This is a genomic window from Aeromonas sp. R10-2 (genome assembly GCF_040908445.1).
GTDB lineage: Bacteria > Pseudomonadota > Gammaproteobacteria > Enterobacterales > Aeromonadaceae > Aeromonas > Aeromonas veronii.
Window position 1 is genome coordinate 1 of record NZ_JBFODS010000020.1, and the last position, 43,830, is coordinate 43,830.

At 58.0% G+C, this 43,830-nt stretch carries 34 protein-coding genes; 12 read left to right on the forward strand and 22 right to left on the reverse strand.

Annotated elements, in window-relative coordinates; translation table 11 throughout:
- Positions 1-3 precede the first annotated feature (3 nt).
- Entirely contained in the window at positions 4-1,206 is a 1,203-nt protein-coding gene (locus AB5Y97_RS04360) for an ISL3-like element ISAeme19 family transposase (RefSeq protein ID WP_368157222.1), read from the reverse strand.
- A 26-nt stretch (positions 1,207-1,232) separates the two neighbouring features.
- Between AB5Y97_RS04360 and AB5Y97_RS04365 the strand changes: the two genes are divergently transcribed.
- Positions 1,233-1,628, forward strand: coding sequence for a beta-eliminating lyase-related protein (locus tag AB5Y97_RS04365; protein WP_368157281.1), 396 nt, complete (start codon positions 1,233-1,235; stop codon positions 1,626-1,628).
- Between the two features lie 132 nt (positions 1,629-1,760).
- Here the strand turns inward: AB5Y97_RS04365 and cdd are convergent, their stop codons facing one another.
- The 3 genes from cdd to AB5Y97_RS04380 all read right to left on the reverse strand — a co-directional run bounded on the left by cdd (position 1,761) and on the right by AB5Y97_RS04380 (position 3,882).
- Positions 1,761-2,645: a cytidine deaminase gene (cdd, locus tag AB5Y97_RS04370; protein WP_005333283.1), complete on the reverse strand. Its 885-nt coding sequence runs from the start codon at positions 2,643-2,645 to the stop codon at positions 1,761-1,763.
- A 197-nt stretch (positions 2,646-2,842) separates the two neighbouring features.
- Complete coding sequence (locus AB5Y97_RS04375; RefSeq protein ID WP_042658234.1) at positions 2,843-3,529, reverse strand: LrgB family protein; 687 nt, start codon at positions 3,527-3,529, stop codon at positions 2,843-2,845.
- Positions 3,526-3,882 carry a CidA/LrgA family protein gene (locus tag AB5Y97_RS04380; RefSeq protein ID WP_317115206.1) on the reverse strand — a complete coding sequence of 119 codons (357 nt, stop codon included), beginning with the start codon at positions 3,880-3,882 and terminating at the stop codon, positions 3,526-3,528. The genes AB5Y97_RS04375 and AB5Y97_RS04380 overlap by 4 nt, the downstream gene beginning before the upstream one ends.
- 164 nt (positions 3,883-4,046) lie before the next feature.
- On the opposite strand from AB5Y97_RS04380, the gene AB5Y97_RS04385 reads away from it, so the two are divergent.
- Positions 4,047-5,756, forward strand: coding sequence for a glycoside hydrolase family 36 protein (locus AB5Y97_RS04385; protein WP_368157282.1), 1,710 nt, complete (start codon positions 4,047-4,049; stop codon positions 5,754-5,756).
- 78 nt (positions 5,757-5,834) lie between these two features.
- Here AB5Y97_RS04385 and AB5Y97_RS04390 read toward each other — a convergent pair whose 3' ends face one another.
- Positions 5,835-6,335: a hypothetical protein gene (locus AB5Y97_RS04390; RefSeq protein ID WP_005360277.1), complete on the reverse strand. Its 501-nt coding sequence runs from the start codon at positions 6,333-6,335 to the stop codon at positions 5,835-5,837.
- A gap of 155 nt (positions 6,336-6,490) precedes the next feature.
- Positions 6,491-7,918: an exodeoxyribonuclease I gene (gene sbcB, locus AB5Y97_RS04395; RefSeq protein ID WP_368157283.1), complete on the reverse strand. Its 1,428-nt coding sequence runs from the start codon at positions 7,916-7,918 to the stop codon at positions 6,491-6,493.
- Between the two features lie 1,257 nt (positions 7,919-9,175).
- Here sbcB and AB5Y97_RS04400 point away from each other — a divergent pair.
- The 5 genes from AB5Y97_RS04400 to rplY all read left to right on the forward strand — a co-directional run bounded on the left by AB5Y97_RS04400 (position 9,176) and on the right by rplY (position 16,539).
- The gene (locus AB5Y97_RS04400; RefSeq protein WP_368157284.1) at positions 9,176-10,453 is read left to right on the forward strand and encodes an HD-GYP domain-containing protein; all 1,278 of its coding nucleotides are present in this window, start codon (positions 9,176-9,178) and stop codon (positions 10,451-10,453) included.
- 120 nt (positions 10,454-10,573) lie between these two features.
- Positions 10,574-10,996, forward strand: a complete 423-nt coding sequence (locus AB5Y97_RS04405; RefSeq protein ID WP_005333273.1) for a CBS domain-containing protein — start codon at positions 10,574-10,576, stop codon at positions 10,994-10,996.
- 241 nt (positions 10,997-11,237) lie between these two features.
- Positions 11,238-15,152: an ATP-dependent RNA helicase HrpA gene (gene hrpA, locus AB5Y97_RS04410; protein WP_368157285.1), complete on the forward strand. Its 3,915-nt coding sequence runs from the start codon at positions 11,238-11,240 to the stop codon at positions 15,150-15,152.
- A 95-nt stretch (positions 15,153-15,247) separates the two neighbouring features.
- The gene (locus tag AB5Y97_RS04415) at positions 15,248-16,135 is read left to right on the forward strand and encodes a hypothetical protein (RefSeq protein WP_368157286.1); all 888 of its coding nucleotides are present in this window, start codon (positions 15,248-15,250) and stop codon (positions 16,133-16,135) included.
- Between the two features lie 116 nt (positions 16,136-16,251).
- Positions 16,252-16,539, forward strand: a complete 288-nt coding sequence (gene rplY / locus AB5Y97_RS04420; protein WP_005333252.1) for a 50S ribosomal protein L25 — start codon at positions 16,252-16,254, stop codon at positions 16,537-16,539.
- A 106-nt stretch (positions 16,540-16,645) separates the two neighbouring features.
- Here the strand turns inward: rplY and AB5Y97_RS04425 are convergent, their stop codons facing one another.
- Positions 16,646-17,038 (reverse strand): MerR family DNA-binding transcriptional regulator, encoded by a 393-nt coding sequence (locus tag AB5Y97_RS04425; RefSeq protein WP_005360322.1) that lies wholly within the window; start codon positions 17,036-17,038, stop codon positions 16,646-16,648.
- Positions 17,039-17,160: 122 nt separating this feature from the next.
- Between AB5Y97_RS04425 and AB5Y97_RS04430 the strand changes: the two genes are divergently transcribed.
- Positions 17,161-18,336 (forward strand): acetyl-CoA C-acyltransferase, encoded by a 1,176-nt coding sequence (locus AB5Y97_RS04430; protein WP_368157287.1) that lies wholly within the window; start codon positions 17,161-17,163, stop codon positions 18,334-18,336.
- Here the strand turns inward: AB5Y97_RS04430 and AB5Y97_RS04435 are convergent.
- The 11 genes from AB5Y97_RS04435 to AB5Y97_RS04485 form a co-directional block, all read right to left on the reverse strand.
- Positions 18,333-19,556, reverse strand: a complete 1,224-nt coding sequence (locus AB5Y97_RS04435; protein ID WP_236294863.1) for an EAL and HDOD domain-containing protein — start codon at positions 19,554-19,556, stop codon at positions 18,333-18,335. The genes AB5Y97_RS04430 and AB5Y97_RS04435 overlap by 4 nt on opposite strands.
- Positions 19,557-19,671: 115 nt before the next feature.
- Positions 19,672-20,916, reverse strand: coding sequence for an OmpP1/FadL family transporter (locus AB5Y97_RS04440; RefSeq protein WP_368157288.1), 1,245 nt, complete (start codon positions 20,914-20,916; stop codon positions 19,672-19,674).
- A gap of 252 nt (positions 20,917-21,168) precedes the next feature.
- Positions 21,169-22,449, reverse strand: coding sequence for an outer membrane protein transport protein (locus tag AB5Y97_RS04445; RefSeq protein WP_368157289.1), 1,281 nt, complete (start codon positions 22,447-22,449; stop codon positions 21,169-21,171).
- A gap of 402 nt (positions 22,450-22,851) precedes the next feature.
- Entirely contained in the window at positions 22,852-23,631 is a 780-nt protein-coding gene (locus tag AB5Y97_RS04450; protein ID WP_368157290.1) for a DUF3379 domain-containing protein, read from the reverse strand.
- On the reverse strand, positions 23,624-24,223 hold the full coding sequence (locus AB5Y97_RS04455; RefSeq protein WP_005333245.1) for a sigma-70 family RNA polymerase sigma factor: 600 nt from the start codon (positions 24,221-24,223) through the stop codon (positions 23,624-23,626). The genes AB5Y97_RS04450 and AB5Y97_RS04455 overlap by 8 nt, the downstream gene beginning before the upstream one ends.
- 13 nt (positions 24,224-24,236) lie before the next feature.
- Complete coding sequence (locus tag AB5Y97_RS04460) at positions 24,237-25,748, reverse strand: BatD family protein (RefSeq protein ID WP_201946581.1); 1,512 nt, start codon at positions 25,746-25,748, stop codon at positions 24,237-24,239.
- Positions 25,749-25,768: 20 nt separating this feature from the next.
- Positions 25,769-27,217, reverse strand: a complete 1,449-nt coding sequence (locus tag AB5Y97_RS04465; protein WP_201946390.1) for a VWA domain-containing protein — start codon at positions 27,215-27,217, stop codon at positions 25,769-25,771.
- A complete protein-coding gene (locus AB5Y97_RS04470) occupies positions 27,208-28,200 on the reverse strand; it encodes a VWA domain-containing protein (protein WP_368157291.1) in 993 nt (330 codons plus the stop codon). The genes AB5Y97_RS04465 and AB5Y97_RS04470 overlap by 10 nt, the downstream gene beginning before the upstream one ends.
- The gene (locus AB5Y97_RS04475) at positions 28,197-28,736 is read right to left on the reverse strand and encodes a DUF4381 domain-containing protein (RefSeq protein ID WP_201946393.1); all 540 of its coding nucleotides are present in this window, start codon (positions 28,734-28,736) and stop codon (positions 28,197-28,199) included. Before AB5Y97_RS04475 ends, AB5Y97_RS04470 begins: the two co-directional genes overlap by 4 nt.
- Entirely contained in the window at positions 28,721-29,623 is a 903-nt protein-coding gene (locus AB5Y97_RS04480) for a DUF58 domain-containing protein (protein WP_201946395.1), read from the reverse strand. Before AB5Y97_RS04480 ends, AB5Y97_RS04475 begins: the two co-directional genes overlap by 16 nt.
- Positions 29,614-30,564, reverse strand: a complete 951-nt coding sequence (locus tag AB5Y97_RS04485; protein ID WP_064337904.1) for a MoxR family ATPase — start codon at positions 30,562-30,564, stop codon at positions 29,614-29,616. The genes AB5Y97_RS04480 and AB5Y97_RS04485 overlap by 10 nt, the downstream gene beginning before the upstream one ends.
- Positions 30,565-30,746: 182 nt before the next feature.
- Between AB5Y97_RS04485 and fadI the strand changes: the two genes are divergently transcribed.
- Positions 30,747-32,057 (forward strand): acetyl-CoA C-acyltransferase FadI, encoded by a 1,311-nt coding sequence (fadI, locus tag AB5Y97_RS04490; protein WP_201946397.1) that lies wholly within the window; start codon positions 30,747-30,749, stop codon positions 32,055-32,057.
- A complete protein-coding gene (gene fadJ / locus AB5Y97_RS04495; RefSeq protein WP_201946583.1) occupies positions 32,057-34,204 on the forward strand; it encodes a fatty acid oxidation complex subunit alpha FadJ in 2,148 nt (715 codons plus the stop codon). Before fadI ends, fadJ begins: the two co-directional genes overlap by 1 nt.
- Before the next feature lie 171 nt (positions 34,205-34,375).
- On the opposite strand, the gene AB5Y97_RS04500 is transcribed toward fadJ, so the two are convergent.
- The 4 genes from AB5Y97_RS04500 to AB5Y97_RS04515 all read right to left on the reverse strand — a co-directional run bounded on the left by AB5Y97_RS04500 (position 34,376) and on the right by AB5Y97_RS04515 (position 41,630).
- Entirely contained in the window at positions 34,376-35,896 is a 1,521-nt protein-coding gene (locus AB5Y97_RS04500) for a SpoVR family protein (RefSeq protein WP_368157292.1), read from the reverse strand.
- A gap of 9 nt (positions 35,897-35,905) precedes the next feature.
- Positions 35,906-37,177, reverse strand: a complete 1,272-nt coding sequence (locus tag AB5Y97_RS04505) for a YeaH/YhbH family protein (protein ID WP_021230168.1) — start codon at positions 37,175-37,177, stop codon at positions 35,906-35,908.
- 23 nt (positions 37,178-37,200) lie between these two features.
- A complete protein-coding gene (locus AB5Y97_RS04510) occupies positions 37,201-39,123 on the reverse strand; it encodes a PrkA family serine protein kinase (RefSeq protein WP_033113275.1) in 1,923 nt (640 codons plus the stop codon).
- A gap of 590 nt (positions 39,124-39,713) precedes the next feature.
- Positions 39,714-41,630 carry an ATP-dependent DNA helicase RecQ gene (locus AB5Y97_RS04515; protein WP_201946400.1) on the reverse strand — a complete coding sequence of 639 codons (1,917 nt, stop codon included), beginning with the start codon at positions 41,628-41,630 and terminating at the stop codon, positions 39,714-39,716.
- Between the two features lie 354 nt (positions 41,631-41,984).
- Here AB5Y97_RS04515 and sstT point away from each other — a divergent pair, with 354 nt between their 5' ends.
- On the forward strand, positions 41,985-43,235 hold the full coding sequence (gene sstT, locus AB5Y97_RS04520; RefSeq protein WP_201946402.1) for a serine/threonine transporter SstT: 1,251 nt from the start codon (positions 41,985-41,987) through the stop codon (positions 43,233-43,235).
- A gap of 373 nt (positions 43,236-43,608) precedes the next feature.
- A partial coding sequence (locus AB5Y97_RS04525; RefSeq protein WP_368157293.1) for a transposase occupies positions 43,609-43,830 on the forward strand: 222 nt, incomplete at its 3' end.

Here is a 43,830-nt window from a genome sequence, read left to right on the forward strand (position 1 = left end):
GGTTCATCGCGGCTTTCCGGGGAAGGCCGCCTTGATTTTCAGAAAAAAGTATTCTGAGTCCCTAAATCCATATGCCATGCGCTTTATCACTTTGATCTTGTTGTTCACCCCTTCCAGCACACTCGTGTGCATCGGGTAGTTTGCACTCGCCAGGATCCCCCGCATATATTTCGATAAATTTCGACCAAATCGTTGCAGCGGCGCTAGCCCGCTTTCCTTCACCTGCCGCATCCAGCTCCGCCATCGTCGCCATCCTTCCCACACGCTCGGCGCATACCAGATGCCCTTCAACCCCTCTTTCAGCACGTACACCATCGCCAGCGGTTGATTCGCCGCCAACAGCTCCTGCAACTTCACATCCTGTTTTTCACTCAACTTCGCCCGATTACGTAGCAGCAACCAACGCGCACTTTTGACCACTTTTCGCGCCGGTTTATCGCTTTTCAGTGCATTCGCCTGCTCCACTCGCACCCGGTCCACCACCTCTCGGCCATAGCGAGCCACCACGTGGAACAGGTCGTAGACCACCTCCGCCTGCGGGCAGTGTTGCTTCACCTCCAGGTCGAACGCCGTGTTCATGTCCATCGCCACCGCTTCAATCTGCTGGCATCGCTCGCCGAGCTGCTCGAAGAAGGGACGGATAGCGGCCCGGCTGTTGCCGTGCCCCACCCACAGGACGCGGATTCGCTCGGCATCCATGATCACGGTGGCATAGCGGTGTCCCTTGTGCAGGGCAAACTCATCCATCACCAGCCGCCGCACCTCCCCAAGTTCGATGGTGCCCACACTGGTCTGCAAACGGCGCTTGTCGATCTCCTTGATGGTGTGCCAACCGACCCCGGTGAGCTGGCTGACATGGCGGATGGGGAGGTACTGAACGAGCGCTTCAATCCAGCACTGCATGCGCCGGGTGAGGCGGGAGCCAGAGGGGAGCCAGTCGATATGTTCACTGACGCGACCACAGCGCAGACAGTCGACGCGGCGAACAGGCAGTTGTAACCAGACTTGTCGGTCAAATAGGTCTCGCTCACGCACCCGGCGGATACGTTGGTCGTGGATCAATGGCGTGGGTTGCAGGCATCGGCGACAACGGGGCAACAGGTCGGCGCGAGGCTCAAGGGTAAACAGGGTGTGATGGTTGGCAGAAAGCGCTTGGGCGATGACGGTATAACCTGGCCAGAAGGAGGCAATATCAATATGATGCACGGCGACAGCAGGGTGATGGTGGTGGTGTGTTTGGAGACAGCCAGTTTACCAGCACCCTGTCTGTCAACTTCCACTTCCCCAAGATCCCGCGAAGAACCAAAAAACTGCTGCCCCATATTCCGGCCGAGCAGTTCCCTGCCCATGCGCTCGCCTGCGAGCTCTATCTGGAAGGGGGCGTGCGCGGGGTGGAGATTGGCTCCCTGCTGCTCGGGCGCGATCCCACCACCGGCAAGCAGGAGGCGGCGGACTTCGAGCTGTTGCGCCTCACCATTCCACGCCGGGTCTACACCCGGGATCACATGGACTATGTGGCCGACTGCCTGATCGCGGTGAAAGCGCGGTCCAGCGACATTCGCGGACTCACCTTTGACTACGAACCGCCGCTGCTGCGCCATTTCACGGCGCGGCTGAAACCTGTCTGATCAGCAACCGGTCAGACGGGGTGATCAACCCAGCCAAGCCGTGAGGGTCACCGGCTGTTCCCGGTTAAACAGCCAAGTAAAAAAGCCCCCGCACCAAGGTGCGGGGGCTTTCGATTATCGACGCAAGCTGGGTCAGACCGCTTGATACTCCAGCTCGACCGAGCCCAGTGCCTTGAGGGTGGACTGGGCGGAGTCACGTTGGCTGATCTGGCCGTTTTTGTTCTCCAGCAGTACGGCGCGGCGGATGGTGGCGAGATCTTCGCCATTAAGCACTGCATGGGCGCAGGCCATCTGCATCGGTGGCAGGCTGGGGTTGAAGGCGGCGTTCTCGGCGTAGCGGCCAGAGAAGATGCGGCCATCGGCAAACTGCAGCGCCACCGCGGCATAGCCCTGACTGTAGGGGGCGTAGCTTTGACGGGCGGCGGCCAGCGCGGCCTGCCACAGCGGGTCTTCGCTTTGAAGCTCAAGCTCTGCGTGATCCTGCGGGCTCATCAGCGCATCTGTGATGTCGAGATCCGCCGGGCCAAACGAGTGGGGCAGGAAGGATTGCAGGGCGCTCAGGTCATCGGGCAGAGAGACTTTCAGGATCTTGGCGGTGCTCAGCTCGTTCATAAACTGACGGCAGTGGCCGCAAGGTGTGTAGTTGACGGTGATTTCAGATATCCCGGTCTCGCCACCCAGCCAGGCGTTGGAGATGGCGGACTGCTCGGCGTGGACCGAGTGGAACAGACCTTGTCCCGCAAACTCCATGTTGGCACCGAAGTACCAGGTGCCGCTCAGGCCGCAGGCGATGGCACCGACATAAAACTTGGAGATGGGCGCCACCGAGCAGGCGGCGGCCAGCGGCAACAGGGCGAGGCGCAGGGCGCGATCATCGAGACCTGTGGCGGCTTTCAGGGTGGCGACTTGCTCCGGCGTGAAGCGGGCGTTGAAGTCGGCACTATCCAGCATGGGCTGCACGGCTGCTTTGAGCGGGGCAGAGAGGGTATCGAATGGCTTGGCAAAACGGGGATGCATAGTGTGTCCTCAAAGGCCAATTGGGCGGCCATTGTAGGGAGCAAGCTCGGGTAAATGTGTGAGCAGGCTCACGCCCTGACGGGCAAACGGAGGGGGATGGTAATGGAAACGTTTGTCTTGTGCAAATTGTGCGGCAGGTCGCACCCCGAGAGGCCAGCAGGCCCCCCGGAATGGTCAACAGGTGGTCAATGGGGTGATCAGATCAGCCAGTGATAGATGGCAAACAGCAGCGGCGCGACGGCTGCGGTGAGGATACCGCACACCACCATGGCCAGCGATGCAAAGGCGCCCTGGGTGATCCCCTTCTCGGCGGAGGTGGCGGTGCCGATGGCGTGGGCACAGGCCCCCATGGCGAGCCCTTGCGCTTCCGGATCAGTCACTTTCAGCAGTTTGAGCAGTGGATAACCGATCAGGGCGCCGACAATTCCCACCACCACCACCACGGCGGCCGCGATGGCGGGAATGCCGCCGATGGACTGGCTGACGCTCATGGCGAGCGGGGTGGTGATGGATTTGGTTGCCAATGAGGCGAGCAGCGCCGGATCTGTGCCCATAAAATGACCGATCAGCAAGGTTGTGCACACCGAGATCAAGACGGAGGCGAGGGTACAGATTAGGATGGGCTTGAGCTTGGCCTGAATTTGGCGTGCCTGCTGATAGAGCGGCAGCGCCAGCGCAACTACTGCGGGCTCCAGCAGCATGGTAATGGGGCTGCTGCCGCGCTCGTACTGCTCAAGGGGCAGGTCGAGCCAGAGGAGCAGGCCGATGATCACCGCGGTCGGCACCAGCACCGGGTTGATGATGGGCCAGGGCAGCCGGCGATAGAGGGCGCGGGTGGCGAAATAGAGCGCCAGGGTCAGAGGGATCGCTAGCCAGAAGATCATTTGTTCATCCTCTGGTAGAGCCGACCGACGGTGGCGAGGATCAGCACGATCCCGAGCACGCTGCAGAGCATGATGACGCCGAAGGATTGGCGCAGGGGCTCAAGCCAGGCCACCAGTCCGACTGCAACCGGCACGAACAGCACGCCCATGTGGCGCAGCAGCAGGCCTGCCCCCAGCTCGACCCAATGCAGCTTGATCAGTTGCAGGGAGAGCAGCACGAACAGCAGCAGCATACCGATGATGCTGCCGGGAAAGGCGAAAGGCAGGATGGCTGCCACGGATTTGCCTGCCAGCAGGCAGGCGACGATGACCATAAAGTCACGAAAGTACAGCAAGGCGCGTTGCGCGATCACGTGAACCTCATCGACTGGGAAGAAAAATCGCAGTTTACCAGAGAGGCCGGGTCGCGGCATTAAAACAATAACAACTGAAATCAGTTCGTTTGAAGCTGATTTGTATGCGGATTATCTATTGAACATCGTCTGATAGAACCCTTTTCGAACTACAAGGAGTAGTGATGACATCCCTCTTGTCCCGAGTTCGCCAGCTGGCGAACGATAATGCGTTGCCACCCCATCTGCTGCAAACCCGTCAGTGGGAAGGGCCCCTGTGTCGGGTGCGACTCGACAACACCGGTTCTGATGCCACTCCGGTTGAGCGCTGGGTGCTGTTTGACGGCAAGCTTGGCCTGCCGGTGGAGAGCGCCATCTATGGCGAAGGATTCCAGATGCTGGCCCAGACCATGGGTAGCTGGCAATCACCGCAACATGTCGGCCGTTGCCCCGATGCCAGCGTTTATCGCATCACTGATGACAATGGCTATCACACCATTCACAACCTGTTGCTGGTGGAGCATGGCAAGGGGTGGCTGCTGCTCGCCTTTGCCAGCTGCCACCGTTTTGGCGGGGAGTTTCGTCTCTATCCCGATGGCCGCTTGCAGATCCTGATGAACTGCGAAGGGCGAAAACTTGCAGCCGGTGAGCACTGGCAGAGCGAGGCGCTGATCTGCCTCGAAGGGGCTGAGCGCGAGGATCTGCTGGCCGAGTTGGCACGGCTGATCGAGGTCGAGCACGGCTCGCTGATCGGCAAGGTGAGTGAGCGCCCGAGCGGCTGGTGCTCCTGGTATCACTACTACGCCGAGGTGAGTGCTGCCGATATTCGCGAGAACCTGCAGGTGCGTGCCGAGCGCTTCCCGGCCCTGCGCTATGTGCAGATAGACGACGGCTATCAGGCCAAGATGGGCGACTGGCTCACTCCGTCGGCCAAGTTCGAGCAAGGTGTTGCTTCATTGGCTGCGGAGATCAAACAGGCTGGCTGCGAACCCGCCCTCTGGGTCGCTCCCTTTATTGCAGAGCCCGGTTCACAGGTGTTTCAGGATCACCCCGATTGGTTTGTGAAGGGGGATGACGGCCTACCGCTCCCTTCCGAACGGGTTACCTACGGAGGCTGGCGCTGCACTCCCTGGTATGTGCTGGACGGCACCCACCCCGAGGTGCAGGCGCACCTTGAGCAGGTGTTCCGCACCCTGCGCGAACAGTGGGGCATCCACTACTTCAAGCTCGATGCCAACTTCTGGGGCGCCATCCACAGTGGCCGTTTCCACGATCCGGCCGCCACCCGGGTTGAAGCCTACCGGCGCGGCATGGCGGCCATCCTGCGTGGTGCAGGTGAAGGTGCTTTCCTGCTCGGTTGCAATGCGCCCATCTGGCCAAGCCTTGGGCTGGTGCACGGCATGCGGGTGAGCGATGACGTGGAGCGCAACGGCCACCGCTATCGCCAGATCGCTCGCGAAGCCTTCTGCCGCGCCTGGCAAAATGACAAGCTCTGGGCCCTCGACCCCGACTGCATCTGTCTGCGTGATCTACCGAGCCAGCAGGCAAGCAAGGCGGATTACAGCTTCCATCTGGCAGCGCTGGTGGCGAGCGGCGGCATGATGCTGGCCGGTGATCGACTGCAAGATCTCGATGAGGAGCAGGCGGCGCAACTGTGCAAGTTGTTGACGCTCTGCGCGGCTCGGACACCTTCTGCCCGTTTCGAGTCGATGGACTTTGCCTGCGGCGAAGTAAGCCTGCCCGAGGGCGGTACTCTGCTCTGCCTGTTCAACTGGGAGGGGCAACCACAGGAGTTTCTGCTGCCGGAAGGGGGAACCGATTTTTGGCAGGGGCAGGCAGTCGGCACAACCGTGACCCTGCAAGGGGGCGAGGGGCGGGTGATCCACTACACCTGATCACAGTGTCACCATAAACAATTCAGGCTCCATCACGGAGCCTGAATTGTTTCAATCAGCGGTTATCAGTCACGTTTTTCAGTAACGCCACTCAAAACCGACGGCGTATTTGGCAGAGCCATAGCCCGGGATATCACTGCCGGAGGCGATCGCCTTGAGGGTTAGCAACGGGGTGATGGGCACCCCCAGACCAAAACCGATGGCCAGCTGATCATTGGGGTTCCCCATCAGATCGACCCGCATCACCCGATAGAGGGACATATCCTCGCTCAGGTGCATATAGGCTTGCGAAGCGCGGTTATAGACCTGACCAAACACCTCCAGCTGGAAACCTGACTGGGCGCTGATGGCCAGCGGTACCCCGACAAACTTGTAGAGATGGGAGCCATTGAAGTAGCTGTTGGTGATCAGGGGAGTGAAATCAGTCTGCTGATAAAGGGTATTGAAGTTCTGTTCTACGATGCGATAGGTCTGCTCGGGCAGGCGAGCAAGATAATCCGGCACATCGAACCGGTATGCGGCGTTGGCTGCCAGCGGCAGCAGGGCCAGTAATCCGAGCAGTGCGTGGTGACGAGGCATCAGCAAATGGCTTCCGTTCGGCCAAAGAGATCTCTTGCTTGGGAGACATCCGCTCAGGATGTTGCAAGATATTGGTTTTTGGGGAAATCCCCTTCGTCATTATGACCTGAAGAAGGGGATGGGCGGGAAGGATTTATTGTGAAACTACTCACAACTCATAAATCTTCCAGATAGTGGTAGAGACTCTTTAGAATCGCAAAGTTCCGTTCGTTACTCTGGTTCTGCTCTGCCAGCGCCTCGAGACGGGGCACATAGTCCGGCAGACGGCGGCTGAAGTAGTCGCTGCAGTGCAGGCGCCAGCGTTTCTGCTCTGCTTCGCTCAAGGTGTGTGGCCAGTTGCGGGCGCGGTAGCGGAACAGCATCTCCGGCAGCCGGGCGTCGGTAAAGGCGAACTCCCGTTCACCCAGCAGATCCGCGGGGGTGGCACGCACCAAATCCATGGTGGATTTGTCGCCATGGCCAAAGAATCCGGCGTAGAGCTGGGTATCGGGGTCGCTCTCATTGCTGCCGGCGAACTCCTGATTGAACACTTCCACCAGTTTTTCCCGCACCTCGGGATGGGCGCGCAGCAGATCCAGGCTCTTGCGGCACTGCTCCCGATCGATGCCGAGCTCGTCGGCGCGCTCCGCCGTCAGGGTGGCGGCCGGCGCCAGCACCGGGCACTTGTTGATGTGCACCAGTTTGACCGGAATGCCCGCCAGATCCCCCAGCTCCTCTTTCTTGGTGTAGAGGCGCTCGCGGATCTCCTCGCTGGAGAGTTCAATGAGCGGGGTGGGGTCGCGGGTCAGATCCACCATGATCACCGCGTTCTGGTTGTTGGGGTGCCAGGCGAGCGGCGAGACCCAGCTTGCACAACCCTGCCAGGGGGAGAACATGCCGGAGACATGCACCAGTGGCTTCATGGTCACCACGTCAATCAGCGCCTTCACCTTGTTTTTGTTACGCAGATCAAAGAGATAACCAAACAGCTTGGGTTGGGCTTTTTTCACCAGCTTGGCCATCTCGATGGTGGCCAGCACGTCCGAGAGTGCATCGTGGGCATTGGCGTGAGTAACGCCGTTGGCGACCGTCAGCTTTTCAAGTCTGAAACTCGGTTTTCCTTCATCGTCAAAGGCCCACTCGATCCCCTCCGGCCGCAGGGCATAGCAGGCCCGCAGCATGTCGAGAATATCCCATCGGGAGTTGCCGTTCTGCCAGCTGTAGGCATAGGGGTCATAGAAGTTGCGATAGAGGGTGTAGCGGGTCACTTCATCATCGAAGCGGATGCTGTTGTAGCCAAGCACACAGGTATTCGGCGTGGCGAATTGCTCGTGGATCTGGCGAATGAAATCCGCCTCGCACAGCCCATCCTTCATTGCCTTTTGTGGTGTGATACCGGTAATCAGGCACGCCTCCGGATCTGGCAGATAGTCCGCCGGCGGTTTGCAATAAATGACCAGCGGCTCGCCAATGAGGTTGAAATCTGCATCGGTGCGAATACCGGCAAACTGCGACGGCCTGTCCTTGGCGGGGCTGATGCCGAAAGTTTCGTAGTCGTGAAAGTAGAATGTTGGCTCGTTGCCCGCGTGTGCTGTTTTGCTCATGTTGCTCGAGATGAGGTATCCGATGACGGCGGCTAGCGCCTGGGTGGGCGGTGCCAGGCACCACAATTGTGTGCATGGTAAACCATAGCGCAGGTAGAACGAAGGGCGAGCCGTGCAGGTGGCGGTTTATTGGGCTGTAGATCCCGACATTTTGTGCACTTCTGCTCTACTCACCGAGTCTATAAGACCCATCTATCCCTCAGGATATGATGATTGTTTAGTTATATCTGTAGTGATCGGTAAAGAGGGCCCCTTCATTGGCGATCCTGTCCAGGTTCGGGGTCTGGTAGCCCATCATCCCCTAGTTGTAGGCACTGATGTTCCAGTAGCCGATGTCATCGCCCATGATGGCAAGAATATTGGGCTTGGCGGTTGCTGTGGCACTACCAGCGGTGGCCATTAAGGCAAGGCTCATGGCTATTTTGTTTATTTGAATGGCCATTATTGGCTCCACTCCTAATCTGATGTGAATTGGTACACAAAATGGGCGATGAAAGCTGCGTGCGTTTAACGCGGTGGAAATATCATCCCGTACAGGCTGTTGGAGGGGATGGAATACCCGGATGGGTACATTCCCCTTTATCGCTGTCGTTATGACCTGCAAAGAGTGATATGACCTGAATAACCCGAGTTAACCGCCGCTTGGAGATCAGCTTTCAACAGTTTCAATCTATAAATCCCGTTTATCCTTGTCGCCTTATAGCGAATATAACCGCTGGTTATCCGATATTTTTTCTCCAACCTTTTGGTCGCAGGCTATCGGGTGGGCTGGCGCGAGCATGGGAAGCTGTATCCAGAAGGCGGAGGTGTCTACCGCTATCGATGGCGACAAGGCGAATAAATGGGTGATGGAGTTCACAGTTTTGTTAATTAATTTGGGGATGGTGGCAGTTATGGGCGTTGTGGTGTGCCTTTATTCAAAACTCTTACTGGCAAGCCGAGCACTCTTTAATTCTGATTAAGTAATAATTAAGTAAAGTTGGGATGTTGATTGTTTCGCTCAGATATGAGTTTTAAAAATGCTCACAATCTCTACGCGAGATTTAAAAAGTCTGCTCGCATATTTTGGAACGGATAAATATGACTTGAATGGGAGTGGCCAAATAAATCCAGCTGTGATCTTTGTCTTTTCAAGGTGCCAGGGTCATAAATGCCTATAAAAACAAGGTAAAAGGCTCAGCTATTGACTAAGTTGATAGAAGGCGAAGCATAAAACAGCGCCAGTTTGATACAACAACATCGCATGGGACCCGGATCATGGACAGAGCGCAGGGCGCAGCCCCCTTTTCATTGCAAGTGGATCTAAGGCAGGTGGTGTATGCCCTGTCAGCCTCGCTGGATCTGGTGGGCATTGGCGATGTGGCCCACGGAAAACGGGTCGGGATTATGGCTGCCGAGTGCAGTCGGGAGCTGGGGATGAGTGAGGCCGAGCGCTGTCTGCTGTTCGAGCTGGGGGTGCTGCATGATATCGGTGTCTCCTCGACCATCACCCATCACCATCTGGTCAGCGAGTTCGATTGGGAGTCCTCCCAGCGCCACTGCGAGGTGGGATATCAGCTGCTCAAGGATTTCCGTTTGCTGGCCCCGCTGGCCCTGCCTATCCGTTATCACCATACCCACTGGCACCTGTTGCGCGAGATGGCCGATGTGGACCCCAATGTAGCCCGTCAGGCCAACCTTATCTTTCTGGTGGATCGCTGCGATGCGTTGGCGGCGCCCTACTATGGCGATGGTTCATTGTTGATGCATACCAACGAGATCCGCGCACGCCTGCAGGATTTCCGTGACGAGTTCTTTGCCCCCGAGCTGGTGGATGCCTTCCTCAAGGCGTCTCGCTCTGAGGCATTCTGGCTGCAGCTGGAAGCTCGCTCCATCAATGATTACATGCTGGAGATGCTGCAGGTGCGGGAGCCTTGTCTGACCTTCAACGGGGAGCTAAAAGCGCTGGCGCAGATCTTCTCCGGCATTGTCGACGCCAAAAGCCCATTCACGATGACGCATTCACTCGGTGTGAGCAGGTTGTCTCGGGCATTGGCCGAGCAGATGGGAGTCAGTGCCATCCATTGTGACATGCTGGAGATCGCCGGTTTGCTGCACGATTTGGGCAAGCTCAGGGTGCCGGACGAGATCCTCGACAAGCCTGCCAGCCTGACGAAAGAGGAGCGGGCCATCATCAATACCCACAGCTTCGAGACTTACCATATCCTGCGTCATATCGAAGGGTTTGAGGAGATTGCCTGTTGGGCGGCCTATCACCATGAGGAGCCTGACGGGGAGGGCTATCCGTTCCACCTGCCGGCATCCGCCATGGCGCTTGAAGCGCGGATACTGCGGGTCGCCGATATTTTTCAGGCCATGGTGCAGGACAGACCTTATCGGCGCGGCCTGCCTGCCCGTGACGCATTGACCTTTATGCAGCAACTGGCGGATCAGGGGCGGGTCGATCCCGCTGTGGTAGCGGTGCTGGCCGCTCACCTGCCGCAGATGATGATGGCAGCCATTCCGGATCGCGAGCCGGATCATGCCATCAATTGAGGGAGAGGCTGGCCGCTGACTCATACCGCCGCGAGCCAGCTATGCTTGGAACAAGCCGAGCATGGTGCCGGTACCGGCGCACAAGACGCCAGCTTGATGGACTACCGTAGGGGAGCAGATATGGAATCGCTAAAAGCCAAGGATTATATGCAGAGCAGACCCATCACCTTCACTGCCGACATGATGGTGCAAGCTGCGGTCGAGAAATTTCTGAACAGTCATCAGCTCGGTGGCCCGGTGGTGGATGGGCAGGGCCATCTGATTGGCTGGATCTCCGAGCAGGATTGCATCGCAGTGCTGCTTAAGGAGGCCTATCACTGCGAACAGGTGGCGCAGGTCAAAGATGTGATGCGCAAGGAGGTGTTGTCGGTGGGACCCGATACCAGCATTTTGAGCCTGGCGGAGATGATGATGGGGCAAAAGCCGAAGATCTATCCGGTAGTGGAGGAAGGGCGTCTGCTCGGGGTCATCAATCGTCACAATGTCATGCAGGCCATTCACGCCCAGCTCACCACCTGTTTTGTCCATCACACCCACGGTTAACTCTGTTTTTCTCTCTCCCAAGGCAAGCTTCGGCTTGCCTTGGCTATTTCATATGCTGCAATTTATTCATGCTATGCCATCTTACAATGGTTGTTTTGTCATGTTTGAGGAGCGGCCAATCTCTCTGTCTTCCCATATATAACGCTACGTTAAGGCTTGCACCGTTCCCGCTCGCTCTTTAGGATCGCTCGCAGCTAATCGATATGGCCCCTCTGGGCACCTAATTTAAGGAATTCGTACCTTGTCTCTCTCTATCGAGGCGCTGCGCCGCCGTCTCTCTGCCTGCATGAATCTCGACGCCCGCCGCCTTTCCAGCCGTCTGCACGGGGTCAAGAAGCTGCCTGAAGGCAAACAGGCCGCCGTGCTGGAGACCATCGCCGCTGATTTGGCCGCCGCCGAAGTGCGCTATCAAACCCGTCTGGCCGGAGTGCCCAAGGTCACCTATCCGGACAACTTGCCGGTCAGTCAGAAGCAGGCGGAGATCGCCAAAGCCATTGAAGAGCATCAAGTGGTGATCATCGCCGGCGAAACCGGCTCGGGCAAAACCACCCAGATCCCCAAGATCTGTCTGGCGCTGGGGCGCGGGGTGAAGGGCTTCATCGGCCACACCCAGCCGCGTCGTCTGGCGGCCCGCACTGTGGCGGCCCGTATTGCCGAGGAGATGGAGTCCGAACTCGGTCACTACGTGGGTTACAAGGTGCGCTTTACCGATCAGGTTAGCGAGCAGACCCATATCAAGCTGATGACCGACGGTATCCTGCTGGCCGAGATCCAGAACGACCGGATGCTCACCCAGTACGACACCATCATCATCGATGAGGCCCACGAGCGCAGCCTCAATATCGACTTCATCCTGGGCTATCTCAAGCAACTGCTGCCCAAGCGCCCGGATCTCAAGGTGATCATCACCTCGGCCACTATCGACCCGCAACGTTTCTCCCGCCATTTCAACAAGGCGCCGGTGATAGAGGTCTCTGGCCGCACTTATCCGGTGGAGGTGCGCTACCGTCCGCTATTTGTTGATAAAAAAAGCAGTGATAAGAGCGAAGGTCTTGAAGAGCGCGATGAACTGCAGGGGATCTTCGATGCGGTGGAAGAGCTGGCCCGCGAGGGGCTCGGGGACATCCTCATCTTCATGAACGGCGAGCGGGAGATCCGCGATACCGCCGATGCCTTGCGCAAGCTCAACCTGCGCGATACCGAGGTACTGCCGCTCTACGCTCGCCTCTCCAACGCCGAGCAGAACAAGGTGTTCCAGCAACATGCCGGACGGCGCATCGTGCTCGCCACCAACGTGGCGGAGACATCGCTGACGGTGCCGGGCATTCGTTACGTCATTGACCCGGGCACCGCCCGCATCAGTCGTTACTCCTGGCGTACCAAGGTGCAGCGCCTGCCCATCGAGCCGGTCTCCCAGGCCAGTGCCAACCAGCGTAAAGGGCGATGCGGTCGGGTGGCGGACGGCATCTGTATCCGCCTCTACTCGGAGGAGGATTTCAACGGCCGCCCTGCCTTCACCGACCCCGAGATCCTGCGCACCAACCTGGCCTCCGTCATCCTGCAGATGCTGGCGCTCGGCCTTGGCAACATGGAGGCGTTCCCCTTCGTCGAGCCACCAGAGTCCCGCCATATCAAGGATGGCCTGACTCTCTTGAAAGAGCTGGAGGCGGTGCGCGAGCTGCCCGCCACCGGCGAGCGCGAAGCCAAGTTGCAGCTGACCGAGACCGGTCGCCAGCTCTCGCGCATCCCCCTTGATCCGCGTTTGGCGAAGATGGTGATCAGCGCGGCGCAGACCGGCTGCTTGAGCGAGGTGATGGTGATCACCGCGGCCCTCAGCATTCAGGATCCCCGCGAGCGGCCCATGGAGAAGAAGCAGGCCGCCGACGAACAGCACAGACGCTTTGAGGACAAGGATTCCGACTTCCTCGCCTTCGTCAATCTGTGGAACTACCTGAAAGAGCAGCAGGATGCCCTTGGCAGCAACCCGTTCCGCCGCATGTGCCAGAAGGAGTTTCTTTCCTATCTGCGGGTGCGCGAATGGCAGGACATCCATTTCCAGCTGCGTCAGACGGTCAAGGAGCTGGGTTTTAAAGCCAACCATGAACCTGCAGATTTCAAGACGGTGCACTGTGCCCTGCTGACCGGCCTCTTGAGCCACATCGGCAACAAGGATCTGGAAAAGCCCGAGTTCCTTGGCGCCCGCAACGGCCGTTTCCACCTCTTCCCGGCCTCGGGTCTGTTCAAGAAGCCGCCCAAGTGGGTGATGGCCGCAGAATTGGTGGAGACCTCGCGCCTCTACGCTCGCATCAATGCCAAGATTGAGCCCGAGTGGGTGGAGCCGCTGGCAGGCCACCTCATCAAGCTGCACCACAGCGACCCACATTGGTCGAAGAAAAACGGCGCTGTAATGGCCAAGGAGAAGGTGACCCTCTATGGTCTGACCCTGGTCAACGAGCGCACCATCAACTTTAGCCGCATCGATCCGGCGCTGTGCCGCGAGCTGTTTATACGCCGCGCCCTGGTGGAGGGGGATTTCGAGACCCGTCACCGTTTCTTCAGCGATAACCGCAAGCTCTTGGCCGAGGTGGAGGCGCTGGAGCACAAGTCCCGTCGGCGCGACATTCTGGTGGATGACGAGGACTTGTTCCGCTTCTACGATGCCCGTTTGCCGGAGGAGGTGATATCAAGCCGCCACTTCGACAAGTGGTGGAAAGAGGCGCAAAAGCGGGATCCCGAGCTGCTCAACTTCGAAAAAGAGATGCTGATGAAGGGGGACGCCGCCCACATCAGCGATCTTGACTACCCCAACTTCTGGCAGCAGGGGCGTCTCAAGCTCAAGCTGACCTATCAGTTCGAGCCGGGGGAGGCGGCGGATGGTGTGACCCTGCATATCCCGCTGCCGCTCCTGAATCAGGTGGAGGTGAAGGGGTTCGAGTGGCTGATCCCCGGGCTGCGTCACGAGCTGTTGGTCGCCCTCATCAAGTCGATGCCAAAACCGATGCGCAAGAACTTCGTGCCGGCGCCGAACTACGCCGATGCGCTGCTAGCCAGCATCAACCCCGAACAGGGGCCGCTACTGGACGAGATGGAGCGTCAGCTGCGCCGCATGACCGGCGTCACCGTACCTCGTGAATCCTGGGACTGGACTGCTGTGCCCGATCACCTGAAACTCACCTTCCGGGTGGTGGACGACAAACACAAGAAGGTGGCGGAAGGGAAAGATCTGGAAGCCTTGAAAGAGTCGCTGCGTGGCAAGGTACAGGAGACCCTGTCACAAGTGGCGGACGATGATATCGAGCAGTCCGGCCTCACTCTGTGGAGCTTTGGTGAATTGCCCCGGGAGTACAGCCAGAAGCGCGGCGGCTTCGAGGTGAAAGCTTATCCGGCGTTGGTAGACGAGAAAGATTCGGTCGCCATCCAGCTGGTGGAGAGTCCGGTGGTGCAGCAGCAGCTGATGTGGGCCGGTCAGCGCCGGCTGGTGCTGCTCAACGTGCCATCTCCCATCAAGTATCTGCAGGAGAAGCTGCCCAACAAGGCCAAGCTGGGGCTCTATTTCAACCCGTTTGGCAAGGTGGCGGAGCTGATTGACGACTGCATCGCCTGTGGCTGCGACAAGCTGATCGAGCAGCATGGCGGGCTAGCTTGGGACGGTGCCGGTTTCGAGGCGCTCAAGGAGTTTGTTCGCGCCGAGCTCAACGATGCGGTAGTTGAGGTGGCCAAGCAGGTGGAAGCCGTGCTGACGCTGTCCCATGAGATCAAGAAGCGGCTCAAGGGGAAGATGCAGCTAGACACCGCTTTTGCCATGTCGGATATCCAGCAGCAGCTCGGCAACCTTATTCACAAAGGTTTTGTCACCGAGACCGGCTGGCAGCGGTTGCCTGATTTGCTGCGCTATCTGCGCGCCATCGAGCGTCGCCTGGAGAAGCTCGCCATCGATCCCAACCGGGATCGGGTCTACATGCTCAAGGTGCACAGTGTGGAGTCGGAGTACCAGGCGCTGCTCGCCAAGATCCCCAAATCCCAGCTTATTCCCACCGAGGTGGTCAATATCCGCTGGATGATTGAGGAGCTGCGGGTGTCGTTTTTTGCCCAGAATCTGGGGACCCCTTATCCGGTCTCCGATAAACGGGTGCTTAACGCCATCGCTCAGTGCTAAGCTGCTATCTAACTGTTTTAACAGCATGATAGCGGGTGTTGAGAAGGGGTTACCGGTCAGGTAGCCCCTTCAAACCGCAAGTCAGGGAGGCAAGGATGCTGGGGATCTGGTTGAGTGTGGCGCAGGTGGTGATCAGCGGTTATCAACCCATCGCGGAACAAACCTGGGTGCAGTTGAACCCGGAATATTATCCGCTGGCGCGCACGCCGCCTGCGATGTTTGTGGCCTGGCGTGGCAATCAGTTTCCGCCGCTGGCCCAAAAGCAGAAGCACGGTCGCTGGCAGATCCTCTTTCCCGCCCGGCTGGTCCCCCCTTTCGATCTGTTCGAGGGGGAGGCCGAGCTCTCCAAAACCTATCTGGCAAGGCTGCGGCGCATCGACGAGATGGCTTACGGGGTTGTCCCCGGGCAGGCTGTTGCGGCTGGTGCAATCGTGCAGCAGGGGAGTAAGTCCCCTGCCTATCACGCGCAACCTGTCGTGCCCTTTATCGCCGAGTTCCGTACACCCCAAGACGCGTTCGGTGGTGTTGATATGCTCACCGACCCCGCCGAGAGTGAACCTCTGCTCGCTCAGCTGGGGGTGACCTTTCGCACTGCGGGGATGAGTGGTGCCAAAGGAGGTGAGGGAGTAGCGAGCGCCGATATAGCGCTCGCCAGCCACACGGCTAGCTTATCCGCAGGCAGTGACGCCATGCTTACCCTCTCGGCTCCTGCGGCCGGCGGTCCACAAACTGTGTGTCATCAGGTCGCCGCAGGGGAGACCCTGTGGCGTATAGCGAATCAGTTATCCAGCGCTCAGGGAGCCGATACCTACAGCTATTTGCTGGCGCTGGTGGCAGAGAATCAGCCGCGGCTTGGCAAGAGCATTCGGGTCAGAACGGGGGAGGGTCTCTACTGCCCGAGTGCCGAGACCCTGGCGCGGTTTGATGCCCTGAGCCCGACCCAGCGTCAGCAGCAGTTCGCCCGGTTGGAGCAGGGGCGCTAAATGCAGAGTCGGTACCTTGTATCCGAATTTGGCCCGTGGTAGTATTCGCGCTCGTTTTGCGAGGTGCTGACCGGTCGCAGTTAGCACCATAAATTCATCCAAAAGAGATACATACTATGTCTTTCGTATTCCAAGCTGAAGTCCGTTCTGACCTGGGGAAAGGTGCGAGCCGCCGCCTGCGTCAAGCTGACCAAGTTCCTGCCATCGTTTACGGTGCAGGCAAAGAAGCCCTGTCCATCACTGTTGACCACAAGAAAATGATCCTGGCTCAAGAGAAGCCGGAATTCTATGAGTCTGTACTGACTCTGGTCATCAACGGTGAAGAAGTTAACGTAAAAGTGAAAGCTATCCAGCGTCACCCGGTACGTTACAAGCTGATCCACCTGGACTTCGTTCGCGTTTAATAGCGAACCGTCAGGTTGAAGAAAAGCCACTCTCAGGAGTGGCTTTTTGCTATCTGGCATCTTGTGAGCAGGCTGAAGGGACTTACCTGATAAGCCAGCAAGGCGGTTATCCCAGCTGGCTAAGGGCTTGTTGGCAACGCTGCTCGGCGGCATCAAGCTCCAGCAGTACCATCCTGATATCTTCCATCTGCTGTTGCAGTGTCTCCCGTTTTTCCTCAACCAGTCCCAGCATGGTCTGTAACTGGGTGCGGCTGCTCTTGTCGGCATCATAGAGATCAAACAGCTCGCGGATCTCGGCGAGGCTGAATCCGAGCCGCTTGCCGCGCAGGGTGAGCTTGAGGCGAACCCGATCCTGCTTGCTGTAAATGCGGGTTTGTCCCTCTCGGGCGGGATTGAGCAACCCCTGATCCTCGTAGAAACGGATACTGCGCGTCGTAATATCAAATTCCCGGGCCAGCTCACTGATGCTGAAGCGCCGTCCTTCATCCTTGTTGTTCATACAGACTTCTTGGCGAACTAAATCCTGTCTGCACCTTACCTAAACGTAAACTGCACTGCAACTCTTGTTCCATCGCGTCAGAACCCCTATGTTATGGCCATGTAACAAACAGAGGCAGGCAAATGGATATTGCAATTGTGGCGGCAAAACGGACTCCGATGGGGGCGTTTCAGGGGGCATTGGCAGAGGTCACTGCGCCTGAGTTGGGAGCCTGTGCCATCGAGGCGGCACTGCAGCAAAGTGGGCTGCGTCCGGAGCAGGTCGATGAAGTGTTTATGGGCAATGTGCTGGCGGCGGGCGTGGGGCAAGCGCCAGCCCGGCAGGCGTTGTTGAAAGCAGGGTTGCCAGATAGTGTGCCTGCTACCACGGTCAACAAGGTGTGCGGATCCGGCATGAAAGCAGTGATGTTGGCGGCGGATACCATCCGCCTTGGTGACAACAGGGTAGTGGTCGCGGGGGGGATGGAGAGTATGAGCCGTGCCCCCTATCTGCTGGATAATGCCCGCAGCGGCTTTCGGATGGGGCATCAAAAGGTGCTGGATCACCTATTCCTCGACGGTTTGCAAGATGCCTATGATGGCCAGCTGATGGGGATACATGCCCAGCGCAGCGCCGAACAGGCCGGTTTGACCCGCAGTGCCATGGATGAGTTTGCTCTTGCGTCGTTGCAGCGTGCGCGCGATGCGCAGCAAGCCGGCGCGTTTGCATCCGAGCTGGCAAGTGTCTATCGCGGTGATCGCTTGTTGCTGGCCGAAGACGAGCAGCCCGGCAAGGGCAGACCGGAGAAGATCCCGACCCTGAAGCCTGCATTTGGCAAGGAAGGCACTATTACGGCGGCCAATTCGAGCTCCATCTCGGACGGTGCGGCGGCGCTGATATTGATGGATGGCGCCACGGCGCAAGCTTGGCAGGTACCAGTGCTGGCACAGATTGTCGGTTATCAGAGCCATGCAGCATTGCCCGCCGAGTTTACCTCTGCACCCATTGGCGCCATTTCACGCTTGCTGGCGCGTTTGGCATGGTCGGTGGAAGAGGTCGATCTGTTCGAGATCAACGAGGCCTTCGCCATGGTCACCATGCTGGCCATGAGCGGGGTCGGCATCCCTCATCACAAGGTCAATGTGCATGGTGGGGCTTGTGCGCTTGGTCATCCGCTGGGCGCGAGTGGCGCGCGCATTCTGGTGACGCTGATTGCCACGCTGCGGCAACTGGGTTTACGGCGAGGCGTGGCAGCGCTCTGTATCGGGGGCGGGGAGGCGACCGCTATCGCGGTCGAAGTGAATGACGAAACGAATTAATTGGTGGCTTCCATCGCCAGCAGTTGTTCCGTGACCCAGGTGGTGGCGGCCAGATAGAGGTGACTCACCTTATCCTCGCTCAGCCCCAGGCGGGCTGTTCTGGCCGTGACCCGTGACCAGTTGGCGCTTTCGTAATCTTCACAAAACGCGAGGTAGAAACCCAGATTGCCTTTGCGCTCCAGCAGCGCCAGCCGAATATCGTCGATAAGAGGGATAGTGCCGAGCAGCTTGTCCATCGGCTGCTCCATCAGTACATCCAGCAGGGAGAAGAGACCGGTGATAAAGGCTTGTTGTGCCTGCTGGCTCGGGGCGTGGGCGTGGGCCAACAGTTCACAGAATCGAGCACGGATCATCGACATCTGGTAGAGCTCGGCGCTCTTGCCCTTGCCCGCACTGGTCGCGGCCACCAGCGAGACAAAGCGCTTTAGTTGGGTGTTGCCCAGATAGATGGCAGCCTGACGAAATGACGAAATAGGGTTGGTGTGGCCTTTGAGATGGTTGACATAGCGCAGCAGCTTGAGGGAGAGGGAGATATCCTGACCGAGCAGCTGCTCAATCTTGTTGATATCAGGCTCTGCCTCGTTGACCACGTTGAGCAACTGCATCACCACGACTTGCGCTGGCTCCATGGTGGCCTGCTTGACCATCTCGGGTCGGCTGAAGAAAAAGCCCTGGAACAGCTGGATCCCCAGCTGTTTGACCCGCTCGAACTCCGCCTTGTCCTCTACTTTTTCCGCCAGATAGGTGAGCCCCAGCGACTGATGTCGCTGGATAAACACTTTGATCTGCATCAGGGGGGTGGCACGAAGATCAAACTTGATGATGTGGATAAAGGGGAGGAAGCGCTCCCAATCCGGTGACATGGTGAAGTCATCGAGTGCCAGTTGATATCCCAGCTTGTGCAGCTGTTTCACCTTTTCCAGCAGGGCATCATCCGGTGGGGAATCTTCCAGGATCTCAATCACCACTTTTTCGGGCGGCAGGCACTCTGCCAATCCCTCCAACAGCAGTGAGTGGGGGAAATTGATAAAGCAGGGGCGGCCCCCCAACAGCTGATCGATATTTTGTTGCAGGAACTGTTCGACCACCAGGCGTGACGTCGCCTGCTGGGAGGAGATACTCGGGAAGACATTATTCAGACTATCGCGAAAGAGCAGCTCATAGGCATGAGTTTTGAGGTCTCTGTCGAGGATCGGCTGTCTTGCTACGTAGGAATACATGCCTTGCTCCAGTAAAGGTACTGGGTTGATTTTATGGTGTTGCAGAACACTATGCCAGTGTTCACCTTATTGAGTAAGGCAATAATTGGCATAGCGTTTTTTGCAGGGAAGGAATTTAGAAGAGATAGCTCAATTGTGCACCAGCCAGCCAGGCATCCCCTTCAGAAGTGCCCTGGAAGGTGGAGGTCGTCATCGGATTACCCGGTTGCAGCTCCATTTTTTCAGTGACATCCACCTTTTTGCCATCGATCAGGGTCAGCCCCAGATCCACGGTCAGGTTGGGCGTGAACTGATACCCCATTCCCAGGCTGTACCAGAGGCGATCGGCATCCGGGATGGAGATGGTACGACGATCGGCTGGCACAGGGCTGGCGTCATAGGCCACACCGGAGCGCAGTTGCCATTTGGGAGTGACCTGATAGGTCATACCGATGGCGTAGCGCCAGCTATCTTCCCAGTGCTCGTCCTTGATATGCATTGAGCCTTGGTGATCCAGCTCTGCTTCCAGTTGCACAAATTTACTCCAGTTGGTCCAGTTCAGGCTGCCATGGAGTGCGAGTTTGTCGGTCAACTGATGGAAGAGAGCCAATTCAGCGGTTGCAGGCAATGGTAAATCAAGGCGTCCGGTATCCTCGTATGGAGTCAATCCGTTTGCTCCTTGAGCATTACCTTCGAGCGTCAGTGTTGTATCGTGGCGATATGACAGCCCTACCCGTGTATTTTGCGATGGAGTTAGCAGCATCCCCGCGTTCCAGCCTAAAGCCCATCCATCGCCTTCCAGATGTTTCACTATCTTATGTTGGCCGACATTAAATACACCGCCAACCTCGCCTTCGCCCTGAATAGCAGAGATCCCGGCACCAATTGACCACATATCATTGATGCGATATGCGAGTGAGGTACCCAGATCCATGGTCTTGATATCGGAGACATTGCCAAAGTGGCCAGCGCTGTAGTTATCCGGCATCTTGACACCAAGACCATAGTAAGAGGTTGCCGAGAAACCGAGGCGCCACTGCTCGCTGAGTGGAATGATGAGATAAGCGTTGGGAACCCAGGCTGCTGCTGCAATATCGTGTGCTGTAGCATCAGCATGAGTTAGTAAACCGGCCGTTTTTCCTTCGATATTGACGTCAGGACTGACATAGATAGCGCCGCCAGAGAGCGCCATCTTATCGAAGCGGGTCATGGCTGCTGCATTGCGGGAGAGCACACTGGCGTTATCCGCGATGGCGGCCTCACCGGCAAATGCGCGTCCGAGGCCGGTGGCAGATTGCTCGGCTAGCTGGAATCCGGCGGCATGGGTTTGACCCGCGATCACCAGCAGGGCGATGGCGGACGGTTTGATGATGGGATGCATGGCAAAATCCTTGCTGTTACCCGAAGGTTCAATAGGTCATATGAATGGAGGCAGGATTTTATATGGTATGACCAGTAAGGCAATGGTAATGGCCAGTATCAGGATAAAACAAGATTAAATGCTGGGATGATGCACTCTAATAGATTGATTAGAAAAGAAAAATAAACACGTGTGTGCTACATGTGTGCGCTGAGATGGTTTTTTCGGATAAAAAAAGAGCGCCTGACGGCGCTCTTTCCATTCTATCAATAATCAGAACTTCATGTTGAAGCCAACAGATGCCAAGAATGCATCACCGTGTGAAGTACCAACCCAATGCGGGTTTTGTAGGCTTGCAGGACCATGAGTCGCACCCAAGCTTTCATCTACATCAACTTTCTTGCCGTCGATATATGTCAAGCCAAAGTCCAAGCTCATATCTTGGTTGAAGTGGTATGTTGTACCGGCGCTATACCAGATTCGATCAGAGTCTGGAATACTCAAGCTGCGATATTCTGCTTCAATCGGAGTCTTGTCATATGCAAAGCCAAGGCGAGCTTCCCATATTGGGTTGATATACCAAGTTCCTCCAAGCGCATAACGAGTTGAGTCTTTGAATTTCTCTTCTTTTTTCAACAGCGTTGCACCACTGCTGGAGGTTGCTTTCAGCTCTTGGAATGCGCTCCAGTCTGTCCAGTTGACGGAGTAGTGGACTGCAAATTGCTGATTAAGACGATGGTAACCAGCAAATTCAGCTTGGGCGGGCAAGTCAAGTTTCAAATTTCCATCAATGGTTTTACCAGCCAAACCTCCAAGGCCTGCGGGTAAATCGTTGGAATAATCGCCATCAAAACTCATATCTACCTGTGAACGGTAAGTGAGTGCTAATCGGTTGTCTTCATTGATTTCATAAAGGGTGCCGACGTTCCAACCAAAACCCCAAGTGTCTCCTTTCATATGGGAAACTCGGGTCTCATTAGGTAGCGATGGGATAAACTCACCGTTAAAACGGTTCAACTCTGCAGCGCCATAGACTGCATTGATACCGGCACCTATGCTGAATTGCTCGTTGATGCGGTAGGCAATGTTGGGGTTGATGTTGAACGTAACAAGGGATGTGTCACCAGCTCCAGAACCTGCGTTGAAACTCTTATCGTACTCGGTAGACAACCCGTAGTTGGAGAAGAGACCAATACCCCAAGCCCACTGGTCATTAATTGGTTGGATAAAATATGAGGCTGGCACAAAGGCTGCTGGTGCAATGTCATCTTGGCTGGCACCTTTGCCACGCAAAGGAATAGTTCCTTCCACATCCACATCCGGTTTGATGTAGGTGCCGGAGACAGAAACTGCCATCTTGTCGAAGGTGGTCATGGCGGCCGGGTTACGGGCCAGAACGGAGGCGTTGTCGGCAATAGCTGCTTCACCGGCATAGGCGCGACCCAGACCGGAGGCCGAGTGCTCGTTCAACTGGAATGCCGCGGCATGGACTTGACCGGTGGCCAGCGCGATGGTGGCGGCAATCAGGCTCTTCTTGAAAATAGTTGTCGTCATGGTGTTCTCTCTTGTAGGCAGATTTTTTTGCCGATATTGGCTGCACGTTCAATGCAAACCTCGACAAAATCCGTTTTTATTTCAGCTTCTTCCCAATCAATTCTGGCGTGATTCTATGGATCTGGTAGGAGGTAAGAAATCAGACCAGTGACAGCAGAATACATAAAAGTGATCGATGTGTTAATCATTTGTTTTAACCTGCTGTTTAATTCATCATTTTCAGGGTCTAAAGGTGGATTATTGACCTGGATTGCCGATCTCCGTCACAAAAATAATTTTGTCAATTTTTCGAAATCTTGAGGCAAATGAGTGACAAAGGGGAGTAAACAGGGAGAGAACAGGCTGCGGCTCGTGACCGCCGCCTGCTATTGAGGATGGTTCTGAGGTTGTTAACCGGCGATGTTAAATGTCCCACTGCAGACGTGACTGCAGAGCATTGGCAACGGGGGCAAGTGGCTCTTTCATCTCGCCAATCAGTACCATATTGGCGCCTTTGAGCTGGACAATCTCCCCTTTGAGGGTGCCATCTTCAAAGGTGGCCTGTTGCAGGGTTAATGGAACATGTTTGGGCACTAAAAAGAGGGTGACTGGCCCCATCTTTCCCTGGATCACCATGTGCAAGGCCGGTCCCTGATAAAACGAGCAGTGATTGACATAGGTCACCTTGAGCCCATCCATCCCGCTTAAGGTGGCGCCATACTTCTCCATCTTGGCATTGATGTTATGCAGATTGACCTGTTCATCGACACCTTCAATAAAGGGTTCTTCGCCATAGACATGAGCCATCGCCACCTGTGCGAGGGAGAGGGCCGCAGGAGCCGTTTCTGGCAGCGTGATCCAGCGGGTGCTCATTCCCAGCAGGAAGGCGACCGATGCAGCCAGGGCGATCTGGCGCCAGGATGTTGATGTCCGGATCTTGACCGGCGCCGTGCCAAGGGGGCGGGATGGCGGCAAATCATCTGGCGCGTCACTGTCTTTCTGCATGGCTTGCCTGAGCAGGATCCGCTCGGCCAGTCCGGCTGGGACCTCTACCTGCATGGCGTGCTTGAGAGTTCTGTCGAACTGCTTCATCTCGTCGAGATAGTTCCGATTGGCCTGGCTTGCTTCAGCGGCTTTGAGAAAATCCGGCAGTTGATCGTGGGGCTGGATCATGGCGTTGCGGCGAAATTCGAGTTCATCCATGTCCGTGTCCTCTTGCTTGGTTCTTCTGCTCCATCGCCTCCTTGATCTGGTTGCGGGCGCGAAACAGTCGGGTCATGACGGTGTTCTTGTTGAGGCCGAGCATCTCGGCAATCTCCTCACCACTGAATCCTCCCACGACTTGCAGCAGCAGTGGCTCCTGGTACTCCTCGGGCAACCGGGCGATGTGACGGTGCAACCACTCGTTCTCCATTTCCTGTTCGCTGTGCAGCGCATCGTGCTGGGGCTGAGGGTGATCGTCGAGATCCACCAGCTCCAGCTGTTTGCGTTCAAAGCGGCGGGCGTTCTCCCGTCTGAGGATGGTGATCAGCCACCCTTTGGCCGCCTTGTCATCCTGCAGGGTGTCGATAGCCTTCCAGGCACGCAGGAAGGTCTCTTGCACCAGATCTTCCGCCACGTTGGGATCCCGGGTCAGCCAGTAGGCATACCGGTAGAGATCGCCATGCAGCGCATGAACCAGTGCTTCAAATTTGGTTTGTTTGTCAGCCATGGGATCAGAGACCGGCGAAGTGGCCGGATCATTTCCACCAATATGCTGCTGAGCACGTTTTTTTCTAAAAAACAGCAGTGCCATAGGGCAATCCTTGTCAGGGGGCGTGGCGGCGGGAGCGGGAACTCCCGTGCGCCAGCAGGTAAATCAGGTACGCAATACCGGCGGTTTCATCGGCCCTGAGGGTACGCGCTAGAGCGCGCCACTCGATGGGCGGGCTAGAAGAGGGTCGTGCAAAACAGGCTCGCTCGAGTGCGGCGAGCGCGTTGCCGAGCCGATTATGCCCAGCGTCAGGCAACTGGCCTAATTGATAATAGGAGACCTGCCAGCGCATGGTCGCCCACTTGATCAGCGCCTTGCGACTGGCATCCGGCTGTTGTCGGGAAAGGGCACGTTGCAGTTGATAGAAGGCGTGCCAGCGGGGCCAGTGGCGCCATAGCGCACGCAGCGTTATGGCCAGCACGACCCACCAAAGGCTCTCTCGCAGTGCCATCTGCGATGTCTGCTGATCAGGTTGCCGATTTGTCGTTGCCTGAAACGTCAGCGTGATGGCAGGGAGGCTGGCCTGCTCAATCCGGCCACTTTGGGTATTAAACCAGGGCAGAGCAATGGGGGGCAGCTGGTAGTCGCCGCTCTGCTCCGCGACCAGAGTCTGGCGCCACTGTCGCTCAAACAGCAGCTTGCCATCTCGGTAACGCTCCTGCTGTTGCTCGCCATCGGGATGTGCCTGTATGCCGTTTGGCAGTTGATGGGCCATCAGGGGGGCAAGCTGTATCTGGCCGCTGTCACCATTTTCCATGGTCAGGGTGAGGATACGGATCAGTGGTTCACCCACTTCCCCCGTGGAGGCCGGTTCAAGCCGTTGACTCAGGGTCAGCCGGGTGGCCACCGGCGTGGCAGGGGCTTTGTCCACCCTCACCTCGAGCGGTGCCGCGCGGGCCGAGAGCCGTTGCGGCTTGCCCCCTTGCGGCGTGAGCTGCCCCTGCAAGCGGGGTGAGTCGAGGTGCCAGAGTCCCGGCGCTTTTGCCTGAATGAGCCAGCTGCGGGTGAGCCGGCCGGGTAGACCAGCCTGAACGGGGGCGATCCACTCGTCGCTACCGAGGCGACGGATGGTAAAGTGGGCAGAGCTGAGTTCGCTCAGGGCCGGGTTTTGCATGCTGGTGGGCAGCCATAGTGTCAGTCGGTAGATCACCGGCTGGCCGGGATAGAGCGGGCCCTGATGATCAAGGCTGGCCTGCATCTCGAGGGGCGAGGGGGCTGCGGGTTGCGGCAGCGCCGCTGTTTTCACCTCTCTCAATGGCAGGGTGAGCGAGGGAGTGAACTCATTTCCGAGCTTGAGCGGGGCAATCACCACCTTTGTATTAGCGGGTGAGTCGCTCTGGTGCAGCGGGATCTGCCAGCGAGTCAGTTGTTGTACCGGGGTGGTGACCCGGCTCATGGTCACTCTGCCCACTGCAAACTGGCGCAGTAGGGGGGAGATCTCCAGCTCGTTGCTCTGGCGCTCGCCATCCGCTTCGATGATCAGCAGCCAATCGCTGGGGGCGGCCCCCGGCAGCAGCTCTGCCCGAGGGGGCAAAGCCCAGCAAAGTGGACTCGCGAGTGCGACCAACAGCCCCCATCCTGCCCGCGTCACCAGGGCTCCTCCACCTTGATAAGGTCCCGGCGCAGCGCCTCTTTGCGTAGTCGCTGCTCCAGCAACAATACCGGGGGAGATGGTGGCAGGGGCATTGCTGCTACCTGTTGATCTGCGGATGGTTCGGGCTGTTTACTGTTGCTGGTATCGGGAGCCGCCGCTGCGCCCTGTAACAGAGAGAGGTTATAGAGCGCATCTTCATGGCCGGGTTCAAGTGCCAGAGCGGCCAGATAGGCCTCCTTGGCTGCGGCAAACTCCCCCAGTTGCAGCAGGGCATTGCCGCGGTTGTAGTGGGCGGTGGCGCTCGTCGCTTCCTGATAGGCTGCGATGGCTTGTCGGTAGGCTCCGGCCCGATACCAGGCGTTGCCGCGCCAGACTGGATCGTTGAAGGTGTGGGCAGCCCGCTGAAAATCCCCCTCTTGATAAGCCTGCATCGCTTGCAGATTTCCCTTCTCTGCAGCTTGCAGGTCTTGTGGCGCCAGCAGCTGTGCTCCCACCATCAGTGCGATCATCAACCGAGCGCCGACTCTGGCCAGCAAGGCGAGCGGTAACAAGGGGATTAGCAACCAGGGGCCAAGATCAAGTGGCGCCGGGGTGAGGGCCGAGGTGGTGGTGGGCAGCGGTGCAAAGTGAGGGACATCGCTATCAAGCCATTGCAGCTCACCGCCGAGGCGATTGGCCATGGCGGCAATGGCCTGACTATCGGGGGCGGGCAACTGCGCGGGCATGCGGGTGGCAAACCCCAACTCATTGGCCGGAATGGCGGGCATGGGGGCCGGTTGACCGCTGCTGGCAAGCAGAATATCGAGGCGTGCCGACTGGGTGTTGCGGCAAAGAAGGCGTTGTTGGCAGGGCCACAGGGCGGCGATTTGGGTCATCTGATTCTGGGTGAGGTCGTCGGTGATCAGCAGCAGACGCGCTTGTTCTCCAGGGGCCAGCTGCTTCATGGCAAGTTCCACCGCCCGTGCCGGGTTGCTGCCCTGCAACGGCATGATATCGGGGCGCAAGTCGGGCAGTAGCAGCGAAAGGGCCTGATGATCCCGGGTTGGCGGCATGGCGAGGTAGGCGTCGCCTGCGTAGAGGATCAGCGCAATGCGCTCGCCCTTGGCGCGGCTCAGCAGCTGCTGTAATTGCCATCTGACCCGGGTTGCCCGATCCGGTTTGAGATCGGTGGCGGTCATCGAGCGTGACAAGTCAAGTAGCCAGATATCTAGCGGTGCTGCAGGCTGCTGTTGCAGCTCACCGCGCAGTGCCGGTCCACTCAGGGCCAAAATCACGGGCAGGGTTGCCAGCCAGAGCCAGGGACGTTGAGGACGGGATGCTGGCAGCAGATAAGCCTGCATCGCAGGTGCGAGCAGCGGGGGCTGGCGACGACGGTGCCACCCTTGCCAGAGCCAGGGGATGAGTGCGATCAGCCACAGGGGGCGGAGCAAGATCAGCTCCATCTGCGCGCGCCTCGTGCCAGCCAGTTACGCACCATGCGAAACTCGAGTCTGCCGTGCCCTGATGGCAGAAGCAGCAAGCCACAAAGCAGTGCCAATGGCCAGGGGTAGAGCTCGATCACCGGCTGGTACTGGGCAATCGGCATAGGGGCAGGTTCAAGGGCATTGAGAGTCGCATTGATGGCATCGAGATCGCTTTGGGTGCGTGCCCTGAAATAGCGCCCCTGTCCTGTTTTTGCCAGCTCTTTCAGGAGCGGTTCGTCCAGTTCGCTGCTGGGATCGGCCTGACCGCTGCCCGCCTCATCGTAGGGTTGAATAAAGGTATCGGGATCGGCCCCGACCCCCAGCGTGTAGATCCGTATTCCCTGCGCTGCGGCGAGTTTTGCCTCCTGCAGCGGGTCGGCATTGCCTGCGGTATTGCGGCCATCAGTGACCAGCAGCAGGGCGGTGGGGCGACCCGGATCCCCATGCTGACGTGCCAGCTGGATGGCTTCGCCAAGGGCGGTGGTTCGGCCGACCAGATCAAAATCGAGCTCGTCGCTCAAGGTCAACAGCGCCGGGATCTCCTGAGTGAGGGGAGAGAGCAGATAGGCGTGATCGGCAAAGACGATGAGGCCCACCCTGTCTCCGGCCCGTTTGGCGATCAGCGCCTTGATCTGCTGGCGCACCGCCGTCAACCGTGCTTGCTGCTCGCCGTTATCGAGCATATCAGGGGTGCGCATGCTGTCTGACAGATCTACCGCCAGCAGCAGATCCCGACTCCCTTCATATTGGATCACCGGTTCCCCCCACCACTGGGGACGGCAGAGGGCGAGGATAAGGGCGCACCAGAGCAGCATGGCGCGCCAGAGCGGCAATCCGGCCTGAGGACGCAGCAGCGCAAACCCGGGGTGAGCCAGATAGCCGCGGCGCAGGGGTGGCAAGCCGAAGCGCACCAGCAAGGGCAGCACCAGCGCCAGCGCAAACCAGGGCCAGGCCAGGATCATGGATGCCTCCGTGCGTCTTTACGCCCCGAGCGGGGAGAGCGTTGCAAGAAGAGGGTCTGACCCCAGCGGCGATAATGTTGCCGAAGTTGTTCGCACTGCTCGCTGCTCGGATTCTGGCTGCCATAGAGCCAACTGCTCCAGTGAGACGAGAACTGGCTAAAATCGCTGCCACCGTGACGATCAACGAAGGCGAGCCACGCCTCACCCTGAAGCTGGCGCGCCTCGGGCCAGCATTGCAATGCTTCATGACGCAGGGCCTCCTGTATGCGTGCCACCAGCAGTGCCGGATCTCCCTCCAGCTGACGACACCAGCGGCGGTAACGTATCACCCTGCGGGCAATCAGGACGATCAGCAACAGCAATAACGCTGTGATCAATAGCCACAATAGCGCCAGCACTCTGGGATCAAGACTCTGTTCAATCAGATCCGGCCCCGGGTGAATGTCGCGCATCAGGGCGGCCAGCGGCGGAGTGATGGCGTCGGAGGCTGGACTGGCGCTGTCGAGTTCGGCGGGGGAGGTCATCCCTGATGACATAAACCCTCCTGCCACTGTTGTTGCAGCGTCTGGCCGTTATCGAGCAGGTAGAGGCGCTGCACCAGCGGCAGCAACTGCTGCTTGCCATGGGCCAGCTGCTGTTCGGCAGCTTGCTGGTAGCGGCGGGAGAAACCGGCATGGCATCCATCCAGCCAGCCCTGATAGTGTTGCCCTGGCCGATCAATAGCCACCGGCAGTTGGCCATCAGGGGCAATGGCTGCCTCGAGGGGATCGCGGATCTGCCAATAGTGAATATCGTGGCGCCGCGAGAGCAGCTGCAACTGATGACAGAGCGTCGACTCGCAGGGTCTGTGGTCGGTGATGATCGTCAGCTTGGCTCCGTGAGGCAACTTCACGCCGGACAAGGTGTCGGCTAGCGAGTGAGAAAGGGGCCGACGTGCCAGCCCTTGCTGGTAGTGATGGCAGAGGGATTCGAGCAGGGGCAGCACGCTGCTGCGCTGGCTCTGGTGATGGGGGATAAGCCCGTGGTAGATCAGGGTGTTGTGCTGCTTCTCCCCTTGCCAGATCAGGGCTGCTGCCAGCTCGCATCCCAGACGCGCCTTGAGCTGTAGTGTGGAGCCGAAATACATGGCGGGAGATAGATCGAGCAGCAGCCAGTGCGCCTGATCGATCTCCTCGCTATAGAGGCGGGTATAGGGACGACCGAGGCGTGCGGTCACTCGCCAGTCGATATGGCGTACCTCGTCACCAGCCTGATAGGCGCGCAGCTCCCGAAACGTGAGTCCGGGAGCGCGGCCAGGTTTGCCGCGTTCGCTGCTGCTTCTGCCTGCGTGAGGTGGCTTCTTGGCCTTGGCCCAGAGCCGGATATTGAGCAACCGTGGCAGCGACAGGGCGATGTCGGGATGCAGACTGGGAGCTAGGGGCATGGCACCTGATCCAGCAGTTGGGCGATCAGGATATCGTTATCCAGATTGTCGGCCAGTGCCTGATAGCTAGGAATAAGGCGGTGGCGCAGCACCGGATAGGCTTGCAGCTGGATATCTTCCGGTAGCACATAATCTCGTCCGGCAAGCCAGGCTCGGGCGCGGGCGGAGCGAGCCAGCCCCAGCGTAGCCCGAGGGCTGGCCCCCACAGCAATCAATGGCTCAAGGGCAGGGCAAAGGCCGCTACCCGGGCGAGTGGCGCAGACCAGCTCCACCAGATAGTGCTCCAGTCGGCTTTGCATGGTCACCGCCAGCACTTCGCTGCGAGCACCTTGCAAGGTGGTCTGGCTCAGGGTCACTGGTGCCGCGCCAAGCTGTTCGCCGCTGGCGTTGAGCTGCAAGATGGCGAGCTCCATGGTGGGGCTCGGGTAATCCACCATCAACTTGAGCAGAAAGCGGTCGAGCTGCGCCTCCGGCAGGGGATAGGTTCCCTCCTGCTCGATAGGATTCTGGGTGGCGGCGACCATAAAGAGAGGTGGCAGCCGCCAGCTCTTTTTGCCCACGGTGATCTGGTGTTCAGCCATGGCTTCAAGTAGTGCTGATTGCACTTTGGCCGGTGCTCGGTTGATCTCGTCCGCCAGCACCAGATGGTTGAAGAGGGGGCCTGGTTGGAATACAAAACTGGCATCCTGCGGGTGAAACACCTCGCTGCCGGTGAGATCGGCGGGAAGCAGGTCGGGGGTAAACTGGATACGGGCAAAGCGCCCCTCAACGGCGCCAGCCAGCGCCTTGACGGCGCGGGTTTTGGCCAGCCCGGGGGCCCCTTCGATTAACACATGTCCTTCACATAACAGGGCAATCAGGAGCCCTTCAATTAGCTCCTCCTGCCCCAGGATCTGACTGCCAAGATAGTCCCTAAGCGCTCTGAACTCCGCCGCTGCCATGCGATAAACCCGTTGTTTTTATGGAAGTTGATCTTTTTATACTCCAGTTGCTTCCCAAGGGCGAGCAAAGGGGCCTTGCCGTGCTTAATTTAGTTTCAATCAGCTGTATGAAACCTGTGATTGGATTGTTAAGATGTGGCGCAATGAGGTCAGACCTCTGCCTTTTAAACCAAGGAGCCAGGATGAAACAGCCATTGAAACTGACGACTCGCCAGGGCGAACGGATTGCCGTCGTGGCGGGGCTGCGTACCCCCTTTGCCAAGCAGGCCACCGCCTTTCATGGCGTGCCTGCAGTCGATCTCGGCAAACTGGTGGTGAGCGAGATGCTCGCCCGTACCGATCTCGATCCCAAGCTTATCGACCAGCTGGTGTTTGGCCAGGTGGTTCAGATGCCGGAAGCCCCCAACATTGCTCGCGAGATCGTGCTCGGTACCGGCATGAGCGTCAATACCGATGCCTATAGCGTCTCCCGCGCTTGCGCCACCAGCTTTCAGGCGGTGGCCAACGTCACCGAATCCATCATGGCCGGTACCGTAGACATCGCCATCGCCGGCGGTGCCGACTCCTCTTCCGTGCTCCCTATCGGAGTGAGCAAGAAGCTGGCCCGCGCCCTGGTGGATCTCAACAAGGCGCGTAATCTGCAGCAGCGCTTCAATATTCTGCGTCAGCTGCGGGTCAAGGATCTGCTGCCGGTGCCGCCTGCAGTGGCGGAATACTCTACGGGACTTTCGATGGGACAGACCGCCGAGCAGATGGCCAAGAGTCACCAGATTAGCCGCGAGGCGCAAGATGCGCTGGCTCACCGCTCCCACACTCTTGCCGCGCAGGCTTGGGCTGATGGCAAGCTCAGCGGTGAGGTGTTTACCGCCCATGTACCGCCCTACAAATCACCGCTGGAGCGGGACAACAATATCCGTGAAAGCTCGGATCTCGCGAGCTACGCCAAGCTCAAGCCGGTGTTTGACCGGGTTCATGGCACAGTGACTGCGGCCAACGCCACGCCGCTGACCGATGGCGCCGCCGCAGTGTTGCTGATGCGCGAAGGTCGGGCGAAAGAGCTTGGCCTCGAACCGCTTGGCTATATCCGCAGCTTCGCCTTCTCGGCTATCGATGTCTGGCAAGACATGCTGATGGGCCCCTCCTATGCCACGCCGCTGGCGCTGGACAGAGCTGGTATCACGCTCGGTGATCTGACCCTGATCGACATGCACGAAGCCTTTGCCGCCCAGACTCTGGCCAACCTCAAGATGTTTGCCAGCCACGATTTTGCCCGTGACAAGCTGGGCCGCGAACAGGCCATCGGCGAGGTGGACATGGAGAAGTTCAACGTCCTCGGTGGTTCGCTGGCCTATGGCCACCCCTTTGCCGCGACCGGTGCGCGGATGATCACCCAGACCCTGCACGAGCTGCGTCGTCGCGGCGGGGGACTGGGGCTCAACACCGCCTGTGCGGCGGGTGGATTGGGCGTGGCTATGGTGTTGGAGGTTGAATGATGAGCGCTAAGACTTTTTCCCTGGATGTTCGCAAAGATGGCATCGGCATCCTCACCATGGATGTGCCGGGCGAGAGCATGAATACCCTGAAGGCCGCCTTTGTGGAGGAGATCCGCACCGTGCTGGCCGAAGTGAAACGCAACAAGGATTTGATCGGTCTGGTGATCACCTCCGGCAAGAAGGACTCCTTCATCGCCGGCGCTGACATTACCATGCTGGCCGCCTGCACCAGTGCCAAGGATGCCGAGACCCTGTCACGAGAAGGGCAGGAGATCTTTGCCGAGATCGAGGGGCTGACTATTCCGGTGATCGCCGCCATTCATGGCCCCTGCCTCGGTGGCGGGCTGGAGCTGGCGCTGGCCTGTCATGGCCGGGTGGTGACCGATCACGGCAAATCTGTGCTGGGATTGCCGGAAGTGCAGCTCGGCCTGCTGCCGGGCTCTGGCGGTACCCAGCGTCTGCCGCGCCTTATCGGTGTGGCCAAGGCGCTGGATCTGATGCTGACCGGCAAGCAGGTGCGGGCCAAACAAGCCAAGAAATTGGGGCTGGTGGACGATGTGGTGCCGCCGTCAATCTTGCTGGATGCTGCCATCAAACTGGCCAAGAAGGGCAAACCGCGCCATCAGCTGAAACGGGATCTGCAGGGCAAGGTGCTGGAGACCAACAAACTGGGTCGCAAGGTGCTGTTCGATCAGGCTAGCAAGGGGGTTAAAGCCAAGACCCGTGGCAACTACCCGGCGCCGGAGCGGATCCTGGATGTTGTGCGCATCGGCGTGGAGGAGGGGATGAAGGCCGGTCTGGCCGCTGAATCCCGCCACTTTGGCGAGCTGGTGATGACTGCAGAGTCTGCCGCCCTGCGTTCCATCTTCTTTGCCACCACCGAGATGAAGAAAGAGGTCACCTATCAGGGAGCCGAGCCGCGCAAGGTGGCCCATGCCGCCGTGCTGGGCGGTGGTCTGATGGGGGGCGGCATTGCGTTCGTCACCGCTACTAAGGCGGGCGTGCCGGTGCGGATCAAGGATGTGGCAAGCGCCGGGATCGGCAATGCCATGCGCTACAGCTATGACATTCTGGCCAAGAAGCTCAAGCGTCGCCACATCTTGCGCAGCGAATTGGAAAAGCAGATGAGCCTGTTGACCGGTACCCTCGACTACTCCGGTTTCCACCGGGTGGACATGGTGGTGGAGGCGGTGTTTGAAGATCTCAATCTCAAACACCAGATGGTGAAGGACGTGGAGCGTGAGTGTGGTGAACACACCGTATTTGCCTCCAACACCTCTTCCTTGCCCATCAACCAGATTGCGGCAGAGGCGGCGCACCCGGAGCGAGTCGTGGGGCTGCACTACTTCAGCCCGGTGGACAAGATGCCGCTGGCGGAGATCATCCCCCACGCTGGCACCAGTGCCGAGACGGTCGCTACCACCCTGGCTTTTGCCCGCGCCCAGGGCAAAACGCCCATCGTGGTGAAGGACGAAGCCGGTTTCTACGTCAACCGCATCCTCGCCCCCTACATGAACGAAGCGGCGCGACTGGTGCTGGAAGGGGAGCCGGTGGAGGTGCTGGATAGCGCGCTGCTGGACTTTGGCTTCCCGGTTGGCCCCATCACCTTGCTGGACGAGGTGGGGATCGATGTGGGCGCCAAGATCTCCCCCATTCTCGAGAAAGAGCTGGGCGGCGAGCAGTTCCAGGCGCCCAAGGCGTTCGACAAGCTGCTGCAAAACGATCGCAAGGGACGCAAGAACGGCAAGGGCTTCTACCTCTATGGCAAGGCGGCACCGCGCAACAAGCTGACTGGCAAAGAGGGCAAGAAGACGGTGGACGAGAGTGTCTATGGCGTGCTCGGCATCAAGCCGTCTGCCAAGCTGGCCCGTCAGGAGATCGCCGAGCGCTGCGTGTTGCTGATGCTCAACGAAGCGGCGATGGCGCTGGATAGCGGTGTGGTGGCGTCGGCCCGTGATGGCGATATCGGCGCCATCTTCGGCATCGGTTTCCCGCCTTTCCTTGGCGGCCCGTTCCGTTATATGGACACGCTCGGGATCGATCATCTGGTTGGCCGTCTGGAGTATTACCAGAAGCGCCATGGCGATCGGTTTGCCCCCTGTGCCCGCCTCAAGGCGATGGCCGCAGAGCAGCAGACCTTCTACTGATAATCGCTGTAGAGTGACCGCAAGGCAAAGAGGCCCGCACACCATGCGGGCCTCTTTCTATGTCGAGCTTTACTCAGGCTGCTGCAGCCAGGGCTGCGATCATGCAGACAGAGGCGAAGGCAGATAAAAAACGGCCCACCGAAGTGGGCCGTCGAGATCTCAAGCAAGGAGTCAGATCCCCGGTTTGCGCTCCGGGCAGCGGCCGATGATATCTGCAGGCAGATCACCGTTATCCTGCTCCAGCACTACGTCGAACCCCCACAGCTGATGCAGGTGTTTGAGCACCTCATGGCGTGAGTCGCCAAGGGGTATGCGGTTGTGGGGCACATAACGCAGGGTAAGGGAGCGATCCCCCTTTACGGCGACGTTGTACACCTGAATATTGGGCTCCAGATTGCTGAGGTTGTACTGGGCCGACAGGGTATTGCGCACTTGACGATAGCCTTCGTCATTGTGAATGGCGGAGACCTTCAGATAGTTCTTCAGATCGTCGTCATCAATGGCGAACAGCTTCATATCCCGCATTACTTTCGGGCTTAAGAACTGGCTGATAAAGCTCTCGTCCTTGAAGTTCTGCATGGCAAAGTGGAGGGTGTCGACCCAATTGCTGCCGGCATAGTCGGGGAACCAGTATCTATCTTCCTCGGTCGGGTTCTCGCAGATGCGGCGCAGGTCGGTAAACATGGCAAACCCCAGCGCATAAGGGTTGATCCCCGAGTAGTAGCGGCTGTTGTAAGCCGGTTGATAAACTACGTTGGTGTGGCTATGCAGCACCTCCATCATGAAGCGATCGCTCAGCTTGCCCTCGTCATAGAGGTGATTGAGGATGGTGTAGTGCCAGAAGGTGGCCCATCCCTCGTTCATCACCTGAGTCTGCTTTTGCGGATAGAAATACTGGCTTATCTTGCGCACTATGCGCACCACTTCCCGCTGCCAGGGCTCCAGCAAGGGGGCATTCTTCTCGATAAAGTAGAGAATGTTCTCCTGGGGTTCGGCGGGGTAGCGCCTGTCCTCCACACCCGCGGCTTTATGCTGTTTGGGCAGGGTACGCCACAGCTCGTTGACCTGAGTCTGCAGATAATCTTCCCGCGCCTTCTGACGCCGTTTCTCCTCTGCCATCGAGATCTTCTGGGGACGCTTGTAGCGATCGACCCCGAAGTTCATCAGCGCATGGCAGGAGTCGAGCAACTGCTCCACCGCTTCTATACCGTGCTTCTCTTCACACTGGGTGATGTAGTTCTTGGCGAACAGCAGGTAGTCGATGATGGAGGAGGCATCGGTCCACGCCTTGAACAGATAGTTGTTCTTGAAGAAGGAGTTGTGGCCGTAGCAGGCGTGTGCCATCACCAGCGCCTGCATCGGCATGGTGTTCTCCTCCATCAGGTAGGCGATGCAGGGATCGGAATTGATGACGATCTCGTAGGCCAGCCCCATCTGGCCGCGCTTGTAGTTGCGCTCGGTATGGATAAAGCGCTTGCCGAACGACCAGTGTTGATAGCCGATGGGCATGCCGACACTGGAGTAGGCATCCATCATCTGCTCGGCGGTGATCACCTCGATCTGGTTGGGGTAGGTGTCCAGCCTGTAGAAACGGGCGACCCGGGCGATCTCCTGGTGATAGGTCTCCAGCAGATCGAAGTTCCAGTCTGGTCCGTCATCCAGTGGCGCTACACGTTTTTCTGTTTCGATCATGTGACCTCCTCACGCCGCTTGTTTCTTGAACAGCTCGCGGAACACCGGATAGATATCCTCGACTTTACGAATGTGCTCCATCGCAAAGTGGGGGAACTGGCTGGCTACCGACTCATATTCGTGCCACAGGGTCTGGTGGGCACGGGTAGTGATCTCGATGTAGGAGTAGTACCGCACCCTTGGCATGATGTCCCGCGCCAGAATTTCACGGCACTGCGGTGAGTCATCAGCCCAGTTGTCTCCATCCGACGCCTGCGCCGCATAGATGTTCCACTGGTTGGCGGGGTAACGCTCATTGATGATGTCATTCATCATCTTGAGGGCGCTGGAGACGATGGTGCCGCCAGTCTCCTGGGAGTAGAAGAACTCGTGCTCGTCCACCTCCTTGGCCTGGGTGTGGTGGCGGATATAGACCACTTCGACGTTCTTGTAAGTCCGGCTCAGGAACAGATAGAGCAGGATATAGAAACGCTTGGCCATCTCCTTGGTGGCCTGATCCATGGAGCCCGAGACGTCCATCAGACAGAACATCACCGCCTGACTGGAAGGGACGGGCCGTTTGACGAAGTTGTTGAACTTGAGATCGAAGGTGTCAATAAACGGCACCGCATCAATCCGCCGTTTCAGCTCCCTGATCTCCTTCTCGAGCAGTGCTATTTCGGCAAAGTGCTCGTTGGGATCGGTGGCCAGCAGAGCCAGCCGCTCTTCCAGTTCGTGCAGTTGGCGTTTCTTGCCCGCTTGCAGCGCCATGCGCCGCGCCAGCGAATTTTGCAGGGAACGCACCACGTTGATGTTGGCGGGCACCCCGTTTGAGGTGTAGCCCGCCCGATAGGTTTTGACCTCCATCAGCTGATTGAGCTGGGTTTTCTGCAGCCTGGGCAGCTCCAGATCTTCAAACAGCAGATCGAGATACTCATCCTTGGAGATCTGGAACACGAAATCATCGGCCCCTTCACCCTGATTGGATGCCTGTCCCTCGCCGGAACCCTGTCCGCCGCCCCCTCCTTTGGGACGGTCAATCTTGTCGCCGGAGACGAACTGGTCATTGCCGGGATGCACCATCTCCCGTTTACCACCGTGCCCCTGATGAAAATGGGGCTCGCCGATATCCTTGGTCGGGATGCTGATGCTCTCGCCCTTGTCTACGTCCTGAATGCTGCGCTTGGAGACAGCATCCGAGACCGCTTGTTTTATCTGCTTCTTGTAGCGGCGGATGAAGCGCTGCCGATTGACAGCGCTTTTGTTTTTGCCGTTGAGCCTGCGGTCGATAAAATGCGCCATAACTCCCCCTTGAACAGTCAGGGTCAGGATGACTTGCGTACCCTGAGATACCATTCGGAGAGCAGTCGCACCTGTTTGCGGGTGTAGCCTTTCTCCATCATCCGTTCGACAAAGTTATCGTGCTTCTTCTGCTCCTCGGCCGAGGTTTTGCTGTTGAAGGAGATAACCGGCAGCAGCTCTTCCGTGTTGGAGAACATCTTCTTCTCGATCACGGTGCGCAGCTTCTCGTAACTGGTCCAGTTGGGGTTACGGCCTGCATTGTTGGCCCGGGCACGCAGTACGAAGTTGACGATTTCGTTGCGGAAATCTTTCGGGTTGCTGATCCCGGCAGGTTTTTCAATTTTCTCCAGCTCGCTGTTGAGGGACGCTCTGTCAAACAGCTGGCCAGTTTCGGGGTCACGGTACTCCTGATCCTGGATCCAGAAGTCGGCGTAGGTGACGTAGCGATCGAAGATGTTTTGGCCGTACTCTGAGTAGGACTCGAGATAGGCGGTCTGGATCTCCTTGCCGATGAACTCCACATAGCGCGGGGTCAGATAGCCCTTGATGAACTCAAGGTAGCGATCGTGCAGCTCTTGCGGGAACTGTTCGCGCTCGATCTGCTGCTCCAGCACATAGAAGAGGTGCACCGGGTTGGCGGCCACTTCCGCGTGGTCGAAGTTGAAGACGCGGGAGAGGATCTTGAACGCAAAACGGGTAGAAAGACCATTCATCCCCTCGTCCACACCGGCGTAGTCGCGATACTCCTGATAGCTCTTCGCCTTGGGATCGGTGTCTTTGAGGCTTTCGCCATCATAGACCCGCATCTTGGAGTAGATGCTGGAGTTTTCCGGCTCTTTCAGCCGTGACAATACCGAGAATTGGCCCAGCAGCTCGAGGGTGCCCGGGGCGCATTTGGCCTCGGTCAGTTCGCTATTGACCAGCAGCTTCTCGTAGATCTTCACCTCTTCCGAGACGCGCAGGCAGTAAGGGACCTTGACGATGTAAACGCGGTCGAGGAAGGCCTCGTTGTTCTTGTTGTTGCGGAACTGCTGCCATTCGGATTCGTTGGAGTGGGCCAGCAGAATGCCGTCAAAGGGGAGGGCAGAGAGCCCTTCGGTACCGTTGTAGTTACCTTCCTGGGTTGCTGTCAGCAGCGGGTGCAGCACCTTGATAGGGGCCTTGAACATTTCCACAAACTCCATAACCCCCTGGTTCGCTTTACACAGCGCACCTGAGTAGGAGTAAGCATCGGCATCATCCTGGGCGAAGTGCTCCAGCATACGGATGTCGACCTTGCCGACCAGTGAGGAGATGTCCTGGTTGTTGTCATCACCGGGTTCCGTTTTGGCGATGGCAATCTGATCGAGGATGGAGGGGTTGACCTTCTCCACCTTGAACTTGGTGATGTCGCCGCCAAACTCGTGCAGGCGTTTTGCCACCCAGGGGGACATGATGGGACGCAGGTAACGGCGCGGGATGCCGTACTCTTTTTCCAGGATCTCCCCATCCTCTTCGATATCGAACAGGCAGAAGGGGTGATCGTTGACCGGTGAGCCCTTGATGCGATAGATGGGCACCTTCTGCATCAGGGATTTGAGTTTCTCTGCCAGTGAGGATTTACCGCCGCCAACGGGGCCCAGCAGATAGAGGATCTGTTTCTTCTCCTCCAGCCCCTGGGCGGAGTGTTTGAGGTAGGAGACGATCTGTTCGATGGCCTCTTCCATCCCGTAGAAATCCTTGAAGGCGGGATAGCGTGCCACGACGCGGTTGGAGAAGAGTCGGCTCAGTCTGGGGTTGGCTGAGGTGTCTACCATCTCCGGCTCACCGATGGCGGTCAGCAGACGTTCGGCTGCGGAGGCGTAGCAGGCTTTGTCCTGCTTACACATATCCAGGAACTCCTGGATGGTATATTCCTCTTCTCTCGCTTTTTCATATCGCTGTTGGTAATGCTCGAATATGCCCATAACTTTGCCCTCGTTATAGTCGCTTACCCTGAAAAAAGTGGATGACTGCTTTTGTGTTGTGCGCTTTTAAAGCCTAGTCAACAGACTCCAGTAATCCATCACGGTTGATAGGTTAAATTCTGAAGAAACCTGCCCGATCCTTTTGCGGGGAGGGTCAGTCAACAACACCGCTATGTTACTGACTGTTAAATTATTTTTGCCACGATAGTGAGGTAAATGTCAAAGACATAAAAAATAAATGTTTATGGGAAACAGGGAACTTATTGCGAAAAGATTAAGGGGTTTGACGAAAGGCAATGGGGCTGCGGGTTGGCGGGGTTATGGATGAGAATGTCATTACGTGAACGTCAACGTAAATCACTTTGTTTGGAGTTTTGGCTCTAATTTTTACATTGACGCTACATTTTGAGTGCCCTAGATTGGCGATGTGTGAGCAGCAAGACGCTTTAGCAAGAGAGTTGACTGTTGCCTCACCAAGCTCTGTTTAAGCACGTTTCCGTTGGCTTGACCCTCGCAACCGCGAGGGTCTTCTTTTTTTCGTCTGTAAACGCTTGTTTCTGCTGATGGCTATTGACGCCGCCGGCACTCATCTAGCAAGGGTAGGCTTGTTGCACTGCCGCCAGGACGCTGGCAAACGGGTGCGCGGCCAACTGGCCTGCGCCCGCCAGCGATTTGGCCTTGATCCGGCTGGTCAGCGGAGTGGCGATACCGCACAGGAAACGGGCCAGGACACGAGCATCCACCGAACCGGTTTTGGCAATCAGCGGATCGCACCAGGCACGGATCCCCGCCTCGTTTGGCATGGTCAGTGGGGGCAGGGGCGGGAGATGTGCCACCTCGTCGCGACAAACCGAACAGTGGCCACAATGAACCGGCGCCACCTCATCGGCAAAATAGCGGGCGAGGCGGTGGCTCAGGCACTCACTTGAGGTGAAAAAGTCGAGCATGGCTTGCAGTCTGGCCAGCTCGCTCCGCTCTTTTTGCAGGAACAGGGCGTGCAGGGCTTTTGCTTCCTGCTCGTTGTCCCACCCCTGACGGGTGATCCGGTAGACCTCGGTCATCTGTTTGCTTTCAAGCTCGATCCAGCCTTGCTGCTGCAGGTAGTCGAGCGCCGCAACCGCCCGCTGTCGCTCTCCCTGATAGCCCTGCCAGAGGGCGTCAAAGTCCATGGTGCACCAACTGCGGGCTTGCGGGGCACAGGCGAACAGCTGCTCCAGAAACTGGCGGCGTTCCGGATTGAAGCGGCTCACTATCTCGCCTTTATCCAGCACAAACTTGAAGCGGTAATCTGCGTAGTAGCTGTAGGCCGGGGTGATGATGCCCGCCATCTCCAGATAGACCAGCAGGGTTTTAAGGGGCAACTGGCGGATATTGGTGTCGTTGGATAGGCGTAGCAAGGTGAATTCCCACTCGTTCCCGCTCTGCTTGATGATGGCAAGGAGCTGGAGGATGGCACTCAAATCCGGCGTATCGCCGTAGACGAAGTTCTCCAGCACCGGCAGCTGGCTCTGGTTGGCCAGCACAATACAGCGCGATGGCTGGCCATCCCGTCCGGCGCGGCCAATTTCCTGGCTGTAGTTCTCGATGGATTTGGGCAGATCGTAGTGAATGACTCGCCGGATATCCGCTTTGTCGATACCCATACCAAAGGCGATGGTAGCGACGATGCAAGCCACCTTGCCCGCCATGAAATCGTGCTGGATCTGGCTGCGCAGCGCCGAGTCGAGTCCGGCATGATAGGCGTGGGCGTTGATCCCTTCTCTAACGAGTTGTTCGGCGCAGGCTTCGGCGGTGTGTTGCAAGGTGACGTAGACGATGGTGGGGGCCGCCGGATCGTTGGCCAACTCCTGCGCGAGCCAGCCATCCCGCGCGTCGGGCGACAGGGGAATGACCGCCAGATCAAGATTGGATCGGTAGAAACCGGTGACCACGACCCCCTCCGGTTCGATGCCGAATTTGGTCTGCATATCCTGAATAACCGCCGGTGTGGCGGTGGCCGTCAGCAGCAACACCTGCGGGATCTTCAGGTCATGGCGATAGCTCGGCAGCTTGAGGTAGTCGGGGCGAAAGTTGTGGCCCCACTCCGAGATACAGTGCGCCTCATCGACGACCAGCAGCGAGAGCGGCACTTGCTGGATAAAGCGGCGAAAGCGCTCGTTCTTGAGTCGCTCCACCGAGATCATCAGGATCTTGAGCTGGCCATCCAGCGCCTGCTGCATCACTCGTCGGCTCTCCTCCGGGCTCTGGCTTGAGTCGAGGGTAGCGGCGCTTATTCCCTTGCTTTTGAGGAAGGCGAGTTGATCGTGCATCAGCGCCAGCAGCGGCGAGATAACCAGGGTCAGGTGAGGCAGGGCGAGGGCTGGCAGTTGATAACAGAGCGACTTGCCGGCGCCGGTGGGAAAGATGGCGGCGGCACTCTGACCAGCCAGTACCCGGCTGATCACCGCTTCCTGACCTGGCCTGAGTGCGGAGAAACCAAAATATTGGTTGAGCAGGGATGGGATCATGGCAAGGCTCCGCGGCAAATGGGGGATGATAGCACAGCGATGCCGGTCACGGGTGACACAGGAATGGTCGTGAGGGTAAGGGCAGAGAGTGTCGATAAAACGTACAAAAATGGGTGTTGCGCTGTGGTTAAGGTTTTGTTGCGGTTTTTTGTGATGGAAACGGGATATTTTTTGGTGAGCCGCTGGAAAAAAAAGATGGCGAATGGGATATTCCGTCATGCAATCCGGTGACTGGCGGATCGGCCCGACAGAAGGCTGGCCACAGACACCACATTCGGGCGACAGGGGTCTTCCGATGAGTGGTTGCAGACAGGACTCATGATTCATGCACTACGGTGCTTAGGGACTTTTTTGATGACACAACAACACCCCCTCCTTCGGCTGGTCAATAGCACCAGTCTGGTCAGCCAGATCCTGGTTGGTCTGGTATTCGGTATCTTGCTGGCACTTTTTGCGCCCGAGTGGGCGAAAACGGCAGGTCTGCTCGGCAGTCTGTTTGTTGGTGCACTGAAAGCGGTAGCCCCGCTGCTGGTATTCGTACTGGTGATGGCGGCCATCATTGGTCACAAGCAGGGTCAGAAGACCAATATTCGCCCGCTGCTGGCGCTCTACCTCTTTGGTACTTTCTCTGCGGCCGTGGTCGCGGTGATTACCAGCTTCCTGTTCCCCTCCAACCTCCATCTGGTGGCCAATACTGCCGAGATCACCCCGCCAGGCGGGATCACCGAGGTGCTGCAGACCCTGCTGTTCAACGTGGTGACCAACCCGGTCAAGGCGCTGATGGATGCCAACTATATCGGGATCTTGGCGTGGGCCATCGGTCTGGGTATCGCCATGCGCCATGCCAACGAGAGCACCAAGGCGCTGATCACTGACCTGTCTCACGGTGTATCAGCCATCGTGAAAGCGGTGATCCGCTGTGCTCCGCTCGGGATCCTGGGTCTGGTTGCCTCCACTCTGGCAGAGACCGGCTTCGATGCCCTGTTTGGCTATGCTCAACTGCTGGTGGTGCTGATCGGCTGCATGCTGTTTATCGCCTTTGTGGTCAACCCATTGATCGTCTTCTGGAAGATCAAGCGCAACCCCTATCCGCTGGTGCTGACCTGCCTCAAAGAGAGCGGCGTGACCGCCTTCTTTACCCGCAGCTCTGCCGCCAACATTCCGGTCAACATGGCGCTGTGTGAAAAACTGCGCCTGCCCAAAGATACCTACGCGGTCTCCATCCCGCTGGGTGCCACCATCAATATGGCGGGTGCCGCTATCACCATCACTGTGCTCGCCATGGCGGCGGTACATACCCTGGGGATGGAAGTGGACATGGCAACGGCCATTCTGCTCTCCGTGGTCGCCACCATCAGTGCCTGTGGCGCTTCCGGTGTGGCGGGCGGCTCCTTGCTGCTGATCCCGCTGGCCTGTAGCCTGTTTGGCATCAGCAATGACATCGCCATGCAGGTGGTAGCAGTCGGCTTTATCATCGGCGTACTTCAGGATTCTGCCGAGACAGCGCTGAACAGCTCCACTGACGTGCTGTTCACCGCCGCAGCTTGCATGGCTGAAGATGAAACCCTGCTGGATATGGCTCCGGTACCGAGCCGCGAAGCCTGATCTCGTAACGCTTAGTTTCGTCACACACTTGCGCCCTCTTCGGAGGGCGCTTTTTATTGCCGGATTTGCTCTCTTTTCCTCTTTAAGCAGGCTCTTTGGCTGATGTGCCGGACATTCTGTCGCCCTTCTCCAGGGCGCTGCCTTATCTTTATCCCTTTGAGTTGTGCTTCCTCCTTCTGTTGTGTGTTACACATTTTTGTCTGTTCTGCTAACAGCCGATTGCTATGGCTTACCCCAGATCTTCAAGACAATCACATCATCACAGAAGAATGGAGGTGGCTGGCTGCGGCAGATGAACCCAACTCTGTAGTGGTCTAATCATCCCGGACACCATTTTAGGTGGTACAGTCGCCACCATGACCTGAGGTGTTCAATGACAAGATTACGTCGCTCATTTACTGCTGAATTCAAACTCGAAACCGCATCCCTGGTACTCGACCAGGGATACTCTGTCCCTGAAGCCAGCCGTTCACTGGATGTCGGTGAAACCGTACTGCGCCGCTGGGTTCAGCAACTGCAATCCGAACGCTGTGGTACAACCCCCATCGGAAAAGCACTGACTCCGGAGCAGCAAAAAATTCAGGAGCTGGAAGCC

Excerpts from the sequence above, each read along its gene's own strand:
- fadJ (WP_201946583.1), top strand. The coding sequence starts at position 32,057 with ATGAGCGCTAAGACTTTTTCCCTGGATGTTCGCAAAGATGGCATCGGC.
- sbcB (WP_368157283.1), bottom strand. The coding sequence starts at position 7,918 with ATGAGCAAAACAGCACACGCGGGCAACGAGCCAACATTCTACTTTCAC.
- AB5Y97_RS04445 (WP_368157289.1), bottom strand. The coding sequence starts at position 22,449 with ATGACGACAACTATTTTCAAGAAGAGCCTGATTGCCGCCACCATCGCG.
- AB5Y97_RS04425 (WP_005360322.1), bottom strand. The coding sequence starts at position 17,038 with ATGAACAACAAGGATGAAGGACGGCGCTTCAGCATCAGTGAGCTGGCC.
- AB5Y97_RS04435 (WP_236294863.1), bottom strand. The coding sequence starts at position 19,556 with ATGTATTCCTACGTAGCAAGACAGCCGATCCTCGACAGAGACCTCAAA.
- AB5Y97_RS04400 (WP_368157284.1), top strand. The coding sequence starts at position 9,176 with ATGGACAGAGCGCAGGGCGCAGCCCCCTTTTCATTGCAAGTGGATCTA.
- AB5Y97_RS04415 (WP_368157286.1), top strand. The coding sequence starts at position 15,248 with ATGCTGGGGATCTGGTTGAGTGTGGCGCAGGTGGTGATCAGCGGTTAT.
- fadI (WP_201946397.1), top strand. The coding sequence starts at position 30,747 with ATGAAACAGCCATTGAAACTGACGACTCGCCAGGGCGAACGGATTGCC.
- AB5Y97_RS04500 (WP_368157292.1), bottom strand. The coding sequence starts at position 35,896 with ATGATCGAAACAGAAAAACGTGTAGCGCCACTGGATGACGGACCAGAC.
- AB5Y97_RS04385 (WP_368157282.1), top strand. The coding sequence starts at position 4,047 with ATGACATCCCTCTTGTCCCGAGTTCGCCAGCTGGCGAACGATAATGCG.
- AB5Y97_RS04515 (WP_201946400.1), bottom strand. The coding sequence starts at position 41,630 with ATGATCCCATCCCTGCTCAACCAATATTTTGGTTTCTCCGCACTCAGG.
- AB5Y97_RS04440 (WP_368157288.1), bottom strand. The coding sequence starts at position 20,916 with ATGCATCCCATCATCAAACCGTCCGCCATCGCCCTGCTGGTGATCGCG.
- AB5Y97_RS04390 (WP_005360277.1), bottom strand. The coding sequence starts at position 6,335 with ATGCCTCGTCACCACGCACTGCTCGGATTACTGGCCCTGCTGCCGCTG.
- rplY (WP_005333252.1), top strand. The coding sequence starts at position 16,252 with ATGTCTTTCGTATTCCAAGCTGAAGTCCGTTCTGACCTGGGGAAAGGT.
- AB5Y97_RS04405 (WP_005333273.1), top strand. The coding sequence starts at position 10,574 with ATGGAATCGCTAAAAGCCAAGGATTATATGCAGAGCAGACCCATCACC.
- AB5Y97_RS04455 (WP_005333245.1), bottom strand. The coding sequence starts at position 24,223 with ATGGCACTGCTGTTTTTTAGAAAAAAACGTGCTCAGCAGCATATTGGT.
- AB5Y97_RS04480 (WP_201946395.1), bottom strand. The coding sequence starts at position 29,623 with ATGCCCCTAGCTCCCAGTCTGCATCCCGACATCGCCCTGTCGCTGCCA.
- AB5Y97_RS04450 (WP_368157290.1), bottom strand. The coding sequence starts at position 23,631 with ATGGATGAACTCGAATTTCGCCGCAACGCCATGATCCAGCCCCACGAT.
- AB5Y97_RS04485 (WP_064337904.1), bottom strand. The coding sequence starts at position 30,564 with ATGGCAGCGGCGGAGTTCAGAGCGCTTAGGGACTATCTTGGCAGTCAG.
- AB5Y97_RS04465 (WP_201946390.1), bottom strand. The coding sequence starts at position 27,217 with ATGGAGCTGATCTTGCTCCGCCCCCTGTGGCTGATCGCACTCATCCCC.
- cdd (WP_005333283.1), bottom strand. The coding sequence starts at position 2,645 with ATGCATCCCCGTTTTGCCAAGCCATTCGATACCCTCTCTGCCCCGCTC.
- AB5Y97_RS04510 (WP_033113275.1), bottom strand. The coding sequence starts at position 39,123 with ATGGGCATATTCGAGCATTACCAACAGCGATATGAAAAAGCGAGAGAA.
- AB5Y97_RS04375 (WP_042658234.1), bottom strand. The coding sequence starts at position 3,529 with ATGATCTTCTGGCTAGCGATCCCTCTGACCCTGGCGCTCTATTTCGCC.
- AB5Y97_RS04505 (WP_021230168.1), bottom strand. The coding sequence starts at position 37,177 with ATGGCGCATTTTATCGACCGCAGGCTCAACGGCAAAAACAAAAGCGCT.
- AB5Y97_RS04475 (WP_201946393.1), bottom strand. The coding sequence starts at position 28,736 with ATGTCATCAGGGATGACCTCCCCCGCCGAACTCGACAGCGCCAGTCCA.
- AB5Y97_RS04470 (WP_368157291.1), bottom strand. The coding sequence starts at position 28,200 with ATGATCCTGGCCTGGCCCTGGTTTGCGCTGGCGCTGGTGCTGCCCTTG.
- AB5Y97_RS04430 (WP_368157287.1), top strand. The coding sequence starts at position 17,161 with ATGGATATTGCAATTGTGGCGGCAAAACGGACTCCGATGGGGGCGTTT.
- sstT (WP_201946402.1), top strand. The coding sequence starts at position 41,985 with ATGACACAACAACACCCCCTCCTTCGGCTGGTCAATAGCACCAGTCTG.